Annotated in this window: 59 protein-coding genes and 1 pseudogene (2 of these 60 cut by a window edge); 26 read left to right on the top strand and 34 right to left on the bottom strand. The window is 67.2% G+C overall.

Annotated features, from left to right (window positions below; translation table 11 throughout):
• Window positions 1-522 carry the 3' portion of a hypothetical protein gene (locus tag AB0C46_RS14000; RefSeq protein ID WP_362828052.1) on the top strand. The gene continues 21 nt to the left of window position 1, outside the view, so the window shows 522 of its 543 coding nt (coding positions 22-543); the start codon falls outside the window, past its left edge; its stop codon occupies window positions 520-522.
• A 157-nt stretch (window positions 523-679) separates the two neighbouring features.
• Here the strand turns inward: AB0C46_RS14000 and AB0C46_RS13995 are convergent, their stop codons facing one another.
• Both AB0C46_RS13995 and AB0C46_RS13990 read right to left on the bottom strand, forming a co-directional pair.
• Complete coding sequence (locus AB0C46_RS13995) at window positions 680-1306, bottom strand: hypothetical protein (RefSeq protein ID WP_362828051.1); 627 nt, start codon at window positions 1304-1306, stop codon at window positions 680-682.
• Window positions 1307-1514: 208 nt separating this feature from the next.
• On the bottom strand, window positions 1515-1988 hold the full coding sequence (locus AB0C46_RS13990; protein ID WP_362828050.1) for a hypothetical protein: 474 nt from the start codon (window positions 1986-1988) through the stop codon (window positions 1515-1517).
• 186 nt (window positions 1989-2174) lie between these two features.
• Between AB0C46_RS13990 and AB0C46_RS13985 the strand changes: the two genes are divergently transcribed.
• Window positions 2175-2543, top strand: a complete 369-nt coding sequence (locus tag AB0C46_RS13985; protein ID WP_362828049.1) for a hypothetical protein — start codon at window positions 2175-2177, stop codon at window positions 2541-2543.
• On the opposite strand, the gene AB0C46_RS13980 is transcribed toward AB0C46_RS13985, so the two are convergent.
• The gene (locus AB0C46_RS13980) at window positions 2537-2995 is read right to left on the bottom strand and encodes a restriction endonuclease (RefSeq protein WP_362828138.1); all 459 of its coding nucleotides are present in this window, start codon (window positions 2993-2995) and stop codon (window positions 2537-2539) included. The two genes, AB0C46_RS13985 and AB0C46_RS13980, sit on opposite strands and share 7 nt — an antisense overlap.
• Before the next feature lie 628 nt (window positions 2996-3623).
• Between AB0C46_RS13980 and AB0C46_RS13975 the strand changes: the two genes are divergently transcribed.
• From AB0C46_RS13975 to AB0C46_RS13935, 9 genes are all read left to right on the top strand, one after another.
• A complete protein-coding gene (locus AB0C46_RS13975; protein ID WP_362828048.1) occupies window positions 3624-4340 on the top strand; it encodes a hypothetical protein in 717 nt (238 codons plus the stop codon).
• A 27-nt stretch (window positions 4341-4367) separates the two neighbouring features.
• On the top strand, window positions 4368-5135 hold the full coding sequence (locus tag AB0C46_RS13970; RefSeq protein ID WP_362828047.1) for a hypothetical protein: 768 nt from the start codon (window positions 4368-4370) through the stop codon (window positions 5133-5135).
• A gap of 212 nt (window positions 5136-5347) precedes the next feature.
• Entirely contained in the window at window positions 5348-7141 is a 1794-nt protein-coding gene (locus AB0C46_RS13965) for a TraM recognition domain-containing protein (RefSeq protein ID WP_362828046.1), read from the top strand.
• A gap of 105 nt (window positions 7142-7246) precedes the next feature.
• Entirely contained in the window at window positions 7247-7495 is a 249-nt protein-coding gene (locus AB0C46_RS13960) for a hypothetical protein (protein ID WP_362828045.1), read from the top strand.
• Complete coding sequence (locus tag AB0C46_RS13955) at window positions 7492-8679, top strand: DnaB-like helicase N-terminal domain-containing protein (protein ID WP_362828044.1); 1188 nt, start codon at window positions 7492-7494, stop codon at window positions 8677-8679. The genes AB0C46_RS13960 and AB0C46_RS13955 overlap by 4 nt, the downstream gene beginning before the upstream one ends.
• The gene (locus tag AB0C46_RS13950; RefSeq protein ID WP_362828043.1) at window positions 8676-8909 is read left to right on the top strand and encodes a hypothetical protein; all 234 of its coding nucleotides are present in this window, start codon (window positions 8676-8678) and stop codon (window positions 8907-8909) included. Before AB0C46_RS13955 ends, AB0C46_RS13950 begins: the two co-directional genes overlap by 4 nt.
• A gap of 151 nt (window positions 8910-9060) precedes the next feature.
• Window positions 9061-9837 carry a class I SAM-dependent methyltransferase gene (locus AB0C46_RS13945; protein WP_362828042.1) on the top strand — a complete coding sequence of 259 codons (777 nt, stop codon included), beginning with the start codon at window positions 9061-9063 and terminating at the stop codon, window positions 9835-9837.
• Window positions 9834-12485: an SUMF1/EgtB/PvdO family nonheme iron enzyme gene (locus tag AB0C46_RS13940; protein ID WP_362828041.1), complete on the top strand. Its 2652-nt coding sequence runs from the start codon at window positions 9834-9836 to the stop codon at window positions 12483-12485. The genes AB0C46_RS13945 and AB0C46_RS13940 overlap by 4 nt, the downstream gene beginning before the upstream one ends.
• The gene (locus AB0C46_RS13935) at window positions 12482-12742 is read left to right on the top strand and encodes a hypothetical protein (RefSeq protein ID WP_362828040.1); all 261 of its coding nucleotides are present in this window, start codon (window positions 12482-12484) and stop codon (window positions 12740-12742) included. The genes AB0C46_RS13940 and AB0C46_RS13935 overlap by 4 nt, the downstream gene beginning before the upstream one ends.
• 218 nt (window positions 12743-12960) lie before the next feature.
• On the opposite strand, the gene AB0C46_RS13930 is transcribed toward AB0C46_RS13935, so the two are convergent.
• Both AB0C46_RS13930 and AB0C46_RS13925 read right to left on the bottom strand, forming a co-directional pair.
• Entirely contained in the window at window positions 12961-13248 is a 288-nt protein-coding gene (locus tag AB0C46_RS13930) for a hypothetical protein (protein ID WP_362828039.1), read from the bottom strand.
• A 404-nt stretch (window positions 13249-13652) separates the two neighbouring features.
• Window positions 13653-13742 (bottom strand): hypothetical protein, encoded by a 90-nt coding sequence (locus AB0C46_RS13925; protein ID WP_362828038.1) that lies wholly within the window; start codon window positions 13740-13742, stop codon window positions 13653-13655.
• On the opposite strand from AB0C46_RS13925, the gene AB0C46_RS13920 reads away from it, so the two are divergent.
• The 9 genes and pseudogenes from AB0C46_RS13920 to AB0C46_RS13880 all read left to right on the top strand — a co-directional run bounded on the left by AB0C46_RS13920 (window position 13726) and on the right by AB0C46_RS13880 (window position 19507).
• A complete protein-coding gene (locus AB0C46_RS13920) occupies window positions 13726-14016 on the top strand; it encodes a hypothetical protein (RefSeq protein WP_362828037.1) in 291 nt (96 codons plus the stop codon). The genes AB0C46_RS13925 and AB0C46_RS13920 overlap by 17 nt on opposite strands.
• Before the next feature lie 295 nt (window positions 14017-14311).
• Entirely contained in the window at window positions 14312-14923 is a 612-nt protein-coding gene (locus AB0C46_RS13915) for a DUF4913 domain-containing protein (RefSeq protein WP_362828036.1), read from the top strand.
• A 1-nt stretch (window position 14924) separates the two neighbouring features.
• A complete protein-coding gene (locus tag AB0C46_RS13910) occupies window positions 14925-15659 on the top strand; it encodes a hypothetical protein (protein WP_362828035.1) in 735 nt (244 codons plus the stop codon).
• Window positions 15656-16132, top strand: coding sequence for a hypothetical protein (locus AB0C46_RS13905; protein ID WP_362828034.1), 477 nt, complete (start codon window positions 15656-15658; stop codon window positions 16130-16132). The genes AB0C46_RS13910 and AB0C46_RS13905 overlap by 4 nt, the downstream gene beginning before the upstream one ends.
• A 164-nt stretch (window positions 16133-16296) precedes the next feature.
• Entirely contained in the window at window positions 16297-17091 is a 795-nt protein-coding gene (locus tag AB0C46_RS13900) for a winged helix-turn-helix transcriptional regulator (RefSeq protein WP_362828033.1), read from the top strand.
• Window positions 17092-17096: 5 nt separating this feature from the next.
• The gene (locus AB0C46_RS13895) at window positions 17097-18041 is read left to right on the top strand and encodes a DUF317 domain-containing protein (RefSeq protein WP_362828032.1); all 945 of its coding nucleotides are present in this window, start codon (window positions 17097-17099) and stop codon (window positions 18039-18041) included.
• Window positions 18042-18196: 155 nt separating this feature from the next.
• Window positions 18197-18712 (top strand): annotated as a pseudogene (locus AB0C46_RS13890) (DUF317 domain-containing protein); the annotation flags it as partial.
• 259 nt (window positions 18713-18971) lie between these two features.
• A complete protein-coding gene (locus tag AB0C46_RS13885; protein ID WP_362828031.1) occupies window positions 18972-19196 on the top strand; it encodes a hypothetical protein in 225 nt (74 codons plus the stop codon).
• On the top strand, window positions 19193-19507 hold the full coding sequence (locus AB0C46_RS13880) for a hypothetical protein (protein WP_362828030.1): 315 nt from the start codon (window positions 19193-19195) through the stop codon (window positions 19505-19507). The genes AB0C46_RS13885 and AB0C46_RS13880 overlap by 4 nt, the downstream gene beginning before the upstream one ends.
• A gap of 541 nt (window positions 19508-20048) precedes the next feature.
• Here AB0C46_RS13880 and AB0C46_RS13875 read toward each other — a convergent pair.
• The gene (locus AB0C46_RS13875) at window positions 20049-20243 is read right to left on the bottom strand and encodes a hypothetical protein (RefSeq protein ID WP_362828029.1); all 195 of its coding nucleotides are present in this window, start codon (window positions 20241-20243) and stop codon (window positions 20049-20051) included.
• A gap of 206 nt (window positions 20244-20449) precedes the next feature.
• Here AB0C46_RS13875 and AB0C46_RS13870 point away from each other — a divergent pair, with 206 nt between their 5' ends.
• The 4 genes from AB0C46_RS13870 to AB0C46_RS13855 all read left to right on the top strand — a co-directional run bounded on the left by AB0C46_RS13870 (window position 20450) and on the right by AB0C46_RS13855 (window position 21865).
• Window positions 20450-20821, top strand: coding sequence for a DUF317 domain-containing protein (locus tag AB0C46_RS13870; RefSeq protein WP_362828028.1), 372 nt, complete (start codon window positions 20450-20452; stop codon window positions 20819-20821).
• Window positions 20822-20872: 51 nt separating this feature from the next.
• A complete protein-coding gene (locus tag AB0C46_RS13865; protein ID WP_362828027.1) occupies window positions 20873-21166 on the top strand; it encodes a hypothetical protein in 294 nt (97 codons plus the stop codon).
• 58 nt (window positions 21167-21224) lie between these two features.
• Entirely contained in the window at window positions 21225-21449 is a 225-nt protein-coding gene (locus AB0C46_RS13860) for a hypothetical protein (protein WP_235445539.1), read from the top strand.
• A 233-nt stretch (window positions 21450-21682) separates the two neighbouring features.
• Window positions 21683-21865, top strand: a complete 183-nt coding sequence (locus tag AB0C46_RS13855) for a hypothetical protein (RefSeq protein ID WP_362828026.1) — start codon at window positions 21683-21685, stop codon at window positions 21863-21865.
• A 49-nt stretch (window positions 21866-21914) separates the two neighbouring features.
• Here the strand turns inward: AB0C46_RS13855 and eccCa are convergent, their stop codons facing one another.
• The 15 genes from eccCa to AB0C46_RS13780 all read right to left on the bottom strand — a co-directional run bounded on the left by eccCa (window position 21915) and on the right by AB0C46_RS13780 (window position 40376).
• The gene (gene eccCa / locus AB0C46_RS13850; protein WP_362828025.1) at window positions 21915-25901 is read right to left on the bottom strand and encodes a type VII secretion protein EccCa; all 3987 of its coding nucleotides are present in this window, start codon (window positions 25899-25901) and stop codon (window positions 21915-21917) included.
• Window positions 25902-25910: 9 nt separating this feature from the next.
• Entirely contained in the window at window positions 25911-27137 is a 1227-nt protein-coding gene (gene mycP, locus AB0C46_RS13845) for a type VII secretion-associated serine protease mycosin (RefSeq protein WP_362828024.1), read from the bottom strand.
• Window positions 27138-28809: 1672 nt separating this feature from the next.
• Entirely contained in the window at window positions 28810-29184 is a 375-nt protein-coding gene (locus tag AB0C46_RS13840; RefSeq protein WP_235445533.1) for a hypothetical protein, read from the bottom strand.
• 224 nt (window positions 29185-29408) lie between these two features.
• Entirely contained in the window at window positions 29409-30542 is a 1134-nt protein-coding gene (locus tag AB0C46_RS13835; RefSeq protein WP_362828023.1) for a hypothetical protein, read from the bottom strand.
• Window positions 30539-32743 carry a DUF6571 family protein gene (locus tag AB0C46_RS13830; protein ID WP_362828022.1) on the bottom strand — a complete coding sequence of 735 codons (2205 nt, stop codon included), beginning with the start codon at window positions 32741-32743 and terminating at the stop codon, window positions 30539-30541. Before AB0C46_RS13830 ends, AB0C46_RS13835 begins: the two co-directional genes overlap by 4 nt.
• 2 nt (window positions 32744-32745) lie before the next feature.
• Entirely contained in the window at window positions 32746-33204 is a 459-nt protein-coding gene (locus tag AB0C46_RS13825; RefSeq protein ID WP_362828021.1) for a hypothetical protein, read from the bottom strand.
• A gap of 195 nt (window positions 33205-33399) precedes the next feature.
• Window positions 33400-33792 carry a hypothetical protein gene (locus AB0C46_RS13820; RefSeq protein ID WP_362828020.1) on the bottom strand — a complete coding sequence of 131 codons (393 nt, stop codon included), beginning with the start codon at window positions 33790-33792 and terminating at the stop codon, window positions 33400-33402.
• A gap of 75 nt (window positions 33793-33867) precedes the next feature.
• Entirely contained in the window at window positions 33868-35619 is a 1752-nt protein-coding gene (locus AB0C46_RS13815) for a relaxase/mobilization nuclease domain-containing protein (protein WP_362828019.1), read from the bottom strand.
• The gene (gene mobC, locus AB0C46_RS13810) at window positions 35616-36008 is read right to left on the bottom strand and encodes a plasmid mobilization relaxosome protein MobC (RefSeq protein ID WP_362828018.1); all 393 of its coding nucleotides are present in this window, start codon (window positions 36006-36008) and stop codon (window positions 35616-35618) included. The genes AB0C46_RS13815 and mobC overlap by 4 nt, the downstream gene beginning before the upstream one ends.
• Before the next feature lie 227 nt (window positions 36009-36235).
• Window positions 36236-36460 carry a hypothetical protein gene (locus AB0C46_RS13805; RefSeq protein WP_362828017.1) on the bottom strand — a complete coding sequence of 75 codons (225 nt, stop codon included), beginning with the start codon at window positions 36458-36460 and terminating at the stop codon, window positions 36236-36238.
• Window positions 36461-36563: 103 nt separating this feature from the next.
• A complete protein-coding gene (locus AB0C46_RS13800; RefSeq protein ID WP_362828016.1) occupies window positions 36564-37586 on the bottom strand; it encodes a DUF2637 domain-containing protein in 1023 nt (340 codons plus the stop codon).
• Complete coding sequence (locus tag AB0C46_RS13795; protein ID WP_362828015.1) at window positions 37583-38182, bottom strand: WhiB family transcriptional regulator; 600 nt, start codon at window positions 38180-38182, stop codon at window positions 37583-37585. Before AB0C46_RS13795 ends, AB0C46_RS13800 begins: the two co-directional genes overlap by 4 nt.
• A 96-nt stretch (window positions 38183-38278) precedes the next feature.
• Window positions 38279-39064 (bottom strand): ATP-binding protein, encoded by a 786-nt coding sequence (locus AB0C46_RS13790; RefSeq protein ID WP_362828014.1) that lies wholly within the window; start codon window positions 39062-39064, stop codon window positions 38279-38281.
• Complete coding sequence (locus AB0C46_RS13785; RefSeq protein ID WP_362828013.1) at window positions 39064-40014, bottom strand: hypothetical protein; 951 nt, start codon at window positions 40012-40014, stop codon at window positions 39064-39066. The genes AB0C46_RS13790 and AB0C46_RS13785 overlap by 1 nt, the downstream gene beginning before the upstream one ends.
• A 2-nt stretch (window positions 40015-40016) precedes the next feature.
• On the bottom strand, window positions 40017-40376 hold the full coding sequence (locus AB0C46_RS13780) for a hypothetical protein (protein WP_362828012.1): 360 nt from the start codon (window positions 40374-40376) through the stop codon (window positions 40017-40019).
• Between the two features lie 1427 nt (window positions 40377-41803).
• On the opposite strand from AB0C46_RS13780, the gene AB0C46_RS13775 reads away from it, so the two are divergent.
• Window positions 41804-43021 (top strand): helix-turn-helix transcriptional regulator, encoded by a 1218-nt coding sequence (locus AB0C46_RS13775; RefSeq protein ID WP_362828011.1) that lies wholly within the window; start codon window positions 41804-41806, stop codon window positions 43019-43021.
• 164 nt (window positions 43022-43185) lie between these two features.
• On the opposite strand, the gene AB0C46_RS13770 is transcribed toward AB0C46_RS13775, so the two are convergent.
• Entirely contained in the window at window positions 43186-43953 is a 768-nt protein-coding gene (locus AB0C46_RS13770; protein ID WP_362828010.1) for a hypothetical protein, read from the bottom strand.
• 528 nt (window positions 43954-44481) lie between these two features.
• Between AB0C46_RS13770 and AB0C46_RS13765 the strand changes: the two genes are divergently transcribed.
• Entirely contained in the window at window positions 44482-44895 is a 414-nt protein-coding gene (locus AB0C46_RS13765; RefSeq protein ID WP_362828009.1) for a TIGR03618 family F420-dependent PPOX class oxidoreductase, read from the top strand.
• Between the two features lie 369 nt (window positions 44896-45264).
• Here the strand turns inward: AB0C46_RS13765 and AB0C46_RS13760 are convergent, their stop codons facing one another.
• From AB0C46_RS13760 to AB0C46_RS13705, 12 genes are all read right to left on the bottom strand, one after another.
• Window positions 45265-46410 (bottom strand): hypothetical protein, encoded by a 1146-nt coding sequence (locus AB0C46_RS13760; RefSeq protein ID WP_362828008.1) that lies wholly within the window; start codon window positions 46408-46410, stop codon window positions 45265-45267.
• Between the two features lie 264 nt (window positions 46411-46674).
• The gene (locus AB0C46_RS13755; protein WP_362828137.1) at window positions 46675-47418 is read right to left on the bottom strand and encodes a 3-deoxy-manno-octulosonate cytidylyltransferase; all 744 of its coding nucleotides are present in this window, start codon (window positions 47416-47418) and stop codon (window positions 46675-46677) included.
• Between the two features lie 75 nt (window positions 47419-47493).
• Entirely contained in the window at window positions 47494-48060 is a 567-nt protein-coding gene (locus AB0C46_RS13750; protein ID WP_362828007.1) for an NUDIX domain-containing protein, read from the bottom strand.
• 5 nt (window positions 48061-48065) lie between these two features.
• The gene (locus AB0C46_RS13745; RefSeq protein ID WP_362828006.1) at window positions 48066-49187 is read right to left on the bottom strand and encodes an adenosylhomocysteinase; all 1122 of its coding nucleotides are present in this window, start codon (window positions 49185-49187) and stop codon (window positions 48066-48068) included.
• A 27-nt stretch (window positions 49188-49214) separates the two neighbouring features.
• Entirely contained in the window at window positions 49215-50210 is a 996-nt protein-coding gene (locus tag AB0C46_RS13740; RefSeq protein ID WP_362828005.1) for an NAD-dependent epimerase/dehydratase family protein, read from the bottom strand.
• A 37-nt stretch (window positions 50211-50247) separates the two neighbouring features.
• A complete protein-coding gene (locus AB0C46_RS13735; RefSeq protein WP_362828004.1) occupies window positions 50248-51084 on the bottom strand; it encodes a phosphotransferase in 837 nt (278 codons plus the stop codon).
• A complete protein-coding gene (locus AB0C46_RS13730) occupies window positions 51081-51737 on the bottom strand; it encodes a histidine phosphatase family protein (RefSeq protein WP_362828003.1) in 657 nt (218 codons plus the stop codon). Before AB0C46_RS13730 ends, AB0C46_RS13735 begins: the two co-directional genes overlap by 4 nt.
• The gene (locus tag AB0C46_RS13725) at window positions 51734-52498 is read right to left on the bottom strand and encodes a phosphotransferase (protein ID WP_362828002.1); all 765 of its coding nucleotides are present in this window, start codon (window positions 52496-52498) and stop codon (window positions 51734-51736) included. Before AB0C46_RS13725 ends, AB0C46_RS13730 begins: the two co-directional genes overlap by 4 nt.
• On the bottom strand, window positions 52495-53340 hold the full coding sequence (locus tag AB0C46_RS13720; protein ID WP_362828001.1) for a class I SAM-dependent methyltransferase: 846 nt from the start codon (window positions 53338-53340) through the stop codon (window positions 52495-52497). The genes AB0C46_RS13725 and AB0C46_RS13720 overlap by 4 nt, the downstream gene beginning before the upstream one ends.
• A gap of 31 nt (window positions 53341-53371) precedes the next feature.
• Window positions 53372-53884, bottom strand: coding sequence for a topology modulation protein (locus tag AB0C46_RS13715; RefSeq protein ID WP_362828000.1), 513 nt, complete (start codon window positions 53882-53884; stop codon window positions 53372-53374).
• A gap of 96 nt (window positions 53885-53980) precedes the next feature.
• Window positions 53981-55033, bottom strand: coding sequence for a hypothetical protein (locus tag AB0C46_RS13710; RefSeq protein ID WP_362827999.1), 1053 nt, complete (start codon window positions 55031-55033; stop codon window positions 53981-53983).
• A protein-coding gene (locus AB0C46_RS13705) for a carbamoyltransferase C-terminal domain-containing protein (RefSeq protein ID WP_362827998.1) crosses the window boundary here: on the bottom strand, window positions 55030-55499 show its final stretch. Its footprint extends 1249 nt past the window's final position; only the last 470 of its 1719 coding nucleotides appear in the window; the start codon falls outside the window, past its right edge — the gene reads right to left on this strand; its stop codon occupies window positions 55030-55032. The genes AB0C46_RS13710 and AB0C46_RS13705 overlap by 4 nt, the downstream gene beginning before the upstream one ends.

Genomic DNA, 55499 nt, shown 5'->3' with positions numbered 1-55499 from the left:
CTCATCTCTGCGGGGCTTGGCATCGCTGGCGCGTTGCTGGGTGCCGGCGGCGGAGGAGGAGTCACCGCGAAGACCATCAGGCGCCAGGTCAAAGACCAGGCTGATGTTGAGCAGCGGCATTGGCTACGGCAACAACGCCAAGATGCCTACGTGGAATTTCTGGCGGCCTGCGACACCGTTCTGGATACCCTCCGGTCCATCGCTACCCTGCGAGAGCATCCAGATTCAGAGGTCGATGTGGGGCTGCTTTGGGACGCTTATGACGAGGCATACAGAAAGGTGGTTCGGGTCTCGACATTCGTGAACATTTCCGGGCCGGATGACATGCGCCAAAGCGCTTTTAAGCTTCAGAGGTACTTCACCAAGCTGAGCGAGATTTATCGAGCTCCGCCCGACCTCGCGAACCTCTGGCCATGGAACGTGGCTTCCATTGTGTACCAAGTGCGACATAGGAAATTTGTCTCGGGGGCGCGGATTGTACTGACTAGTCCACCGACCAGGGAACGATTGCAAGGGGCCTGATCTCGACAGTAGACGCGGTGGACAGCACTGAAGTGGGTACTGACTGCTTGGTCGTTCGAAGCAGGATTCCGACTGCCTTCGTAACGTAACCGCCTTATGCGGCGTTGGAGCACGGGAACACTTCCCGGCACTTCTTTCTCTGGATTGAGCGGTTTGGTCAGTCGAATCGCCATCCCACCTCTAGCTCGGCTAGTTCGCTGGAGTCTGAATCCCACGTCTCATACAGCTCTTCCACCTCGGCAAGTTCGTCGTCAGTGGATGAATCCGCTGGCGTGTTCAGGGTGAGCCCGGCCCACGCGATGAAAGTGTTGTATCTGTCCCAGTACTCGACAAGGCAACTGTCGAAGCTGCGCGAGGTGCTGTCTGGCCGTTCGGAATCACGCAGGGTCTTAGACATCTCAGGGAAGAAGCCCTGAAGGCGGCTGGCCAATCTCTCCATTGCGTTTGGGCCCACGATCGGTACGGCGTACTCAGCCTGGAGCGAGCCACTATAGGCTTGGCTATAAGCGTCCCAAAGCGGCCCCGCATCGGCCTGTTGTCTTGGGGACTCGCTCAAGGCCGCGATGGATCGGAGGGTATCCAGAACGGTGTCGCAGGCTGACAGGAATTCCGTGTAGACGTCTCGCCGTTGTTGCCGTAGCCAATGCCGATGTTCAACATCAGCCTGGTCTTTGACCTGGCGCCTGATGGTCCTCGCGGTGACTCCGCTGCCTCCGACGGCACCCAGCAACGCGCCAGCGACGCCAAGCCCTGCAGAGATGACCATAGCGATCCCCTTGTCCATGGAGATCACCTTGCCCGTATGTTTATGCCTTGCGCGTCGCACCACGACCTCACCCTCAAGGCGATGACACTTTCAGCCTAAGGGCCCGGCTATCCCCGCTGTAGGTCTGGTGAATCCGCCCTACGCCGAAGCCTGGCATGTTGCACGGTCCGGTGACCACGGATCCCGCTGTCCACCGGACCGGATGGGGCGGCATAGTCCTGAGTTGTCACGTGCCCGCGATCTGGGCTTCCAAATCGGCGACGCGCCGGTCCTGGAAACGGAGGTTCGACCGTGCGGCCTTGAGCCGCTCGTCCAGAGTGCGGTTGTCGGCGGTGAGCTGACGGACCCATTGCTTGAGCGTGGAGTTCTCGGTGCTGATCCGCTGGATGGCATCCTCGGTCCACTCAGCCTGCAAGTCCCGAATCTGGCCGAGAAGTTCACCGATGCGGGTCAGCTGGGCGAGGATTTCGGCGTGGGTGGCCTTGGCGTCCTCCGGCCCGGCCGCCCACACAGGCCGCCCTAGGAAGCGGATGAACTCGAAGACCACAGAGCAGTCCGAGTTCAAGGTCGTGTCCTCGACACCCGCGCCCAGGCAGGCGAGCAGGTATTGGTCGACGATCTCCTGCTCGAAGTCCTCGAACTCTTGCGGCGTTTGCAGCTGACGCGGAGCGCCGAGCGACCGCACCACGGCCAGACTCATCCACACCTCCAGATCAGGAGACCCGAACGTGCATCGAGATTCCCAGCAACCCGTCAGGATTCCCGACGGAACGTCATCCTTTGCGCTCGATGGAGTGAACCCGAGCCGACCTCCACCTTGGCCTGACTTCGGGCTGTGCTACACGGCCCAACCCGCGGGACTTCAGGTATAGCAGCGGTCTTCGCCGTGCTTACGCCGCGGAGGGAGCCGAAGCCGTACTTCGGCTCCCTCCGCCCGAACGCGGACCGCGACTGGCACCCGATCGCGAAGCGCCTTTGGGACTCACTGAAACAGAGTGGTCAGGCCGACTTCTACCAACAGCCCGACTGGGCGCCGGCGTACTCGCTGTGCGAGGAACTCTCGTACTACAAGAAGGCCGGCAAGCGGAGCGGCCAGATGCTCCAGACCATCTACAGCGCGTTCGAGCGGTCCCTCGTCGCCGAGGGCGAGCGACGCCGTGTGCGCATCGAGCTGCACGAACCAGAGCCGGAGACCCAATCCGCGGCCGTGCTCGCCATCGCCGACCACAAGAAGGGCTTGGGCCTGACTCAGTAGTAGACGGGCGTGAGGACTTCCTCGCCCATGTCGTTGATGTCGATTTCCCATCCAGTCGGCTTTGGCCTGCGCCATACGTAGAGGTCGATCTGCGGATGGTTCGCGTGAGCGAGACGCCAGAACGCTGGCTCGGTGACGTCGCCGAAGACGCACAGGACGCCCCTGTCCACGGCGAGATCGTGCAGCTTGCCGATGAACTCCTCGACAGTGGCGATCCCAACAGACCGCTTATAGCGCTTGCACTCAAAGGCAATGGTGATCATTGATCCCGCCAGAGACCCGCGCGCAAGCACATCGACCTGTCGATCGATTCCGCTGAGACGCCCCTTCAAGCGCGCGTCGTGAGTGACTCGCGCCTTGGGGTCGAGGTCGGCCACATGCTTGGCCACCAGCTCCTCGAAGGCACGCCAGTTGACCTCGTCGTCGGCCGTTGGACTGCTCTCCAAGTACATGACACTCACGCTCTGACTGTATCGCGACTGGGGGTGGCCGGTGCCTCCAGCTCTCGCTCGCCCCGTCGAGCAAATCGACTCCCTGGAACCGACGTTGCTCGGCCCAACCTGGCAGAAGGCTGAGGACGGTTCGTGGCTCCTGCCTAAGCACACCCTCGGCTGGCAGATCGCCGGTTGGTGTGCGGAGGTATCCAAAGGCAGAGGACGGCGGGCCATGGCGCTTCAGGCGGGAGCAGCTCCGCCTCGTGCTCTGGTGATACGCGGTCGACGACACCGGCCGCTTCATCTACCGCAAGGGTGTCTTCCAGCGTCTCAAGGGCTGGGGCAAGGACCCGCGCTTGGCGGTTATTTCGCTCGAACGAGATGGCACCGGCCGAGCAGCCGCTGCGGAGCACCCCGAGGGGGCTGAGTCCGTCGGTTCAGGCCGAGGCCGCACGCGCCCGATCGCCGCTCGCCGCCCGGGAGAGAGCCGTGGCGACGGAGGAGTCCGCCGCGCGGCCGGTCGATCTGCATGGGCACGACCGTCGGCCTCGCTCGCGCTAGCGCATTTTTCCGGCATCACCAAACCCGTCTTTGGGCCGCATCCTCCTCGTCCGCACGGCCCCAACCTCTGTGAGGTGCACTTCTCGTGGCGGAAACACGTCCGCACATAACCGTCAGCCCCCACGACCAGTACGGCGTCGTGGCAGCTGCTTCGCACGAAAACCACGTCGCCGACCACATGCTGCGGCGGATCGGCTTTGAGCGGCTGCCAGGCAGCAACCTGTACGCCCTCACCGAGCCGAACCGCGACGCAACTCGCCGTGGACAACAGGCGGTCCAGTCCCTGCGGGCCGCGCAGTACACCGTCATGTCCGACGCCGCATACGACCTCAATCCCCACACCCAGCCCACCACTAACCGCAGCCTCCTCGGCCAGCTGGAGAATCGTTCCACCGTGATGGGTGCCAGGGTCGGGGAGGCGTCGTTCGCTTCCGCCCGCGCTCTCGATGCCGACATCCGGGCCGCCCGAATCGTGGTGCACGACCAGGCACGCGATCCCCAGGGAAATCTGTGGGCGGTCGGCACCGACGTACGTACCCACGAGGGCCTGCTGCTCCACGGCGAGGGCGATCTGCGGTACGTCGATTCCCGGCTGGAACACACCGGCCGCGCGTTCGACGTCTTCTACGAGATGCCCGGCAACGAGCGTCGTGACCCGAGGCTGTCGATGATGCAGCGCCGCGCTCAGGCCGCCACCGCCGTCTCCCCGGCACGCGCAGGTGCCGCACTGCCGCAGCAACCGGCCGTCGCCGCCGTATACCGCCCGGCTTCCGCCACCCGGCAGCCGGTCCGCGCCCGCTAACGCCGCTGCCTTGAAGGGGTCTTCTTGATGAATCTGCCCTACGAGCCCGACGTCGCCTTCGGAGTCCACCCCGATCTCGGTGTGGCCGCCGCCGCGGATGACCGGCCGTACCTGGACGAGGTCCTGCGCAAGCACCACTTCCGCTACAGCCAGGACCTGGACGTCTATCTCCTGCCGGAGGGTACCGGGCACATCACCGCGGTCCGGACAATGGCCGCCGCCACCCGCGAGTTCCAGGACGCCGGCCTCACCGTCGCCGCCGACCCTCGCATCATGCTGCCGTCGCCCGACCCCACACCTGATGACGTGGCCGCACGTACAACGCAGCCTGGTCAGTCGTTGACCGCGATGACCGGCGAGCTGCACGAGCTGCGTCGCTCGGCCGACGTCGCCGAAGTCCTGGAGCAGATCCTCGATGAGCACCACGGTCCCGTCGGCGATCTGGAGGAGTTCATCGACACCGCCGCCGCCTGGTGCGAGCGACTCGACACCCCCAACGGCCGGGAACTGGGCCAGCACCTGCGCACGATCGCGCACCATGTCGCCTTCCTCGGCGACCGGTTGGCCGACGCGCAGCTCGATCTGTCGGTCATGCCGGGCGTGACGCCGCAGGACGCCCCGCCTCTGGCGGACATGCCGCTCCCGGTTCGGCACAACGTCCCCTCTGTCACTCACACCGCCCGCTCCCGCGCAGCCGTGGCCTCCTCACCGAACCGCCCGACCGAACTCCCCGCGGCCTCCGAAGAAGCACCCCGCTCCACGGCCGCACCGAGCAGCCCCCGCCGTACGCGCTGACTGCGAGTCTGCCCTCACCGAGGTGTGAGCCGAGATCCGCAAGAACCGCTCCGACCACACCGGCCCAGCCGACCCTGCCGCCGGCACACAGACCGCCACGCCCCGCTAGCCGTAGCCCCCTCCCACACAACCCCCAGGAGCCCCGCAGTGATCACCAGAAGAACGCGCCGCCCCGTCCCCCCTCTCCGCGCCGCGCACCCCTGGAATTCGCCTTGCAATCTCCACGCACCACCACGCCCTCGACCACCACCGGCACCGACCTTCTCCTCTATCTACTGATCGCCCTCGCCGGGCTCGGTGTGGGGGGAGGCTCGCTGGCCTGGGTGTTCGGCAATCTCGCCAACGCCGTTGCCGGCGCCGACCCGTGGGCCGCCTACCAGCCGACCACGGCCCTCCTGCACCCGGAGCAGGTCTGGCCCCATCTCGCCCAGCCCGCCGTCATCACCGGCTGCTACGTCCTCCCCAGCCTCATCCTGCTGGCCGCCGCCGTCCTCGCCGCGAAAGTGTGGCTGCGCTTCCGCCACAACCCCTCGGGCCTTGCCGCCGCACGCGAGCTCGCCCCGCTGCTGCCCAAACAAGTAGCCGCCAAGGCCATCGACCTGCGCCCCAGCCTCAAGGGCAGCAAGCCCAAGGACGTCGCTCCCGAAGACCGCGGCGTGCTGCTGGGCACCCTCAAGCCCGGCAGGGCCGAGGTCCGCTCCTCCTGGGAGGACGTGATCCTCGCGATCATGGCGCCCCGGTCCGGCAAGACGTCATGTCTGGCGATCCCCGCGATCCTGCACGCCCCCGGCCCGGTCCTGCTGACCTCCAACAAGGCGGCGCGCGATGCCTACACCGCCACCCTCGACGCCCGAGCACAGGTGGGGAAGGTCTGGACGCTGGATCCGCAGCAGATCGCGCATGCGCCCCGGACCATGTGGTGGGACATCCTCGCCGACGCCCGGGACCTTGCCGGTGCCCGGCGGCTCGCCGGGCACTTCGTCACTGCTTCCGTGGACGAATCGAGCGCGGGGGACTTCTGGTCCACCGCCGCCGCCAACACCCTCACCGCGCTGTTCCTGGCCGCCGCCCGGGACGGCCGTCCGATCACCGACGTGCTGGCCTGGCTCGCCTCCCCCGCCGACCGCACCCCCATCGACCTCCTGCAGGACGCCGGCCTGGACGCCGTCGCCGCCCAGCTCCAGGGGACCGTGGCCGGCGCCGTCGAAACTCGCGACGGCATATTCGAGACCGCCCGCCAGTACGCCAGCTGTCTCCTCGACCCGACCATCGCCGCCTGGGTCACCCCGCCCAACGCCTTTGAGAAGGTTCGGAAGTTCAAGCCGAAGGACTTCGCGACCAGCAAGGACACCCTGTTCCTGCTGTCGAAGGATGGTGGCGGGTCTGCCTCGGCGATCATCGCCGCCGCAGCCGATGCCGTGATGCGCGATGCCGTCATCCAGGCCGAACGCGACGGCGGACGCCTCGATGCCCCGCTGCTGGCGATCCTGGACGAGGCGGCCAACGTCTGCAAGATCTCCGATCTGCCCGACCTGTACTCGCACCTCGGGTCCCGCGGTGTCATCCCGATGACGATCCTGCAGTCCTACCAGCAGGGCGTCCGCGTCTGGGGCCAGGCGGGCATGGACGCCCTGTTCTCCGCCGCCACGATCAAGCTGATCGGGTCCGGCATCGATGACGCGGACTTCGCCGACAAGCTCTCGCGCCTGGCCGGCGACCACGACGTACGCACGGTCTCCGTCTCCACCAGCGAGTCCGGCAAATCCACCTCGGTCTCCATGCGGCAGGAACGCGTCCTGCCGCCCGACGCGATCCGCGCCCTGCCCAAGGGCACGGCGTACCTGCTGGCCACCGGAATCCGGCCCACCCTCCTCGACCTCAAGCCCTGGTACAAGGAGCCCGACGCCGACCAGCTCAGCGCCGCCTCCGCCAAGGCCACCGCAGCCATCACCGACCGCGCCCTCGCCAAGCCTCTGCACCAGGACGACTTCGGGCCGGCGGCATGACCAGCCCCCGGCAACCCAGCATCCGGACGAGACCGACGGGGCGCCCGTCCCGCCCCGCACTGCGTCACCGATCCGCTTCCTGCTCCCCGTCTCCTGAGGTGCTCCATGCCCCAATCCGCGCCGTCCTGGACTTCCGTCCACCGGTCCGAGCGGCTTGCCGACACCCCCGCCGTACAGCACGACGGCCACTGGTGGCTCGTCTCCCCGGCCGGAACGATGCTCGCCTCGGACCCCGCCTTCAACGCCGAACTAAACTGCTTCGCAGTCGACATGGCCGCCTCCGACCGTGCCGTCGCCGAGTTGCACGCCGAACGCACGGCGGCAAGTGATCCCGTACGTGAGGCCCGGCGATGACTCCGCTCGTCCAGGCCGAGCAGGCGGTCCTGGGGGCGGCCTTCCTCGACCCCGGCCAGCTTGACCGTCTCTCGCCCTGGCTACGACCGGAGCATTTCTCCCGTCCCGTCCACACAGCTCTCTACGCCGCGATGCTCAAACTCCGGGCCGACGACCACCCAGCTGCGAAGGCGCAGGATGCGGGCCCCGTACCGATGTCGTGGATGACCGACACGGTCGCCGAGGCGAGCAAGCACACCCGGGGCCTGACCGCCTCCTACGCGCACTCCCTGGTGTCGGCCTGTCCGCGGCCGGAGCATGCGGTGGTCTACGGACGGATGGTGCTGGAGGGCGCCATCCACCGCAGTGTCGCCCAGCACGCCACACGACTGCACCAGGCAGCCCGCGCCGGCGCGATCCGCGGCGGCGTTGAGGATACGGTTCATCACGCCGAGGTCCTGTCAGACGTGCTGGCCGATCTCGCTCGCCGCTGGGGCGGCGAGCCCCGGCCCGTAGCACCCCCGGCGTCAGCTCCGCCCCCTCTAACTCATCCACAGCCAGTGGATGAACAGCTCCTGGCCGATGAGGAGTTCCTCCTCGGCTGCCTCAGCGCGCGTCCCCAGAAGCTGGACGAGGTCGTGGGCTGGCTCCACCCCAGCGATTTCGCCGACGCCGGCCATCAGCAGATCTACCGGTCCCTGGGAGCGCTGCACCATCGCGGCGAGCCCATCGACCAGCTGACCGTGCTGTGGGAGACCCAACGCCGCGGTGCCCTGGCCGACCGAACCCTCGATACCGAACGCGTGCTGCGGATTTGCGACCCCTCGGCGTTCGCAGGGTCGGCGGAGTACGTCGGCGAGCAGGTCGTCAAAGCCTCCCTCGTGCGGACAGCAGCAGCATCGGCCCGGCAGGTGCGCGAGCTGGCCGACGACGAGTCGCTGGCACCGGCGCGGCTGATCGGCCACGCCCTACACGCACTTGGGCCGCTGGTTGAAGTCCGGCACCGCTGGCGCACCGTCACTGGGGCCGAGCCCAAACCACCCCACGTCGACCACCAGCAGGGCTCCACTCCCTCAGCCGCTCGCATCGACGCTGCCCTGTCCCGCAGCCGCCCGCATCGCACCGCTGCACCCCCAGTCATGGCGCCAACCACCGCTTCGCCTCCCTCTGCCCGTGACCGTCACCACCGCCGGAGTCCGTCATGAAGGACCACACTGGCCGCGCCGGCCTGGAAAAGGACGAGCTTTATGCCGTTGCCCGCGAGTTCGACGAGGTGCGCTCCAAGATCACCGTTCCAGGCGCACCGAGCCGTCTTCCCGGTCTCGCGACTGCGTCCAAGCAGCCCGCCACGCTGACGGGATTGATTGGGACATCGCGCGATCCTCCCCTCCTGAGGGGAGCAGTCGCCCGCAGTCCCCCCGAGCATCGTTGCTGACCCTGGGATCGCCGTCACGTCGCCACTCGGCCAGGCCATCGATCGTCGCCTCCATGCTCTGGCTGAAACTGTGGCTGATCGGTTCCATGAAGTTACGGGAGGAGTAGCCTGACGGCGGGCCAGCAGAGCCGTATACCCGGGCGGGGGGACTGTGGAGCGGCGGGATGTTCAGGGACATTACGAGCGGCTTGCTGCCGAGTACGACGAGCATTGGGTGTATGAGCCGCACCACATCACCTGGATGTCTGCACGCATAGCCGAGACCCTGCGTCTCTCTTCCGCTGACCGCATCGCCGACATCGGCTGTGGCACAGGGATGTTCGCACGCGAGGTGGCTCGGATCGTCAACCCGGAGCATGCCATCCTCTGCGTGGACCCGTCAGTGGCGATGCTGCGCCAGATCGGTACCCCACCACCCGCTGGCCTGACGCCGATCGTAGCCTCGGCGGAAGACATCGCTGCGGGACGTTCCCAATTACCGTACGGGCAACTGGATGCCATCTGGTTGAAGGAGTCGGTGCATCACGTCGCCGATCCCGCCGCCACCTTGTATGGCCTGGCGGCTCGGCTTGCTCCCGGCGGTCGTTTACTCGTGATCATGCTTCCGACCAGCATCGAGTACCCGCTGTTCCAGGCAGCACTTGATCACTTCGCAGAGCTCCAGCCCGACCCCGCTCTCATTGTCGGCCACCTACGCGAGGCCGGATTGCAGACCCACCTTCGTCACGTCGAGTACGAGTTGCGCCTCGATCGAGAGAAGTACGTCGGGATGGTGCGGGCCCGCTACATGTCGATGCTCTCCACGTTCACTGACAGCGAGATCGAGAAGGGAATCGATGAGATGAGAGCCGCGCATCCGGAGCCGGTGCTCGCCTTTCCCGACTGCTTCGCCTTCTTACTGGGCGTGAAACCGGAGGAAGGGCGATGAGCATGGTGGTGGACGAACGACTGCAACGGCTCCGCAGCGAACTCGACGACCACTCCCGTGTCGCCGACCGCCTCGGTCTCGATCTCGAACGTCCCTTGCGCAGCCTCAATGACGGCTATCCCGAGAACGCGATCTCCCTCGTCGGCAAGCTGACGGAGAAGCTGCTCAAGGAGCTGTGGCGGCACCATGGCATCGAGGGCGACCCATCGGGCCGCGCCCTTAATGACCTGGTCAAGCGGTGTCAGCCGCATATCCGCAGCAGTACCGTCCTGAACGCGCTGGATGACATCCGTCGTCTGCGCAATCGGTCCACGCACGACGGCTACGACATCTCCGATGAGGACGGCCTGCTGGCGGTACGCCGACTCGTCGACGTCCTGGTCTGGTTCACGAGTACCAGTAGCTCTGCCTTGCTGGGCGGAGAGCCGCACATGGCTCCCGAGGTCGCCCGTCGCTGCGAGTTCCTCGCCGGGCTGTACATCACCCTCGGCTACCGTCAGGCCAAGCGATTCGTCCTGACCTCCGACACGGTCTACCAGCTCTTCTGCCGTGAATCAGGCATGCGCCTGGAGTACGTAGAGCTGATGGTCTCGCAGGACGTGGACGATCTGCGCGCCGTGCTCACCTCCAACGGCGGTGAACTGCTGCGCACCCGTCTGCCCAAACTGACCCGATTCGTCATCCTCGACGAGGCCGGTGAGGACGAGGAGTTGCCCGGCCCCGTCCGCGAACTGCTCGGTCGCGACTACCGGCTGGTGCGCTACGACAGCTTCATCGACAGGCACGTCGACATTGCCGCCCACCTGGCCGACGTGACCTCCGTGGACTGTGCCGAACCACGCAGGGCTGTCACCGCCACTGTGCTGTCCACCGATGCCCGCACGGGAGAGTCCCTCATCCAGACAGCCGAGGACGCAGCCGTCCTCCTCGGCCGCCTTGCCCGTGGCCAAGCCAACGTTCTGATCACCGGTCGTCCCGGCAGCGGCAAAAGCACGTTGCTCCAAACACTGGCCGCGGACCCCGATGCACGGCGGTTTCGCTTCTACTTCGACCTGAGTCTCAAAGCGAGGGACGAGACCTTCCCCGAATACGCCGCACGCCTGCTGTCCCCATGCATGACGGCGGACCGCTCCCGTGCGTACGACCTGTTCCTCTACCTGATCCGGTCCGGTTCTGCGTTGTGCGTCCTGGATGCGGTTGACGAGGGTGTGGACGAGGCCAGCCCCGCCGGCTTTCTGCGGCTCTTCGCGGATCTGGCCCCGGTGCTCTCCGCTGAGTCCACTGTGGTCATGAGCTCGCGGGTGTCATTCCTCGCCGACTCCCCCCAGGTCCGCCAGCTGTTGGACAGCGGAGCCGCCCGGTCCGAGCAGCTGGTTGAGCAGATGTACGCGAACGGAATCGACCCGGCCCGAGTACCGCACTTTCACCTCGTACGGCTCGCGGATCCCGAAGCCACATTGCTGGAAATGCGGCTGACCGCCCTCCTCCAACACGCCTCTCCGCAGCCTCTCGACGCGTTACTCGGCGCACACATCACGAAGACCCTCGCCGACCACGGTCAGGCCAATACCGAAGATCGCCTGCCCGCAGTCTTCGGAAGGGCGTTCCTCACCGATCAGACGGTCTTCTCCCTCGTCGACCTGCACCGCGACCTTGGCCCTGGTGCCTTCACCGACGGTCGTCTCGAACTCGACAGCTGCGTGCTCGCCCCCCTGTTGCGGCCGGCCGGTCCGGACCAAGTCGCCTTCGTCCATACCGCCTACCAGGAGCTGCTGGCTGCCCGATTCCTTGCCACCCCGAGCGGTCGCGAAGAGGTAGCAAAGCTGCCTGGAGATGCCTTCATCACCGAGCAGGTGAGAGCCTTCCTCGCCCGCATACCGGCGGTTGTTCCCTCCGACGATTGCGTCCTTCCCACTGGGGTACACCTCGTCGGGCCGGCTGAACGGCTTTTGTTACGCCGCGTGCGACACGCGGTCCGATTCGACCGCCACGCCGTCACGGTCGGCCGATACCGTCGCTTCCTCGACGCCTTGCGGCTCGACGGCACCTCGCCCTGGGACCACCCCGACCAGCCAGACAACGTCACCCACACCCCCTGGGCCGACCGGCTCCGCGAATCGGATTACTACCGCAATGCCCGCTACGACGACTACCCAGCCATCTGCGTCAGCTGGTGGAGCGCCTTCGCGTTCGCAGCTTTCGAGGGTAAGCGCCTTCCCACTGCGCTGGAATGGGAGGCCGCGGCTCGCGGCACGGACGGCCGGCTCTTTCCATGGGGTGACGCATCGGATGGCGCGCCGGTCAACTGCGCTGACACGTGGGTCGGTCATCCCGTGGTGACCTTCCACGCCTGGCAGCAGGAGTTCGCCCAAGAGGCACTTCGCAGAGCCTGGGTCACCCCGGTCGGCGAGAGGGCCGCGAACCGCTCGCCGTACGGCATCATCGACATGGCAGGGAACGTCTGGGAGTGGACCTCCACCAGCCTGGATGACGCGGGCGAAGCGGTCATCTGCGGTGGAAGCTACGACAATCCGCTGCGCGCCGTGCAAGCGAGCAGCAAGGGCATCTACCGGAAGCGTGGCTGCAGCAACGCTGTCGGTTTCCGTTGCGTACAGGACATCACCGACCCAGGGGCGGCCATCGCATGAGCGACGCGCGGCACGGCATCATCGTCGACCGTCGGCCAACCGGCGGAGGACAGACCGGAACGGTCGGCGCCTTCATCGTCCAGGACGAGGCGGACGGCCGCTACTACACCTTCGACTACACGCAGATCGTCACCGAGGGCTTCCGCACCATCCGCACTGGTGAACGCGTGCGGTTCCATGCGGCCGCAGACCGTCCCGGTGGCGCGGAGTTCGTGGTCAGGCTCGATCAGCCAGACCCTGCCGAGTACTACCGGTGACCGTTGACCTGGAGGCTGTCGCCGGGGCGCGACAGCTCCTCATGGTCGTGCTCCCGGTACGGTTGCTGCGCACTCCGGACTGGCCGGAGGGACCCTTCCCGTTCGAGCTCGGCAGCAGACGGACGGATGCGGCCACCCGTGCCACCTACTTCGCGCCCGCCTCCGCCAGAGTGCTGTACGGGTCGCCTGGGCGCCCCTGTCGTTGGTATCGGGCAATGTCACTCGGCCACGACGGGCTGCATCTGCAGGGCATGGAGCTGCTGCGTACGGCCACGGGACGCAGCCACGGACACGCTCTGGCGGTACTGCACTTCACCGTGGACAGACCGCTGCTTCCGGTGCTGCGAGCGATAGGCCACCGGCCCGATGCCGGCCCCGACCCACTCACCGGCCCGTTCGCGCCCCAGGAGCTCTTCGGACAGGTGGCCGAGGTCCGCGATAGCACCGACGAGTTCGCGATAGCCCGCCCGTACACCATCGCCCTCCTCACCCCAGAAGCCCGCCACACTCCCGCGCTTCGGTCTGAGCCCACGGCAGCACTCCCGCCTACCGCCGACCACTGGCTGTGGCAGCTGGCATCCCGTTCCACACCACGCGACTTTCCTCTCGCTCCGGAGACCGCCGCGGACGAATTCGATCAGGCTGTGCGCATCTCCGCCGACTGGAGTGCTCTGGTGCTGCGGCACAGCGCCGCATTCGTCGGTCATCGCGCCGACGCCGGTGAGGGCGACTTCTACGATTTCGGGGCCTTGCATGCCCGCACGGTCTACCTCGACGCACTGCTACTCGGCACGCTCCAGCGTGACCACATCGACCGACTCACCGACGAACTCTCTGGGGTATTCGACGGCACGCATCTTTCTGCTCAAGTCGGTTCGTTGGAAAGGAACATCGCGCTCTTCCGCAGCACTTACTGGCGCCAGCACCTGACCGCCCACGGCCCGGCGAACGAGCTACTTCTTGCCTTCCAGGCCCAGTACCGATTGCCCGAGCGTTTCACGGAGATACTGGCCGAGGCCGCGGACTACAGCCGATTGGTCCAGAACCAGGAAAGCCAGCAGATCAGCGGCGCTCTCGGAGTCCTCACCATCCTCGGCCTCCCCCTCGGCACAGCTCTCAGCGTCCTCCAGGTCCTCGGCGACCAGTCCGCCGCCCACCTGCTCGTCGCCCTCGGCCTGTCGATCGCCGCCACCGCCGCTGCCCTCACCACACGGTACGGACGCCTCGTCATCTCCTCCCTCCGGGGTGGTCCCGGCCCTGAACCGCCCGCCTAAGAGCACACCCACACTTGGCGTGCCGCCGCGAGGGGCACCCTTCGTCGGCGTCGCGGATCAACATCAGCCACACCGTGACCTCGTCCGCGTGCCACCGCTATGAAGCGGAACAACGGCAGTACCACCGCCGAGAGCCCCGACCGGAAGGCCAGCGTCCCTGTGTGCCGGTTTCATCGCAGGGCTACTCGCATCGCCTAGAGCTCTGAGCGGTGCTTCTACACCAAATTCCTGGCAGGGCCAAACCCCGTTTTCTCCGGAACCTCGACACCCCACACGTTCATGCCAAGGGGTATCGATGTCTGAACCCGCTCACGACAGCGAGCCGGTACGCATACCGGACCACGACCTGGACGACCTCGTCTCCACCGTCACACAGCTCGTCGCGGAGAGCCGCAAGCAGGGCGAGACGCTCGCCCGGCTCACCGACGAACAGCCACCCCACCAGGACGGCGAACACGACAAGCCGGGTCGCATGGAAGGCGCCACGCCGGCCTCCGCCCCGGCAGGCAGCGATTCGGCTGCCACCGGGGCGGAGGGGCCGTCCTCCATCTTCATCCTCGCGCTCGACGGCAAGGCGTACGCCGAGGAACTCGCCGCACTGACCATCTGGGTGCGCCACCTTCTACTGCCGGTCTACGGGCGGGAGATCACCACCGGCCGCCCGTGGTGCCAGCAGTGGCACGAGCACCCCGAAGCCGTCGCCCGGCTTGACGCCCTATGGCTCGCCTGGCAGCAGCTCACCGATATCGAGGCCGGCCCCACCGGCCCCTCGGTGTGGCAGCGCGACCACCTCGACCCGGCCCTGCTGCAACTCCGCGCACCGGACGGTCCGTTCGGTGCGTGCACCACCAGCCCGGCCCGGCCCAACCACCGTCTGCTGGCCTCGCCCGAGCCTGCCGGAGTCTGACATGGCCGACTTCCACGGGGTGACGCTGTCGGACGACATGCTCGTGCCTCTGGCCGAGCACGACAGCGTCGATGGCCGCGACACCTACCTGCTGTTGAACGACCGGTCCGCGATCTGGGACCTTCCTGGCACGGCCGAGTACGTCACTCTGCACATCACCCGGGACCTCGAGCAGCGCGCGTTCGGCTTCGAGCACGAGCGCCACCCGGTCATTCCGCTGGCGCAAAACTGGCTCATCCACCAGGGCTGCCCGGCCGAATCTGCGGAGTTGTCCAAGAACCACGGGACTCAGCCCGCCGACGCGCTCACGGCTCGACCAGATGACATGCTCAGGACTAACCCGGATGGCCGGTACACGATTCTCGACCACTCCACCGCCAACCCGTGCTCCTTCGACTTCGGCATCGAGGTCAGCACCCTCGTCCACGACTGCCACCCCGACTCCGCGCACGCTCCTTACCGGATTTTCCTTGAGGAGACCACCAAGGACTTCCACTCCTACACAGTGTGGGAGGGCGCCTTCCCCACCTCCGAAGCCGCGGACACCTGGGTCCAGGAGCGATCCACGCCACTTCCCCTGGCTCCAGCACCCGACGGCACAGTCGGTCTGCGGGCAGAAGCTTCGCGTGTCCGCTCGCCGGTCGAGACCGGCGGCCCCGCCATGCCACCGGCTGCCGTCGTACCGTCTCGATCGGCGGCGGCTGCGCCGGCACGTGTACATCGGAGCGCGCCATGAGCCGGGCCCGGTACGCCTTCGCCGCTCATCCCGAGGCCCTCGCCGACCTGCGGTCCGTCCCGGAGGACATCCGCGACCTGGCGCTGCTGGAGTTGCAGCACCTGGTGCACGGCAACGAACGCGGCGCCGCCCTACACCGTGAACTGGCGGGCTGCCACAAGGTCTACGTCGATCCGGAGACCCGGTGGCGGCTGGTCATCCAATACCGGGACGCCCCGGCCTCCTCCCAGCACAAGCGGGAGATCTACCTCCTGGCCGTCGGCGAGCGTCAGGACCAGGCCGCCTACCGCACCGCGGCGCACCGGCTCGAGCGCGAGCGGGAGGCATCCGCCGCCACGCAGCCCCTCGCGCGTCGGGCCCAGGCCGCCGGGGCCCGCTCCCCGCACAGCAGCAGCCGGGCCAACGGCCATCCGCAGACGCCTGCGCCGGCGGCTCCCGCCACGCAGCCACGGGCACGGCACGCCCGCTCCTGATCCCTAGCTCACCGCACACGACTACACGAAGGACGTTCATGTCCCCCGCCACCCTGCCCACCACTGCGACGCCGCCCCACTCCGCTCCCCCGAATACACCCGCGCCTCCAGGACGCTCCGTGCACTCCCGCTGACGCCACCCAACGACTTCCGGAGAACTGGACATGCCCGACCACCGCATATCGGCATACGACGCCAAGCTCGTCAGCAAAGCGGTCGACCGCCTCGCTCCCCGCTGGACCACCTGGGCACTGCAGACCATCGCACAGGACGGCCAGATGCGCTTCGCGGAGATCAATGCGGCACTGCCATGGCTCGGCACCCAGAACGCGCAATGGGTTCTGCGCCGCATGCTCACCGACGGTCTCCTGGACCGACCGCAGCTCGGTCTCTACGAGGTCTCCGCGCTCGGCCGCACCGCACACAACGCCCATGGGGCGCTTGCCTCCTGGCACCGCGCCCACTTTTCCGACGGCGGCCCGCCGCTGGCCGAGGCGGAGCGAACGGAGGACACCCTGCGCCGGTTGCGCGGCAAGGGCGCCATCGACGTCCTCCACGCACTCTCCCAGCGCGGCCCCCTCCCGAACGGCCAGCTGCGCAAGGCCGCCGGCCTCGCCACCGGCTCCTTCCACTACCGCCTCCAACAACTCCAGGCGGACCAACTCCTCACCCGCACCGGAACCTCCCACCGCGCCTACGCCCTGGCACCGGCCGCCGAGGCGCTTGGGCCCGTGTACGCCGAACTCACGGCCTTCGCCCGCGGAGCCGAGCCAGCGATCACATCCGCCTCGGCCAAGCCCAGCCCCACCACTGGACGCACCGCCAGCGCGGAGCGAGCGAACGCCGCCGTACGACGGAGCCCCTCGGCCTCCTCCGGGATGTTCTCGCATGTGCCAGCACCCCAGCCACTGGTCCCGGCCCACGTCACTGCGCTCTCCCACCCCTCACGGACCAGGTGACCCGCATGCCCACCGCCAGACCCCGCAGCCACAACGGCGCCCGCGCGCACCACGCGGGCGCCCGTGCACCACCCCGTTCGGAGTTGCTCCTCATGCCCACCACCGGCCCTCACACCCTCGCCCCGGGCACCGATGTCCTGGTCACCCCCGGCTACCTCGCCGGCCCCGGCCCCAGCGATGCCGTCTTCAACACCCTTGACTCCGCGGCAGGCTGGACCAAGGTCATGGCCTTCGGCACCGACACGTACTACACCAGCCTCTGCCAGCGCGTACGCATCGCCAACGCGGCCGAGAGCCACTACGGCGGCTGGACGATCTCGTATGCCGAAGACCCGCTCGGCGTACCGGACTGGATCACCACCTTCGACCGCGACACTCCCCAAGAGATCGTGGCGGCGTTCACCGACACGCTTGTCGACGGGTTGCCCAACCATTTCGCCGATTACCTCAGCGGCGGCAAGCACCACACCACCAAGACCCCCGCCACCCTGTTCTCAAGTCACCAGTGGGAAGCCGTTCGGGGTGCCCGGCCGTTCCGTACGGTCTCGCCCGATGGTCACGCCGCCTTCCGGATACGCGGCGGCTGGCTCCATGAGTATGACGAGCTGCTCGATCCAGAGAAGTCGACCTGGCGTATGTCCGCCGGGCCCGATCCCGTCTCCACGCCGAGCTGGCAGGCGTACTTCAGCGGGGCCACCCCCGAGCACCTCATCACCGCATCGGCCACCGCCCTCACCGACCCAGAGCCCGTGGCCCGCGCCGCACACCACATCCCCTATCGCCACCGCTCCCTGATCGAGATCCGGCCCGTGCAACGCAGCGTCGCTCCGCGCACCGAAGCGGCACTGGCACGCAGCCCACGCACCGAGTCGAAACACGCTCTCCAGCTCCCGGCCACCGCAGCTACTCCCCTCACGCCTCGCACCGTCGGCTCGCGCCGTCAGCGCTGACCTTCCCATCCCGCACCTTGGAGTCCGGTCATGTCCACCCACACTCCCGACGGGGACGTCTATGTCTCCCCGGTCTACCTCGTCGGCTCCACCTTCACCGGTGACCCCGCCCTCCAACCACTCCTCGACCAGGGGTTCCACCCCACCGCGACGAACTGGCGAACATCTACGTCTCGTCGCCCGAGCAGCACCTTCGACTCGGTTATCTCCCGGAAGGCGAGGACTCCACCTTGTGGAAGATCGCCGCGCACTCCGACCCGTTCGGCTCGCCCCGCTGGCTCGCCACCTTCGACAACAGCACACCCACGCAACTCGTGACAGCCTTCACCACCGCCCTGGCCCGCGACTACGCACACGGCCCCGACGCCTACCTCTACGACGGCCCCGGCAGGTATGGCAGCACCGGCAGGGACCAAGGCTTCGAGCCTCTCGTCAATGCCGGCTGGCGCACCGACAAAGGGCCGCACCTCAGCGTCTCCGTCGCACCCGATGGCCTTGCGGAAATCAGCCACGTCCGAGGGCCTCTGGATCATCGGGCCGAGCTGTCCGGCTACCAGTACCGCTGGAGCGCCAGTGGCGGGCGGGAGGGACACGACTCGCACTGGCATGCAACGTTCACTACGCACACCCCTGCTCACCTGGTCGCCGCCGCAACGACCGCCCTCGCAGACCCCACACCGGTGGCCCGGTACGAGGCCCAGCTCCCGGCCCACCATCGCAGCGCCGCCCGGATCAGCCCGATCCCGCCCCCAGTACCGAGCCCGCTCGATGCCCGTCGCGCGGCGGCAGCACGCGCCCGCTCCGCCAAACACCGCACTCCCACCACTCTCCGGCGATTCCAGCAGCCATCGGAGACCCCAACGCCACCCTACCCACGCGCTCCACCCGCCGCCGATGACCTCCGATGCCACCTCCACGAAGGACTCGCCCATGCCTCATCCAGCCTCGGACCACTCCTCGCACCCCACGCCCAGCTCGGGACCGTGGGCGCTGGACGACGACCTCGGACACCGGCTACGAGCTGCCGTACAAACGCTGCTCGACTCGCTCCCCTCTGCCATGGACGACATGGAGCTGCGCTTCTCCGACGCTCTCGTCGGCGGGGGTGGAGTCGTCTGCGACCTGCCGAACTCGACTCGTCCTGGGCTCCATTGATCGAGTCCGATGCCCTGCGACTCGTCGTCGACGCCGCCGGGCTTCGCACGTCGTCGACGTTCTCCCCCGGCATACCGCGCATGATCGCCACCCTTGACGCTCAGCCACTCGAAGTGCAGCAGGCCCTCATCGAACGAGCCGCGGAACGCTTCACCGGCCGCGACGAGACCATCCCGAACTCGCACTTCATCGCTACCTGTTCGCGCTCTCCCAACCGGAACGCCGGGACCGGTCAGGCTTCGGCCGTCAACGCCGCTGGCCGCACCACCACACCCCGCCCGTCCACAGAAACCCGACACCGCTCTCGCTGATCAACCACCCCACGCCACCCCCAAAACTGGGAGCCACGTGTGTCCGACGCATCCGACCTCACCGCTGCCGACAGCATGATCGCCGCCGCCTGGGGACACCCCCCGTAGACGAGCTGTACGACTACCTGCGCGAAGGCAGCACCCACGACCCGGCACTCGTAGCGGCGCTACGGATACGCACGGCGCTCGTCATTGACGACAGCGACGTCGCCGTGCATCGGGAACGGCTACACAGCCTCACCCACAGGCGTCACGTCCCGCTCCACCACGACCTCCAGCAGCTCAGCTCCTCATCGTCCGAGCTGCTGACCGCCCACGCTGCGAACCACGCCCGCCTCCACGCCATCCGCTCCATCATCGACGCCTACCCCGAAGGGCACCTTGCCCAAGGACTCACACGGTCCCTGGACCGCTCTGCGGCCGTGCGCGCCGAGGCAGCGCGCGCACGTTCGTCCACGCCGGCACCCGCGCCATCCACCGATACTCAGAACGCCCACGCGGCGAGTGCCGGACCACGCAACGAGGCGCGCTCGGCCCGTCGTTAGACAGCATCGGCCACACCATGCCGGCCCCTGCCCCGCCCGCCCGTGGCGTCGGCGCCGACCAGCCGCGCCAGCTCCTCCACGCTCAGCTCGACCCGTCTGCCGTCAGCCATGCGGGCCCGGCCCAGGGACGCGGCTTCCGCATCGTCGACCGCCTCCTGGTACGTACGGATCTCTTCGCACCTCCAACCCAACCTCCTACATCGATCGGTCGCCCCTGAAGCAGCAGCCCCTGGGGCGACCGATTCATTCCCCCTTGCACGGACATCAGCGGCCGGTCCCCTTGTCAGTTCGCCCACGGCAGACGCACACCGCCGGACAGGACTGGAGACCCCCTCCCAGACCATGTCAACGTACGGACGCCGCAAAAAACCGCAGGTCAACGAAGGGATTAGCGCTCGTGACGCTCACTGCCACCGACCCGTTCCACGCTCCCGCCGCGCTTCCGTTCGCCGCCCCCGGCGAGCGTGAATGGCTGCTCGACTGTCACTGTGCAAGCCCCGTAACCGACCTCCTCAAGAACCAGGGGTGGGACGTCGTCTCCGACCTGGACTGCAACGTCCACTGCTCCAGCCCCGACCACCGCGTGTACGTGGGATTCCTCCCCGAGAACCCCGCAGCGGCACGCGGCGAGCTGTGGCACATCACCGTCAAGGGGACGGACGGTACAACCGCCTGGCACCAGACCTTCGGCGACGTTCCCGCACAGGCCGTCGTCGGGTTTCTCGCTGCCCTTATCGCCGCCCCCAGCCGCCACTGCGCCTGTATCTGACCACGCAACCGGCGAAAGCCGGACGCCCTCCCCCACTGCACAGGAGGCCCCATGCTCCGTCACTCCATCACCGTGACCGCGTACCACGCGGACCGGACCATCTGCCCCTCCGCCCATCGGCGCACCACGGGCGGTACACCGCTCACTGAGGGATGTACCGGACGGGAGCGCTTCATCGCGACGTGCAACTGCAAGAAGTGGACCAGCAGCCCCTCGTCCACCAAGTCCTACACCGCCGACCAGGGTAAACGGCACCGCGCCGACCAGCTCCAGCCGAAACCCACAACAGCCCCGAAGGGACCCGAAGTCCTGTACGAGCTGCTGCAGCTCGACGCCGAGGACTGACCCGGAGCGCATCCTCAGACCCACCTCTCCTCATCGCCGCTTCTCCAAGGAGGCTGCCGTGCCGTACGAGATCACCGTCCGCCAGTTGATCCGCCAGCTTCAGACCGTCGACCCCGACCTCCCCGTGTACTTCGCCATCAACCCCGATTGGCCCCACGCCTACCGCATCGGCCAGGTCATCGAGATAACCGGACCAGACGGCGCCGTCTACATCGCCGAGAACGGCCAGCAAGACGTGCTGCCGCCCGCGGTCCGCAACCAGCTGAACTGGGCGGATGTGTGACCTGCCGATCCTGCTCGCGCCGACCGGCGTCTATCAGCCTCCCGGCCCCATGCCTGATCCTCAGTGATCTCATCCGTCGCCCCATGCCCGACTCCGTACGCGGTGCCCTCATCCGCTCGATACCGCCCATCCCCACAGAACCGATCCGCGCTGTCTGGGCGCCCATCGCAAATCCCAGCCGGCTCCGCCCCGGCTCCATCGTGCTGCACTGGGTTCCCAGTGCCCGAGGAGGCATGGATGTCACCGCTCGCCTCGGTCTGGCCACGGCGGAAGTCACGCTCGCCACGTGGCCGAGCCTCCGCGGTGACTGGACCCCCATAGTCCATCCCACGCTGTTCGAGGTCACCGGTCTCCACGCCGCACTGTCCGTCGCAACCGATGCATTGCATCTCGCGAACCAATTGGCGGACAACTGAGCCCACATCACTCGGCCAGACCGTCGAGTGCTGGTCTGCCCCCACTGACTCACTTGGGGGCAGACCAGCCGATTTGGATGACGCGAGATCGCTGCCGAGGAGAGACCCATTGAGCCCGCCCGGGTGGCATGGGCTCAGCCCTCGTAGTGCCTACCAGCGGTCCTTCATCGGGGTTGCCCGACAGAATGACACCTGCGGCTCCGAGCTCTTTGAGGCGTCGGGTCACCGGGTCGAACGCGGCGCGGGCTGCGCCGGCGGTACTGCGGGCGACGATGACGCGGAGGCCGATGTCCCGGGCATAGGGAAACAATTCGACCAGTGCTTCGAGGGGATTGCCGGAGGGGAGTGCGACGAGGTCGTAGTCGTCGATGACGATGAAGATCTCGGGGCCGTTCCACCAGTTGCGGGCGCGCATCTGCTCGACGGTGACCTCCTCCGTCGGCATCCGGGCTTGGAGGATCGGGACGAGGCGCTTCAGGCCGTCTTCGAGCGATGCCGAGGCGGGAGCGTAGTGCAGCACGTGGTCCTCCGGGAGCTGTCCGTGCAGCCCCCGTCGGTAATCTCCGACGACCGCCAGAGCTTCATGGGGCTGGTGCCGTTCAGCCAGCCGCCGGGCGAGCAGGCGCAGCAGCGAGGACTTCCCGGACTCGCTTTCGCCGTAGACCACCAGGAGCGGATCGGTGTCGAAGTTGAGGTAGACCGGCGTGAGCGTCGATTCGTCGAAGCCCACAGCGAAGCCAAGATCAGGTGTTTCGCTCGCCTTGGGGAGGGCGTCCACGTGCAGGCGATCGGGGAGCATGCGTACGGGTGGGCACACCGGCCCGTGCCAGTGGGATGCGATGGCCGCGATCAGCTCGGCGGAGCTTTTGGCGTCATCCGTAGGGTCGTGCATGGCATGCGGGCAAATGGCTCGCGGCAGTGCGGCGACGTAGTGCAGGCCGCCTTGGGCGAGACCGTGTCCGGGGCGGGAGGTGGGCACGTTGCGGGCGCGTCTGCGGTCGTGTTCGGAATCCAGAGGGTCGGCCATCCGAAGTTCGAGCCGGGTACCGAGTTGGTCCTTCAGAGCAGGGCGGATCTCGTTGTACCGACCGGCCGTGAGGATGACGTGAATGCCATAGGCAAGACCTCGAACGGCCATGGCTTCGACGTCCGGGATCAGCGGTTCGTGCTCCCGCTTGAAGGTGCCCCAGCCGTCGATTACCAGGAAGACATCGCCGAAGAGGTGATCGGAGTAGTGCCCCACGGCCCGTCGTCCGCGGTAGGTCCGGATGGAGTCGATGTGATGGGCCCGGAAGAACTCCTCCCTCTCGTCGAGGATCTCCCGCATCTCCGCGACGGTCCGTCGCACCTTGGCCGCATCCAGCCGGGAACAGACGCCCCCCACGTGCGGGAGGCCGGCCAGAGAGGACAGGCTGCCGCCGCCGAAGTCCAGGCAATAGAACTGCACCTCGCGGGGCGTATGCGTCAGGGCGAACGCCATGACGAGGGTACGCAGCAGCGTGGACTTCCCCGACCGTGGGCCACCGACCACCACGGTGTGGCCCTGTGAACCGGAAAAGTCGCAGCGAAGGGTTTCGCGGCGCTGCTCGAACGGCACGTCGGCGATGCCCAGCGGGATGACCAGGGACATCTCCCGCCACTCGACAGGCTGCAGGCCCCGTTCGGACGTGACCATCAGCGGGGGAAGTAGATCACCGAGGGAAGGGGACTCTTCGAGCGGGGGCAGCCAGACCTGCTCTGCCGCCGGTCCTTGGTCCCGAAGCCGCTCCACCAGAATGTCCAGTACGGAAGGGCCTGTGCCGCCTCCCTCTGGCGGTGCCTCATCATCACTAGTCAGGCATCGATCGGCGCCCTCGATGATGGACTCGGCAGTGAACAGCATCGGGAAGAGGTCTTCCCGACCGCCGGAGGCGGTGGTGCGCCGGGGACGGTAGAGGCCAGAGACGTAGGCGGCCTTGAACTGGGTCAGGGCTTCCGTTCCATGACTCAGAAGGCCCACTCCAGGGACGTTGGGCAAACGGTATGCGTCGGTGACGCCGAGGGCGATGCGGGACTCTTCGGCCGAGAAAGTGCGCATCACCAGTCGGTAGGACAGGTAGGTGTCCAAGCCACGCAGCCGGCCTTCATCCACCCGCTGTGAGGCCAGCAGGAGATGTACGCCGAGCGAGCGGCCGATGCGTCCGATCTGCAGGAACACGTCGATGAACTCGGGCCTGGCTGCAAGCAGTTCGCTGAACTCGTCCAGGACGATCAGCAGCGTGGGCAGCGGCTGCAGCGGTGCCCCTGCTGCTCGGGCTCTCTCGTAGGCGCCGATATTCGCGAAGTTGCCGCTGGAGCGCAGCAGTTCCTGACGGCGCAGCAGTTCACCGGTCAGGGCGTCCTGCATGCGGTCGACGAGGGTGAGGTCCTCGGCGAGATTGGTGATGAACGCAGCGACGTGCGGTAGGTCGGCCAGGCCGGCGAACGTCGCGCCGCCCTTGAAGTCGGCCAGGATGAAGTTCAGGGTCTCGGAGCTGTGGGTGGTGGCGAGGCCGAGGACGAGGGTGCGGAGCAGCTCGGACTTACCGGAGCCGGTGGCGCCGACGCACAGGCCATGCGGCCCCATCCCTCCTTGGGAGGCTTCCTTGAGGTCGAGGACAACGGGATTTCCGTCGCCGTCCACTCCGAGCGGTACGCGCAGCCGGTCCTGCACAGTTCGATGCCGTGACGACGGGTCGAGGGTCGTGGGGTCCTCGATGCCCATGAGCTCGGTGAAGCCGAGGTTGCCCAGCAGAGGGTCTTCGTCCTCGTCGTGGCTGGTCCGCAGCGGGGAGAGGGCGCGAGCGAGTGCCGTGGCTTCGACTGCGCTGAGGGTGTCCGGAGTACCCGTGTACGTGGAGCCGGAATTGGAGACGAGGGTCAGGGTATTCGGCTCGACAGCCATACCCGGTCGGCGATCCACTCGACGGACCCCACCCCCAGATGTACGGCGCTGTCGCTGACCGCCGACGGTCGTTTCGAGTTCGAGGACGGTCACGCCCAGAAAACTGTCCCGGCCAAATGGCCACGGAAACGTCGTCGTGGGGCCCGGATCCAGAAGGATCAACACATGGGGTCGGTCGAGCAGCGGCTGGGCATCCGACGCCCAGGCGGGGCGCGTGGAGAAATCCGCAGCAAAGTCCTCTTCGAGGTCGTTGAGCGAGGAATAGATCAGCAGTCGTTGTGCACGTCGGCTGCCAGCGGATTCCCGCTCGGTGGTACGGGCATGCGGCAGCCACTTGATCCACTCCAATTCCGCGCCCGTCCCCGGAGCCGTGACGACCGCGATGCGCACATCGTCCGGTGAGTGCAACGCCGCCAGCTGGCAGACCAGCGACCGAATCGTCCCCTGGACGGTGTCGGTGTCACCCCTGATCGTTAGCCGTGGAAACGCCCGCAGGGACAACGCCAGGGGCAGCTCGTCAAGGTACTCGTACGCTGCAACGAAGCGACGCAGTGCATGCGCGGACAGCGGCTCCCACTCTTCCGCAGGCCCAGCCTGCGGCACCACAAGGCGCGTCGCCAGAGTCTGTGGCCCCAGCCCGACACGTACCTGGGCAAAGTCGTCGTCCGCGGGCCGACGTTCCCACAGTCGTGTGCGTTCAGCGATGACCGCCCAAAGCTGTGCCGACTCGGGGAAGGTCCGGAGTTCGGCCAGGCGCTGGGCGCGTGCGGTGTTCTGCGCCTCCTCGCGAGTGCGGGCAAGGTACTTCAGGTATTCCTGACGTGCCACGTGCACGCCCGATGACGAACCGCGCCGGGCACGGACGAACTGGCCCACCCCCATGGCGGCAGCGAAGGTAAGCATGATGCCGCCCATGATCTTCATGAACGGTGGTGAGCCAGGTAGGAAGAAATAGACCGCCGTGCTGGCCATACCCGCCATGGGCAGCAGCGTCAGGACAACGGATTCGCCCTTGTGCTCCGGCAGTGTGGGCGGCGCCTTCAGTTGCAGCTCACCCTTGGGATAATCAGGGGGCCTGACACGCGGGGGGCGCTTGATGGTGACGGTTGTCAATGGGTCTGGTTACTGCTGGAAGGGCGGACCGGGCTGCTGGTGGCCGTATGGGGAGGGCGGCGGCACGACGGTGCGCCGGCGCTTGACGATGACCACGGCCAGTACGGTCACGAGGCCCAGCGCCACCACACCGACAACACCCCAGATGACGTACGCCGCCCCCCTGTCCTCGGACGAGGAAGCATCGGAGCCGCCAGGCGGCGCAGCGGGAGCCGCTGACGCTGGGGGGCCAGCCGACGCGTCGGGCAGCGGGCCATTCTTCGAGCCGACCGGGATGTCCTCGGTCAAGGCACTGTGGGGGCGGATAAATCCGTAGCCGTAGTGCTTGTCCGGGAGCTTTGCGCCGGTCACAGAATCGGGCAACTTTGCAGTCTTTACGAGGCGGTTGGCGACCTGGCCGGCCGTGAGATCTGGGAACTTGGAGCGGAGTAGAGCAACAGCGGCTGAGGCGTAGGCCGTAGCGTCGGACGTTCCTGAACCCGTCTGATACTGATGGTTTAGCCCCGCGGTGTAAATATCGACACCGGGCGCTGCGAGCAAGTTGTTCGACCCGTAGTTGGACTTTTCCCAGATCTTGCCGGACGAGTCGACAGCACCAACCGAAATCACTCCCGGATAACTCGCAGGATAGTTCGGCTCACTAACCCCGTCGTTCCCGGCCGCGGCCACAACCACCGCATCCTTCTGTCGCGCATAGCGAATTGCGTGTTCCGTGTCCGGGTCTTTGAGGGTGTCTCCTAGAGAGAGGTTGATGACTGAGGCGCCGTGGTCAACCGCGTAACGGATGGCTTGTGCGATTATCTTGAACGATCGGAATTGCAGTTCGCCGTCTACGTTGACGCGCAGAGGTAGGATCTTCGCTTGAGGAGCCAGCCCCCTGATACCTGCGGCGTTGCCTGCCCCGTGGCCATGGCCTGCGATCACGGAGGCCATCGCGGTGCCATGCAAGTCGTCGGTTCCGCGGTCGGCCCGTCCACTGTCCCCGAGGAAGTCTTTGCCGGGCAACACGTTACCTACGAGATCAGGGTGGGTCCCGTCAACGCCGGTATCGATGAGAGCGACAGTTACCCCCCGACCCGTGGATACCTTCTCAACTGACTTCGCATCGAATGCTGACAAGGCCCACTGGTGCTCGCGAATGGAATCCGCGGCCGCCGGGAGCGCTGCCTGTGCGAGGCTGACCACGCACAGCAGCGCCGTCCCACCCGCCGATCTCATCCATCGCTTGAGCGTCACGCCCTGCTGTTTCCTTCCGAACTGTCCGGCCGCGCCTCGGGGCTTCGCTGTTCCGCTGCCTCGGCGTCTTCGTTCGTCTGCGAGTCCGGCATGCCCACAACTCCAGGCACAAGATCGCGCTGCGAGATCCACGTGTCCTCATCCTCAACCAAGTAGTCAGGACGCGACGATCCCCGCCTCTCCTTTTCCTCGCGAGCTGCCCGGCCTCCAGGCGGCACGGCCATCGGCCCGCGCGCTCCTGCAGAGCCAGCCGGCCCCCTGCTCAGAGCCCCACCACGGCTGCGATGCAGGCCGGAACCGCCTTGCGCACTCCGCCCTGGCAACGCGGGCTTGTTTGGCTCTCCCACGACACCGCCAGGACGCCGGGCCATCCCTCCCTGTCGGCCTCGCGCTCCTCCCTTGCCAGACGCGCCCGGACCACCGGCGCCACCGACAGGCGGACGGCCTGCCTGTCCTGGTTGACCGGGAGCCCCTGACACGGCGGACTTCCCCGTACCAGCACGACCGGCCGGGGGCGTACCAGGAATCCGTGGTGTGCCAGGACGTGGCGCTCGGCCGCCCAGCGGACCACGGCCACCGATCGCCGGCTGACCACCAGGCGGCATGACTGGGCCACCAGGTCCCGAACCGAATTCACCGGGTCTGCTGCCGATTACCGAGCCGCCCGAGCTTGCGCTGGGAGGATTGGTGGGCGTGGGCACACCACCACGCACGCCGTCCAATGCCGTGCCGGGGAGCGGTGCCTTTGGCATAGAACGATGCGATCCCGAACCGGCAGGGCTCTCCGTATCCCTGCCGGGCTGCACAGGACGGGGTGATGTGACTTCTCCCCCAGGCGGCCTACCAGAAGAACCGCCAACTGTCTGCCGACCACCCGAACTCGGCCCGGCCTTCCGGGGACTCGCCATGACTGGAAAAACGGCAGCTGCCACATCCGGCGGCGGCACCGTCGAATCCGGCGCAGCGACAGGCTTATCTGGGTTGGTCTTCCCCGGCCCCCGCATGGTTTGCGCCTTGACGTTGTACGACGCCCCGAGCTTCTCCATGTGGGCGGCCGCCTGCAGCGCGATCTCCCGCCCGCGGGACAGAGTGTCCCGGTGCTTCTCCAGCGCATCGCTGGTGCTCTTGCCGTTGGCGAGATCCTGCTTCAGGGTGTCATCGCTGCGAGCACCAAAGTCGCTCAGCCAGTCCGCCCCGTCCTGGACCTTCGATCCGATGGCTTGAAGGATGTTGCCGCTCTTCGACGCTGCCTCGGAGTCCTGCAAGGCTGTGACAGACCTTTGAGTTTTGAGAAGGTCGATTGCGGCGGCTTTCAGCGTGTGCGACGTATTCTTCGCGTACAGAGAGCCGTTCTTGAGGCTCGTGCTCAGCATCTTCGCCCGAGCCTCGAATGCCTCCGCAGCTGCGCCGTGCCAGTACTCACGAACATCAGCAACGGCCTTATCCAGCAGGTCTTTCACGCTTCCGTCCGGCGCGTTACCTGCCAGCTGGTCGTGCACGTACATCCAGTGGTCGGCAATCTCGCTGACCTTGTCCGGCTGCGCGTCGCGCACCATGGCCTTCAGCGACTCAAGCGTATGGCTTGAGAAGTCGGTGCTGTGTCCGCCCCCGCTGCCCATATCGTCCCTCCCCGTTGTACCGGCTCACGTGATCGAGCTGATGGCAGCCCGCCTCAGAGCATGGACTGGCGGACCTCTTGCTCACGGGCGTCATAGCCGTCGTGAGCAGTCCTCGTCTTCTTGCTGGCGTCGGCCATCATGCTCTTCAGCTCAGTCACCATGTCGGCGATTTCCCGCTTCATCGTTCCGTGCGCGTTCCGAAGGTCGGCTTCCTCGGCGAATCCCTGGCCGAGATACCCCTCTGGCAACTCGGTCTTGTACTCCGCGGCGGTCCCGACCCCATCCATGGTGTCCACAAGCGAGTTGAGACGCGTGATGACTTGCTGCAGCGCACTCAGATCAACTCGGTATTCCTCAGCCACCTGCAACTTCCCCCCGGTGTGACGCTCAGGTCCCTGCCAGGCACTGAGGCCCGGCAACAGATCCATACAACCTCCCATCAGAACACCAGGTCAACTGGCTACCTGCAGGGGGTAACGAAGCCACAGATCTGTCCTGAAAGCGCCGCTGATCTGGCTGACGCGGTACACAGGAACAGGCGCACCAACCATCCCTTATGCCCCATGGGGCATACATGTGCATCGGAGGCCAGCGGGAACTACCCGTGTCCTGATCCGGTGACCTTGGACGCGGTCACCGCATCGGCGCCGCATCACGGGAACTTGAGATCAGTGCAGCCGTGACGCTTAGCGGACTGCGTCGCAAAGAGTTTGAGAGCTTCCTTCCTCGCACTTGGGCTCGCCGGACCAACCCCGCTGCCATCTCCGCTAACGCTGACAACGGTATACAACGCGGTTCCGCTGCTGGGACACTGAGCTGTCGCCCAGTACATGCTGTGGGGCGCTCCGCCAGCACGCTGATCCAGCTTGATATCGCTGCCGAGTAGCGCTACGTGAGGGAAGGCGGCAGCGAAGGGGCCGTAGTAGGCGCCCAGGCGCGTCTGCGCCGTGCCTTTGGCTTTGGTGGCTAGCTGGTAGCAGTCTTCGATTGGCGCATCGGGATCTGCTGCGCTTTCCCAAACTGCACTGTCGATTCCCTTGCAGGTGCCACTTACATGACCGGCGGCAACGTCGCGGTACGCCGATTCTTTCGGCACCCGGTCGATGGAACCCCCCACGCTGACCTTGCAGTTCCATGCCTTGGCCGCATTGACGGCTGTTTTTGTAGCGGTTCTGGCAAGGCGCGCCCGCTGAGCGTCCCCCGTTATGGGTTTTCCATCCCCCGACGTCGCCTGGAGAGTGACGATCAGGTCTGCCTGCTTCGGGTTGCTCCGCATATTTGAACAGGGCATGTCGAGAATGGCGATGTCGGGCCCGTCGGGTCGTCGCCTATCTATCACACCTTCCCATCCATGACCTATCGGAACCGCCATTCCGGTGTTATGCTCGCTTTCCATGCGCCCCGCCGCAAACAATGGTCCCGAGGAATTGGTGTTCCAGTCCAGCGAGACGATGAGGCGGCCACCACCCTCCGGGTTTTTTACTAGGCATCGGTCAATGCGGCCGGGCGCAGTAATTGAGTCACGGAAATATGTGTACGGCTCGCCATGTATGCGGTCTGCCCCCAGAATTTCCCGAACCTCTGCGGTGTCCACTACCCCTTTACAGGCATGCGAGAGCGAGCGACTGTCTTGCCAGCGGTCGTATATGCCGCTCAGATAGAGGAATCCAGGGACGGCCACGGCTACGATGAGAGCAAAGAATAGCCATTGCTTTCTCCGCGTTAGAAACTTGCGTGGCTGGATTTCATTTGTACCACTTTCGGCCGTCGAATCCTCCTTGCTCAACTGTTGTTCCCTCCCCGAGCCAGAGAATTTCCGCCGAATGTTCGGCCGGTCTGGTAGGTGTTCTGCGTGCGCATCTGGACACTGTCAGTTGTGGCGGAGTCTTCGCTAATTCCGCGTTCCTTGTACCATTGAGCGATCATGGAATTCAGAGCCGCTCGGCCGTTCTCGGTATTCTCCTCGATTTTGCGAGCTCCCTCGATGTTGCTCGCGGAGTCGAGGTGCTCCTGCCATGCAGTAGCTCCCACGTCAGAAATCCGAACGGCCACGTCGCCGATTACCGGGATCTTGGTCACGGTTCCAGCAACGATGTGATAGCCCGCCTTCGTCTGCCACTTATGCGCGGCAGCCTCATCTTCCTTGTGATCGAGAATTACATCGCCCTGCACTTCATCGATGGCCCCCATCGCCTGGGCGGACTTCTGCATGATGTCCTCGGTGTCGGCCGCACTCGCGTCTGCCGGAAGGCGAGACAGTTGCTGGGCGATGTGGCCAGTCTCGGTCGAGTGCAGAACGTGGTAGGCGGCTGGGTCGTCCGCCACTGCACGCATAACACGGATCAGAGAGCCGGCAGGTACGCCCATGCGGATATCTCCCGGCTGATGTCCGCGAATTCTGCTTAGCGCCTCATCTTTGGCATTGTCATCCCCATGTGCCCACACGCCAGAGCTGTCCGCACGCTTTGATCCGTCCTGCACGCCGGTGAGAATTTCGTGCGTATCGGCGACATAGTCTCCGAGCGCATTGGCGATAGGACGGTGCATGCCCTCCGGCAGCTTCTCGTTCTTGATCCCCTCGTCCAGCATCTTGATGCTGTCATGCATGATGCGGGCCTGGGGCGCGGTGTGGTCACGTACCAGGTCCTCCTGCCCGGGCCGATGCCCAGTGGCGCCTGCTTCGATGGCCAGCGCGAGGGAGTGGTGACCGGTCTTCCCATCGAAGCGATCCGTCGGCCACTCTCGTTGATCCACTAGGTACTTGAGGTTCTGGCTGTCGTTGTTCTCGCCGGGATCAAGGAACTGGGTGGCAGCAGTGGGGTTCTGTTCCAAAGCATCCATGAACCCCTTCATGGGGTCACTGCCCCCTCCTTCACCCGAATAGTCGAGCCTCGGCATGACGGAGTCGGGAGCCCACAGCAGCTGCGGTGTCAGTGTCTTGTGGGTGCGCTCGAAGGACACCAAGCCGCGGCCGTAGTCGTTGAGGAAATCGGTGTCGTACTTCCCGCTGCGCATCAGGGTGCTCATCAACTGGTAGCCCTTGACGCCCGGGCCGCCGCTGTCGGCCGGGTCGATGGTCTGGGGCCCCAGCGCCAGCATTTTCTCCTTCCAGCCGTCCATCGCTGCACTGTCGCTCTGCGTGGCGATGCCGAGCGTGGAGCCGAGGCCGGCCTGCAACTGCTTGAGAGCGGCGTTACGTTCGGGCCCCCGTTCTCCGGAGTTCGGTCCGGATGCCTCATGCCAGAATTCGAGCACGCCCTTCGGGCCCATCGCGGTAGTGAGCCTCTCCGCGAAGACCATGTCGGTCTTGCGCTTGGAAAGGATCTTCCCCAACCGCTCCAGCTCGTCGTTGGTGAGGTCTTCACCCTTCTTGGTAAGTCTCAGAGCCTCGGCCATATCCTTCTTGGCTTCCCGGGCCGAATCCAACGACGTGTAGACGTTCTTGTTGAAGGAAGCGTTGTTCTTGCCGTTGGAGTCCTGACGCAGCGCCCAGTCCGCAGCTTCGTCCGCTGCGGTGGCATCCCGCAGCACCTTCGCTATGCGCCTTCGAATGGCCTCGACCTTGGCCTTGCGCTCCGGGTGGAAGGCATCGCTATATCCGCCAGCCATGAAACCCTGGGTGTCCGGATCGGTATCGATGACCATGCCGTTGTCCAGCACTTGGAGCTTCTCGGCCGGTGCTTCCTCATCGATGATCCGACGGAGCTTCTTCTGCGCGGCGCTGAACTCCGCGTGGGCGTCCAACAGCAGGGTCGCAATGGCGTGCGCCTCTTGCGCCGCGGCGGGGTATTGCTCCTTGATCTTCGTAAGCGACAGCTGTGCCTGGTCGGCTGCCTCCCCGTGCCAGTCAGACTTCAGGGGCTGGGTGACACGTGCCTCGAACAGCTCCTGCAGGCCCTGGTACTTCTTGGGCAGCAGCCTCCATTCGTCCGCTGCTGCCTGGAGCTTGCCGAGGTCGGCGTGGAGGAGGTCTGAGAACGCAACCATGATCAGTTCCTCCCACCGTCAAGAGAGTCCATCCTGGACTTCTCGGAGTGGTCTGTCCGCTCGTACGAACTGGTGGTGTTGTGCAGCTTCATGACGGCGTCGGACAGCATCGTGCTCAGATGCACGGACTCGTCCGCCCACCTCTTGTGCAGTGCGGAGAGCCCCTGAGAGCTTTGCCAGCCGCCCAGTGCGCTGGATGCGACATCGGTTTCCGACAGCGCGTGCTGGTCCACCTTGTCGGTATCGCCCCGGAGATCCTCCAGCGCCTTGGCCGCCTTGGTCAGCGCGGCCGTGCGGACCGATGTCTGCCGGGCTCCACTCCCTGCACCCCCACTTCCCTTGCCCCCTGCGGAGTTGAGCTCCATCGTCACGTTCTGCCGTTTGGCGGCATCTGTGAGCGATCCGTCAGCGTTGTAACGGAACGGATTGAGCTGGCGGTCCCAATCCTGGTCGTAGGTCACGTGCTTCCCCCCGTGGCGGTGCGGCGCTGTGATCACTGTGAACACACGGAAGCAGGAGCCTAGGGCGTCAAGTGGACGGGAGCAATCGGCCCCGGGGCTGATTCGAGCCGACCTGACGTTCCCTCTGTGCACGGTGATAAGGGCAGGTAGAGCAACCGTCGAAGGCATTCGAACTCTGCCCCCTGCACGAGGACATCAGGCTAGGTAGGCGCCGGCCAGCGTGCCGTCATACCCTGCGGCCTGTGCAGCGGCCGCCAAGCTCGGGTAGTCCTGGCCAATGCCTTCGCCGATCATCGCCATGTAGTCGGCTCGGGTCAGTTCGCGTTCAACCCATTGGTGCGCGCAGCGGCAGCGGATGCTGATCTCGTTGCGGTCGCAGATGACCATCCAGTCGCGTCGGGCGCCGCACTTGGGGCACATGACGGTGATCCCCGTGATGCGGATTTCCTCGGGGTAGGTGGTGGCGCGGAGTCCGATGTTGCCGTTGGCGGGCTGCGTCTCCTGCCGGAGTCGCAGCAGCGGGTCGTCGTCTCCGGAGGCCGTCGCGGACGGAACGGTTCTGGCGGTCTGGAGGTTGTTGGTGAGCATCTGCGTCGTCTCCTTGCTCTCTTTGACCAGCCGTAACAGCCAACGGCGGTGGTGTCCAGCCGTTTGTTGTGCTGGTCAGCGCCTCGCGTTGCGCGGGTGAGTGGCTCGGGGTTCGGTCCGGACGGAGGGCTCGTACGCCTGCGGCTTCGGCGTCCGGGGCTGCTGTTGAGTGGGACGTATGCCCGTACGTGCGCGCGGAGTTCCCGTAGTGGCAGGAAGATTGCCGATCCGTCGCAGTCGCCAGACCAGGACGTCGGTGACGCTGTCGGCGGTGTCCAGTTCGCGCCAGGCGATGGCCTGCTGAAGCAGGGTTTCGGGGTCGTGTCCGGCGCGCTCGGCCTGGGCCAGGGTGGCGGTGAGTGCGTCCCACCCCGGTTCGCGCCGGAGGTGGCCGGCCTGCTCGGGCAGGGCGGCTTCGAGGGCGGTGGCGTAGCGCTGGCGTACGGATTCCGCGAGGCTGCGCCCCTGCTCGCGCATGGCGTTCATAGGGGTAGCGGCAGCCTGCCGGTAGGCGCTGCGGAGGTGTTGAGCGGCCTGTTGTGCTGCTGCGGCCTGTTGGGCGTGGCCGCGGGCGGAGTGCCAGCGTGCTGCGGCAATCGTGACGAGGACCATGGTGGACAGGAGCATTGCGGTGGCGCCGCCGTCTTCGCCTTTGCCGAGGGCGTTGCCGGCGCGGATGATGCCGCGGGCGGCGGAGCGGATGGCGCGATTGTCGGCGCGTTCGGCGCGGATGTGGGAGCGGGTGGCGCGTTCGAAGGCTCGGGCGGCCTGGGTGAGTTCCTGGCGGGTCGAGGCCGGGGAGGTCTGGGCGAGTCCGTCGAGGAGTTCGCCGACGCCGACCAGGTGTGCGGCGGACTCCGCTTCGTTGTTGCCTGCGAGGGCCACGGTTGCCTGTTCGGCGATGTGCGTGGCTTCGCGTCGAGCGCGGGCAGGTAGAGGGGGGTCGCCGGGGTGGTTGTTGAGCGTCGGGTTGTCGTCGGGCGGACCTGCGTGGAGGCGCTGGCGGATCTTGGGGAGGGAGAGGTCTGGCGCGAGTTTCGAGCCGGGGAACCAGATGGGTTCGCCGTGGCGGTTGCGGTCGCCAGGGAGGGCAACCTTGTATCCGAGGATGTCTCCGGAGGGGGCGAGGCGCTTGTCGACGCGGAGGCCGGCCGCGGCAAGGCGGCGGAAGAACTCCTCTTCGCTCGCCGCTCCGGAAAGGGCCTGGCGGACGCGCTCGTGCAGGATCTCGCGGGCCGTTGCTGTGCGTCCGGCGCGTTCGGCTTTGGCTCGTTCGGCGCTGGTGGGTCGCTGTGCGGCGGTGCGGTCTCCTTCGTTGAGGATCTGCAGGCCGAATTCGGCTTCGAGCTTGCGGCATTCGGCCTGGGCGCGGATGCCGTCGTTGTGGCGGCGTGGGCGGCGGCCGTCTTCGCGGACGAGGGTGGCGACGAGGTGAATGTGGTCGTCGGCATGGCGTACGGCGATCCAGCGGCATGCCCTGTCGTCGCCCTCTTCCGCGATGCCGGTGGCGTGGGCGATGCGTCGGGCGACCTCGGCCCATTCGGCGTCGGTCAGATGGCGGTCGCCGTGGGCCGTGCGGACGGGACAGTGCCAGACGTGGCGGGCCGGTCGGCGGTGCTTGGGCAGGGCGAGGACGGGGAGGTCGAGGCGGTCGGTGAGCTGCTTGAGGGTGGCGGTCGGGTCGCGTCCCGGGTCGGGGGCCAGGCCCGGCATCCAGGAGGCGACCAGGTGCGGGTCAGTGTGTTCGTCCCGACGGCCGGGCCCGTAGAGGTAGGCGAGTAGCCCGTAGGTCCGGCCGCCAGTGGAGACATCGGGCACCACCGTCATCGCCTCGCTATCTCGGTGGCTGCCTCCTCGACCCGGGCAGCGGCCCGCAGAACGCGGGCCACCGTCTGGTCCACGTAGCTGACCTGGCCGCCGGAGTTGAGGATGCGGGCGATCTGGTTGAGGTTGTTGCCGACGCGGGCGAGCTGTGCGCTGGCGGCCATGAGTTCCTCCACCCGGCCGCGCTGGTCCAACAGCCAGGGTTTCGGTCCGCCTTGGGCCTGGGCGACCGCGACTGCGGCGTCGGCGATGAAGCCAGCAGTCTTCAGACCGGCCGCTTCGGCGGCGTGGGTCACGGCGTCGAGTTCGTCGCGGGTCAGGCGGACGCTGCGGACTTGGTCGCGGTGCACGCGCTGGCGCAGGCGCGGGCGCGTACGTGGCACGGTGGACACATTCGGTTCCCCTCCTGGCTGCGGTCCGCCCTCGGTCGCAGCCCCTGTGTCCGGCACCCCCTGGTGCCGGGCCTCCCCCGTCCCTTCCGGGGCGGGGGCAAGCCGTTCCGAAACTCCTCCGCTGCCTGTGGCTGCGGAGGAGTTTCGGAATGTACAGCTTGCTCCGCCTCGTGCCGGGCAGTGGCATTGCTGCAGTTCAGGGGTGGTGCCGGACAGTTCGGAGGGGGTCATCGGGGCGTCTCCGCGATGTGGCCGCGTACGTCGCGGAGGACCTCGGCGACGTAGTCGAGCGCGAGGACCGGGTGGTGGAGGGTTCGGGGTGTGCTTGCCGGCGTTCGCTGGACGGTCCAGCTCCCGTCGGGCCCAGGTTCGGCGCGGTGGAGGTGTCCGTGGTCGCGAAGGACGGTGATCCAGGCGTCGGCCTCGGCGTGGGTAGCCGATGTGGTGCGCATCGTGGTGCCTCCGCTGTGTGGAGAGGTCGATGGTGTGGTGCGTGGGAGCGGGTGACCCGGCGGTGCAGGTCGGCCGGGTCACCGCTCGGCGTGGCTCGTTCGGTCAGCCCGTCCTGGTGGCCGAGCCCTCGTTGACCTCGGCGCGGAGCTGCTGCATAAGGTCGGTCAGTCGGTCGTTGGCGAGCGGGAGGTTCTGTCCGCGGATGGCGTCCGCGACGACCTGGCGGGTGGCCTTCCCCGCCTCGGTGACTGCCTGGCGGGCAATCAGCAGGAGGTTGTCGGTCACCGGATCGGTGTCCGGGGTGCCGTTGTCCGAGGTCTCCGGAGCAGTGACCGGATGAGTCTCCGGCTCTGCGGCGGGCGTGGCGGCCGGGTGGAGGCGGGTGACCGAGGTGTGTCTGGTGGCCGGTTGTCCGCCCAGGTCAGCGGTTCGGCCATCGTGCTCAGACTCCGGCTCGGCCAGGTCCTCCTGCTGTCCGGACAACTCGGCCCGGGCAGCCGTCTCCCGGGTGTCATGGCCGACGGTGACCGCCGGGCGGTTGGTATCCGGGGCGGACAGCGCTGCTGAGTGTCCGGAGGTGACCGGGGCCGGCCGGTGCTCGGCCTGGCCGACGGGGGTGTCCCGGCGGTCAGCGGTGGCCCGGTCAGTTCGGACGCTGGAGGTGTCCGGCTGTCCGGGGAGGGCAGGTTTGGTGACCCGCCGGGCGATGAGGATGTACAGGTGGACGGCTCCCGCCAAGGCGAGCGGGGCAAGGGTGGACAGGATGCCGACGGTTACGTCGCCGAGTCGAAGCCCTGAGCCTTGCGGCTGCTGTTGGTTGAGGCGCACTGCGTGCAGGGAGTTCGCCCAGATGCTCGCGGCCGTCGCGGTGCCGAACAACATCCAGACGTAGCAGCGGGCGGCGAGCGATGCGCTGCGCAGGACCAGCAGGGCGCGCACGCCGTAGGCGATGAAGCCGTCGATCACCAGGGGGAAGACGTAGGTGAGGAACCCGCGGATGTGAATGGCGACGGCCATCTGCTGCAGGGCGTCGTAGGAGAGGCCGCATCCGGCGCCGCCGAGGGCGACTATGGCGGCCCGGTCCCAGCCAGTGATCCGCGCTGGTAGCGGCGCGATGTGCTTCACGCGGCCGTCCCGAGGTCGTCGCGGGAGGTGTTCGTCCTGGATTCCTTGAGCACCGCGGTCTGGCTCTTGGGCTCCTTCTTGCTCTTGTTCCTCTTGCTCGCCGTCTTTTGCTGGTCGACCGCGCGGTTGCGGATCTGGCGGCGGGTTTCCCGGTAGAGCTTCTGAGCGTGTTCCTTGCTGACCTTGAGCAGCCGGGCGAGCTGTTCAGCCGGGGTACCGGCCTGGTAGGCAGCCCGGACGACAGCCTCGCGCTCGGCCTGGGTGAGGTGAACGTCGCGACCGGCCAGGACAGCGTTGACGCGGGCGTAGTTGAGGCGGTGCTGGAACTTGCGGTGCAGCGGGGCCCGCTCCTCTTCGGTCATGCCGCCGCGGATACCGTCGCGATCGCCGCCTTCGAGGGCGGCGTCGAGGCAGATGGTGCGGACGGGGCACTGCTCGCACAGGTCCTTGGCGGCGCGGATGCGGTCCATCTCGTCCGGCTCGGGGAAGAAGATTTCCGGATCGACTTGGTGGTGGGCGGTGGAGCGGCAGGCGGCGTGGTCGTGCCAGGTGAGGTCGCCGAGGGTGCGCGGCGTCTGGTTCTCGTTGCTGTGCATGGGATGTCTCCGTGGCCCCCGGGGCCCGTTTGGGCAGGCGCGACCCGGGGATTGGTCGTGAAGGAGGCGACCGGGGACGGCGGTCGCGAAAGGTCGCTAGCGGCCGTGGCGGCGAGCAGCGGATACGGCCGTGGGAGGCGCTGACCCGGCAAGTTCGGTGCCTGCCGGTGGCGTGGCGACTGCAACGTTGCTGCGACGCGCGGCTGCGAGGGCTCGTCTGCGGTCGGGGCCGTCGAGGATGACCTTGTCGGTCATCTCGGTCAGGCGGGAGGCGACGCGGTCCCCGATGTGCTGGCGCAGGTCGGCCATGCCGAGGTTGGTGGTGACCAGGGTCGGGAGCATCTCGTTGTAGCGGCGGTTGATCAGCCGCATCGTGATCTCCTCGGTCCACTCGCTGCTCTTGGCCGCGCCGAGGTCGTCGATGATCAACAGCGGGCATCGGGCGAGATCCATCAGCTCGCGCTCGCCGTCGTGGCCGGGGCGGGGCCGCAGCTCCGCGTACAGGTCGGCGGCGGTGATCGCCTTCCACCGCAACCGGACGCCGGCGAGGAGCAGGGACCGGACCGCGCCGTACGCCTGGTGGGTCTTGCCCGTCCCGGTGGTGCCGACGATGAGCAGCGAGCGGCCCTGGGCGATACCCGGAGCACCCTTGGGCCCGGGGCGTCCGGCCTGGGCGACCTCGCGGACCCAGGCGACGACGGCCGGGTGGTCGGCGACAGCGGCCTGGTAACGGGCCGGGATGCGGGCCTCGGCCGCTTGCAGGGCGGGGATGGGCTCAGCCACGTCGGTGAGCTTGGCGGCCGGGTCGATGCCCCGGGAGGTGAGGATGTGGGCCAGGCGGCGGGCGATGCCGCCGACAGGCTGGGCGTCGTGGTCGCGCATCACAGCTCCTCGGCGTAGGCGGCGGCAGGGTCGGCGGGATTGGCCCAGGCCCGGTGACCGGGCAGGTTAGGCCGCGATTCCGTCCGCACCAAACCAGCGGGGGTAGCGTTCATGGCCTCGTGGACCAGACTCGGCAAGGTGCTCGGGTGCAGTCCCTTGGCGCGATGGCGGGCCAGTCCGGCGCGGATGTGGGTGGGGGCGATGCCTTCGGCGAGGAGCTTGGCGGTCTCGCGCCCGAGGTGGCCAAGTACGCCGCTGGGTGGGCGGTGTGCGCAGGCGGCGGCGTACTCGTCCATGAGCTGCTTGGTCGAGACGGTCTCCGGTGCGTGGGCGCTTGCGCCCCCCGAAGTAGTAGTTCCTAGATCCAAGTTCCTAGGTCCTAGATCCGGACCGTGAGGACTCACGGAGGGCTCACTGAGTTCTCCGTGAGGGCTCAGTGAGGGCTCAGTGAATGTGTCCTGACCTGCGGTGTTGTGGTCCCTGGAGCGCTCAGTGAGTACTCCGTGAGCCTTCACTGAGGGCTCACTGTTGGTTCCGTGAGACTTCGCGGAGGACTCAGTGACGGCTCCGTGAGCCTGCGGTGCGCCGGGAGCGGCCCGCTCTCCGTCGTGCTGCGAGCAGGGCGGGTGGCGAATGCCGCTCGGGCGGTTGATCTTCTGGTGCTGGCGCCAGGTGACGATGTGCAGGTACCGCTTGCCGTCATCGCCTTCGTAGCGGCATATCAGGTTGGCGCCGGCGAGCTGGGTCAGATCGTCCTCGACGTCTACAGGGCTGTGCTCAGGACGCAGGGACCAGAGCAGTCCGGCGATGACGGCGGGCTGGTCGCGGAAGCGGCCGTGGTCGTCAGCCTGGGTGAGCAGCCCGAAGAAGGTCCGCTCGGCGGTGAGGGAGACGGCGGCGAGCGACTCGGAAGCGAAGGCTTCGGGCTTGATGGTGCGGATCCTGGCCACGGTCAGCGGCCCCCGCCCGTTGCGGCGTATGCGTCGGCGACGGGGCGCAGGGCCCCTGTGGTCAGGTCGAGGTCGTACGCCTCGTCCCAGATCACCTCGGGGTGGGCTCGGATCACCCAGCGTGCGGCCGTCATGCCCTGGGCTCGGTTGAGCGCTATGTGCTGGCCCTGCGCGTCGTAGGCGCGGGCGTAGGGGCTCGGCCAGCTCCGGCCGGGCTCGCGCTGCGAGACACGGAGGGTGCGGGCTCCGGGAACCATGTCCGCGATGAGGACAGCCAAACGGTGCTGGTGGGTTCCGGCAGTGGGTTCAACGACCTTGGCGGACTGGACAGCGGGCGCCCTTCCGCCTCGGGACTTGGGCATGCAAGAATTCCTCACTCGTAGGTGGGGTGGGACGGCCGTTCTCGTCGAAAAGGTCAGCCGACTCATCCCGGTTATGAATCCGCAGCCCCTTCGGGGCGGCGGGGTCGGCGCCCCGAAGCTTCTGGCTTCTGGGCGCCTACTTCATTTCCCCCTGAACGTTGGGGACTTGGCACTTCACGCTACTTCTGACTCCCCTCCTCGCGTGCGCTCCCATTCGGCGCTTTCGCCGAGGGAGCAGCAACATATGCGTAGGGCTGCCAACACTCCAGCGCCCAGCGGGCGCTGTATCACTTCGACGCCAACTCGACATATGACACTCCTCGATGAAGCGAGGACGCTTCGGTGCGGCCTCCAGAAGGGGCCGGCGCAGTGTTGGTGGGTGATCTCGCGCCATCGCCGGGGCGGAGTGCCATTTGCGACGGGCGTTCCTCACGCTGCCCTCAGGCTCAAGCAGGCAATGGATCGGCGACCTCTCACGCCCTCCTCTTCCGTGGTGGTCCGCTCGGCTTGCCGACTGCAACAAATGCAGGACGTGGTCCCAAGATCCATAGATGACTCAGTCTCTGCCGATACGGCGTAATGACCTGCCGGTGGGGGCAGAGCAGGAATGAGGCTTCCGTCACAGCGCAGAGAGTTGCGCGACCTCGCCCCGCCGTAAACAGGGGCTGCGGGCCGGCCGCTTCATTGCGAATGACTGCAACGCATACTCCTCCCCCAGCGAAAGCCCGGACCAACTGATTGCCGAACCGATCCATGCGGTGATTTAAGCGAGACCCAAGCCCCCAGTCAAAGCATCCATAAGCCCGAGTTGATGCGCGTAGACCAGGAAAATCATTGGGCTTGCTTGAGAGGCGCGACAACACCAACTGGCCATACTGGTCACACACATGACGGACCATCTCTACGACATGACACGCCGATGCCCTCTTGCCTGCACCTGCCGACGAGCGGAATAAAAGGCGAGCGGCAATTTTCTGCCGCTAATGACGAGCGGCAGAAAATTGCCGCCCACTATGCCCGAATGGTGACCGTAGATACCGCCTTACCCAGGGCCGCGAAGCGGAACATCGAAATGATCTTCCATTTCAGGTGTGGCTTGGCCCACAATTCTGATCGCATCGATCATGAGAGGGAGGCAAGATCGAATTCGAGTTCCCGTATTGTTGATGTACGGAACCCAGGGGAGGGGGCGGCCGATGGCCTCCCCCTTTTCCATGTCCCGGAGAGGGAAGCGGTGGCCCTGGTGCAGGCAACAAAGCACGGAGGATGCGATGGGCGGGGGAACCGCTGAGAGCGGACCCGAGCGGGGCGGCGACGAGCCGCTCTCCGGTAAACAGGATGGAAAGCAGGCTGGCCGGGAAGACACCCGACCGCTCACCCCAGCGCAGCTGATGGGTCTCGCCGGTCTTCTGCGGGCCTGGAGAGCCGTGGCCAGTGAACGGCTCGGCCGACAGATCACCCAGCAGGACGTCGCCGACGCGTGTACCCGCTCTGTGCGCTGGTACCGCGATCTGGAAACCGGTGCCACGACGCGGTTGAGCCGCGAGCAGTGCGAGGCCATCGGAAAGCTGTTCACCCTCGGGCGCGACGAGCTTCAGGCCCTGCTCCTCTACAGCATGGGTGGCGCAGTCGCTGCTGGTCCGGCGCCGGCGTTCGATACGCCTACCCGCCGTGCGGTGCAGGCTCTGCTCGACCAGCAGACGAATCCGGCCTGGCTGCTCGACTCGAAGTGGAACATCGTCGGGTACAATGACCCGATGAAGACCTGGTGCCCGTGGGTCTTGGATCCCGGCGCCAACCTGATGCGGTGGTCGCTGCTCAGCGACGAGGCTAAAACGGTCTTCGTGGACTGGAACAAGCACGCCGTCGAATGGCTGGCGATGCTGCGCTTCTCCGTACTCCAGCACCCGCAGGATGCCGAACTCGGTGCCCTCGTCGCCGAGATCATCAACGGAGACGCCTACCTTCGGCAGCTGTGGGAAGAGCGCTGCGACGTCACCGAGGCGCGGGAGGCCTTCTACTACCGGGTGTCCCTGCCGGCCCACAATTTCGAGATCGTCGAGCTGGAGTCTCAGACGCTCTTCCCCGCGGCCTTGCCGGACTGCCGCATGGTCATCATGACCTGGCTGCACGCCGACAACTCCAAGAGACAGGCCGCAGAGGCGTCCGGCCGGGCCCCAGAGAGCGGGGAACTGACACGCCGATCGAACGGTCAGCTCCCCGGACAGATCAGCGTCGCCACGGCCGCCGAAGCCGCGACGTACGCCGGCGAGGGGGGCGTCGCCCTGCCCATCCTCAGCGAACTGATGGGGCACGGCTGCCGGCTGACCTACGGCCCTTCGACCCGCACCGTCATCTGGGCCACGCGGCAGGACGACGGCCGCTGGGACGTCGCCGAGGTCAACCCGTACACCGTCATCGTCCGCATGCCGCAGGCAATCCACGTCAAGGGCGCCTCCGAGGAGTACAAGCTGCTCACTCGCGCTCTGCTACCCATCGACTCCAACGACGCGGTGCAGCGCATCCAGGAGATGACCGCGCAGCTGCGCCGGCGTATTGAGGTGCTGGAAGAGATCCACCGTGACGAGTGGGAGGCCAACCGCGATCAGGTCCCCTATACGTGGCACCCGGTCGACGAGATCTAGTAGCGGACGCCGCGAACTTGGTGGACGACCCGCAGTGGGGGGCGTGGCGAGGAGACCGGCCGCACGGGCGGGGCAACGCCTGAGAATCCTCCAGGCCTCGGGAGCGACAGCTGGCTGCCGTACGTGGCCTCGAAGGCCTCGGCCGGTGTCGGCCGGCGGCCGCCTCAGCTGCCTATGCCCAACCCAGGCAGGGTCAGCAGTCCTCGGTCCGCGCAGCTGACATCGTCCAGGCCGAGGTCTCTGGGGGAGCGCGCTCCGCGCAGGCGCAACTCTGCGACCGCCATACGTGCCGCTGCCGCGGCACTCCCCCACCCTGGCTCTGCAAAATTCGCTTCCCACCACCCCATGAGAGGCACCTGCCAGCCCCGAGCCTCCATCTCTTCTGGAGGAGTGCCCCCGTCGGGCACGCCACGGTCGTCGACGAGCACCGTCAGACCGTCCATACGTCCACAGAGGACCCCCACAGCGCGGTCGTTGTTGGCCCGGTTGACGATATTGAACGCGGCCGCGTCGTCCCCGACCTGCGCCGGCAGCTGTTCGCCCCACGCGCGCAGCAGGCTCTCCAGCGCCTCCTCCAGTCGCTCCCAGTCCGGAGCTACGTAGCCCGCGGGGAAGGCCTTCGGAGGGCTGCCAGGGCCGGAGCGGTAGAGCTGCCACAGATACGGCAGGCTGCTGGCATACGACACCTGCTCAGTGCCTTCCCCCACTCCGCGCTCGAAGCAGGCGAACTCCTCCTGCTCCAACTCCGCCGTACGACGCACGGACAGCTGCAGGCCCTCCACTCCATGGTCCAGCAGTAGCGTCCGCTCATCCGTCCGCCAGCGAATGTTTGGGCCATAGGCGTCTCCCCCGTACAGCGTCGGCGGACCTATACGGCCAACCACCGCTTCCAGGACCGCGCGAGCGGCATCGGTGCGCTGCGCCGATGTCATCGATCCAGCTCGGTATTCACGCACAGTGATCGGCAGGCGCCTGAAGTCACTTTCCGCAGGTCGCCGGTGCAGGCGCTCTGCTATGTCGCCCGCTTCCCTGACGCCTGACGCACCCATAACATCCACTTTGCACGAAAAGTTACATTTGGCACGCGGTGGCGTTCCTGTCGACGATGGGGTGCGAGGTCGAGCTGCATCCGAAGCCCGCTCAATGGGGCATGGACGCTGCGGGATGGCTGGTTGCGAGAACAGCCGCCAACGGTCGTGCGGGCAGGGGAAACAGCCTTCAACTGTTGCATCGAGCGCTTCACACATGGGCCACCAGGAGAGCTTCAAGTCCACCTCCCCGGGGTCAGCTCCTGCAGCCCGAGGATCAGGTCTCGGGCGTCGCGACGCCGACCACGCAGACACTTCGGTAGCCGTCTGCATCCTGTTCGCGACGGCGTCGATCGCACCGAGCAGCGCCACAGCAAGCCCCGCACACTGCCCGTTGGTCAACCGCGTGGGCGCTGCCGGCAAGATGGCTATATGGCAGCACCACCTCCTTCACAGTCCGATACCGAGCTGGATTTCTGGCAGGAACGCCGCATCTGCTTCCTCAGCACTCCGCGGCCCGACGGCACCTCTCACCTCGTCCCGGTCGGAGTGACGTACGACGCGGAGACTCGTGTCGCCCGCGTCATCAGCAGCCGCACCAGCAAAAAGGTTCGCAACGTTCTCGCCGCTGGGCCGGACGTCATCGTCGCGGTCAGCCAGGCCGAGGGACGTCGCTGGTCGACGCTGGAGGGAGCCGCAGTCATCAAAGACGACCCGCAATCGGTCGCAGACGCCGAAGCGCGCTACGCCCAGCGGTACAAGCAGCCACGGGCCAACCCTGAACGCGTAGTCATCGAGATCAGGGTCGCCAAGGCCATGGGCACGGTGAAACCACCGGGCTGGTGACCTCTACATCCACCGAAGTCCTGGCAACCCGCCGCAGACCGCGGCATTCCCCTGTCCTATCGCCGGCGCCACGCTCCGAGTGCAGCTCCGCCGAGCCAGCCAATGAGCCCGACCAGGCAGTGTCCGACGGGTCCCGTGACGGGAAGGTGATCACGTCGATGCGGCCGGTGCGGTCCGGGGAGATCTGTCGGAGCAGGAGTGGGCGCGTCTGGAGCCGCACCTGCCGAAGACCGTAGGAAGGGGAGGGCGTTGGAAGAGCCACCGCGGAGTGGGGCCGTCCGGCGGTGACGGCCCCGACGCCACAGGGAGTCGAGGCCGTCACGCGCGGCATCCCGGAATGCAGGCAGCAGGCCGAGAGAACCTGCTGCGTCAGGAAGCGGGCTTGTCCCAGATGATCAGGACGTAGCCATTGCCGCCGCGCTGCCCGTCTGTGCCGAACAGTCCGCCATGCCCGGCCTGCCCACTGCCCTCGGGGCGGCGGTTGATCCCGACCCCGCCGCGCCCACCCTTGCCGCCGTCGCCGCCCGTACCGCCCATACCACCGGCGCCGCCCAGGCCCACGTTCGCCGGGGGTGCGATGTCGGTGTATTGGGGTTTGCCGCCCTGGCCGCCCGTGCCGCCGGCGGCCCCCTTGCCGGGTTCACCGGCCTCTCCGCCCGGCTGGCCCTGTAGGCCGATGCTGCCGTCGCCGCCGTGTGTGCCGACCGTGCCCGGGTTGCCGTTCTGGCCCTGACCGCCGGCCCTGGAGTGGTAGCAGGTGCCCGTGACTCCCTCGCCGACGGTCCCGCAGGCCGCTCCGCCATTTACGGGCTGGGCTTCGCCGCCACCGCCGGGCGCACCGGCGTCACCACCGCGGTAGCGGTAGGGGGGCTCCCAGACGCAGTTGCGCAAGGTATGGCCGGCGCAGCCGCCCTTGCCGCCGTGTCCGCCGGCGCCGGGATGGCCGGCGGAGCTGCCGTCGACGGAGAGCAGCCAGCGGCGGGACTCGATGTCGGTGATCTGGGAGCCGCCGCCGATGCCGCCCGCGCCGGGGCGGTAGGCGTCCTGCCCGGCCGTCCCGTTGTTGTCCTCGGAGCCCGCCCCGCCATGGCTGCCCACCCGGGCGGCGGTGCCGGCCTCTCCGCCCGTGCCAACAGCCACCTTCAGCTTCTGCCCGGGGTGCACCTTGACCCGGCCGACGGCGTAGCCGCCGCTGGAGCCGCCGTTGCCGCCCGCACCGCCGCCGCCCCCGCCACCGCCACCACCACCGGGATGCCGGGCGTTGGTGGCGAGGCTCACCTCGGTGCCGCCGCCACCGCCGCCACCACCGCCGGTGGATCCACCGGCGCCACCGGCGCCCGCACCCCACACGTACATGGTGATGGACTTGACACCGGCCGGCACGGTGAACTCGTGGTACCCCCAGTCGTTTGTGAACTCCGCACGGCAGGTCTTCTCCCCGCACGTCGTGCCGTCCGCCTGAGCGGGCGGCGACGCGGTGCACAGGCTGCCCGCCACCAAGGGCGCGACGAGCAAGGTTCGAAGCACATGACGAATCACGACCAACTACCTCGTTCCATAGGCCAGTTCACTCCAGTCCAGCCAGTCAAGAGCCAAGTGCGAGCCCCGCAGATCTACTCCGCGCATTAACCACCCGAACGAGCGATGTGCACCACAAAGTGCTGGTCCTGGCGCGCCCGAGACCACGACCCGGGCACAGCCGTGCGTCCCGATGGCCGGTACGGGACCACACCGAAGTCAGTCTGGATCCGAACATGATCGGACGGACAGAACCTAAGGTCAGCCCCCGCCCCTCTCAGCAGAACCGGAGCTGGCCTGTGCCTGTTCCAGAAGGATGCCCGCGCGGACGAGGTCCTCGGGGGTGTCCACTGCAAGGCCGGCATCGACCACGGGCAGCATCCGCACGTTGCGCGAATGCTCGATGAAACGCAGCATCTCGACGCCCTCGGCGCGTTCGAGCGGCCCCTGGCTCAGCTTGCGGAATATCTCCAGCCCTTCGGCCGTGAACGCGTACAGCCCAAGCTGACGGAGGTAGGCAAGGTAGTGACCCCGCGGGTACGGGATCGGCTGCCGGGAGAACATCAGGGCATTGTTGTCCGCGCTGACGACGACCTTGACGACGTTGTGGTCGATGGCCGCTGCCACGTCAGTCACGCGCGTGTAGGCGTTGACCGCCAGGGTGGTTGTGTCGAGGTGAGCCACTGCTTCCGAGACGGCGTCGATCGCTGCCGGGTCGATGAACGGCTCGTCGCCCTGGACGTTGATGTACGCGTCGGCGTCGAGGTGCTGGGCGCATTCGGCGACGCGGTCGGTGCCTGTGGCGTGCTCGCCAGTCATCACGCAGCGAATGCCGAGCTTCCTGCACGTCTCCTCGATGCGAGGGTCGTCGGTCGCGACGATGGCGTCATCGAGCCGCGTGGCCTCCTGGCATCGCTGGTGGACGTGCCACAGCAGCGGCTTGTCGCCGAGCATGGCCAGGGGCTTTCCTGGGAATCGTGAGGCGCCCCAGCGGCATGGGATCACCGCTACGTGCCGGCGCGAGGTGTGCTTCGACTTCGTTGTGGTGGCGGCCACGGTGATCTCCGGTCGATAGGCGGGTCAGGGACTGGTGGAGCTGGGCAGGAGAGCGAGCTTGGCAGCGATGGTCGGTGCAGGGACCTTGGCGAAGGGCAGCCACCGGTAGTCCGTGACTTCCTCGACTTGGAGGTGGATCTTCCGCTCGCCGAGAAGTCGGAAAGCGAACCGGAAGTCGTAGTGCTGGTGCGCCGGTTCGCCTTTATCAGGGTTGGCTGCGATGTCGTGTACATCGATGTCGAGCGGGATGCCTTCGTAGCCCATCAGCGGCACCACGGCGCTGGGCGGGATGCCGACCTCCTCCTGGAGTTCGCGCAGGGCGGCACTGGGGAGAGTGGTGTCGGCAGGCTCGATGTGCCCACCGGGCGTGAGGTCCTTGTCGAAAATCTTGTGGCGGATGTGCAGCACTTGATCGTGGCGGTCGATCACGACGGCACTGCAGGTGATGTGGCCGGGGTAGGTCTTGCGGCTGGTCGGGTCCTCCGAGCGCGTCAAAGCGTCCAGAAGAGGCATGAGTGCTCCCCGCTCGTCGGGGTAGCGCCCGAGGTATGCCTCGATCGTGTGGTGGATGTGGCTGCCGGACGGGGGCATGTGAATCACCTGGCGAAGTGGTCGAGCCAGGCGCTGGCGATGGCCTGGCGGTCGTCTGCGGACATCTCGTGGAGACTCAGGTCGTGCGTGCCCCGGCTGAGCGCGGATGTGGCGGCGAGTATCTCGGCCTGGACGAGGTGGATGTATGTGCCTACGGCCGCACCGTGCAGGAAGTTGACGGCGTTGCCGTTGGCGAGCACGTAGAAGTAGTGGCCGGTCACGTCGTAGCGAGTCAGCTGATCCCCGGCTGGGGTGCGCCGGTAGAGGTCGTCGAGCGCGTCGAGTTCGAGTTCGTCCTCGGAAGAGGTGACCGAGGCGACGTACGCGCCGTTGTGCAGGGCTGCGAAGTCGCTCTGCCGCAGGGCCAGGTTGCCGGTGGCGCACAGCACGAGACCGGCATCGCGGATCGCATCCGTGCAGGTGGCGGTGGTGCGGAAGCCCTGGGCGTGGGCTTGCACCTGCTTGATCGGGTCGTTGTCGTAGACGACGACGCGCAGGTCGTGGGCTCGCAGGGTCTGGGCGATGCTGCGGCCGACTTTGCCGAATCCGATGACGCAGGCGTCGCGGCTGGTGAGGATGTCGCCTCGGGTGCGGACCAGGGCTTCCGTGGAGAAGACGATGGACCGGCCGACGAGGTGGTCCTCGCAGTCCTTCAGCGGAGAGCGGGCCACCGAGATCACGGGGCAGGGAAGTTGGTCGAGCGCCTCGTATCGCTGGTGGCCATTTTCGGTGTCCTCGACGACTCCCAGGATGCGGCCGGAGAACTTGTCGACCAGGGTGTTGAGGCTGGGGGCGTAGTAGCCGCCGATGTCGAGGAGGATGACGTCGCGACCGGGTGCGGTGTCTTCGAGGTACTCCAGGGCGCTGGTCGGATCGGCGAAGAGTTCACGGGTGAGGGCGTGGACGGCGTATGTGCGGCGGACCTCTGCCAGGGCCTCTTTGGTCACGGACTTGGGCTTGGGGAGTACGGCGGCGACGGTGGTCGTGCGGGCCATCGCGCGTAGGAACGCCGGGCGTTCGGGGAGGAGGTGCGTAATGATCAGCGAGGTGGCCTGACCGGCGGCGGGGAATCGTGCGGTGATGCGTCGAAAGAAGGCGTCCAGCCGGGCTTTTTCTGGGCTCTCCACAGCAGCTCCTCTCTCGTCGCCAGGTGGTCAGGCTGCCGTTCGGTACGCGGGATGGGCCAGGGCCTGCATCTGTGCGCGCATGCCGGTAGGCAGGTCGACTGTCGGCTGCCAGCCGAGTACTGACTGGGCGCGGCGGGGGTCAGCGCGGGTGGTCAATACGTCTCCGTTGCGGGCGTTGTCGGCGTGGATCTGGATTTCTCGGCCGGCGAGGTTGTTGGCGATGTTGATCACGTCGAGCAAGGAGGCATTGGCTCCGCCGCCGACGTTGACGATGCCCGTGTCGATGGGGGCCCCCGCAGCGGAGATGGTGGCGGCGACGGCGTCGTCGATGTACGTGAAGTCGCGGCGCTGGTGGCCGTCTCCGTACAGACGCAGTGGCTCCCCGGTCATGGCGGCGTGGAGGGCGCGGTGGGTGAACATGTCGGGGCGCTGGCGGGGGCCGTAGACCGTGAAGTACCGCAGTGCGATGACGCTGGTGGGGCAGTCGGCTCGGGAGGCGTGGGCGAGGCAGAGCTGTTCCTCGGCGAGCTTGGTGACCGCGTACGGGGAAGCCGGGCGCGGGTGATCACCTTCGACGCTGGGGCCGCCATTGGTGGGGCCGTAGACGCTGGAGGAGGAGGCCACGACGAGCCGGGGGACGTGCATTCGGGTGGCGGCGTCCATGAGCCGCTGGGTGGCGAGGATGTTGGAGTTGACGTACTCGCTGAACTCCGGTCCCCATGAGGGCCGTACGCCGGGGATGCCCGCCAGGTGGAAGATCACGTCTGCGTCGATGAGGAGCGGGTCGATCGCGCAGGTGAGGAGGTCCGCGGTGATGTGCATATAGCCAGGGAGACCGTGCAGTGCGGCCATGTTGGTGGCAGCCGTCTGATCTCTTGCGGGGTCGCGACGGTCGACGCCGATGACGGTGGTTCCTGTCTGGAGCAGGGCGTGGGCGAGGTGGGATCCGATGAAGCCGGCCGCGCCGGTCACCAGCGCGCGCCGAGGGCTCGATGTGGTCGCGGCGGAGGGGCTGTCTGACACGGAACTCTCCAGAGGTGGGTTGGCGGGTGGGTGGTGGTCAGCTCAGTTGGGACAGGACGGTGCGGCCGTGGGCGCTCAGGAGGACGTCGTCCTGTTCGTGGCCGCGGACGAGCGCGGTGACGGCTTCGATGGCGCCGAAGCGCACCAGGAGCCGTTGTTCGGTGTCCGTGGGGCGACTGCCGTATCCGGTGAAGAAGGCCTCGCGCAGTTGAGGGGCCGCCTGCCAGTGGCGGAATTCGAGTCGGGCGAAGTCCCTGAGGCGGGCGTCGCGTCGCATGTGCTCGAAGTCGAAGGCCCAGAAGCCGTCTCCGATGCGCCAGTTCCTGGGTTGGTAGTCGAGGTGGCAGATGGCGCTGTCCATGCAGGTGCCGGCCAGCTCGTCCGCGATCTGTAGGAGGAAGTTGCGCTCGGTGCCCGATAGGAGGTCTGCGCGGTCGGCCCTGGCAACCCAGCTTCGGAGACGGACTGCCAGCTTGTCTCCCATGTCGCCGGTGCTCCGACGGCACGTCGCCTGGTGAAGAGCTCGAAGTACAGCTCCGGCATCGTGGTGCGCCCGCTCCTCCTCGTCCGAACCAGGCAGGAGTGCGTCACCGCTCCGACCGGGCACCGCGGTGAGCAGGAGGATGTGCGTCGAGTCCTGGCGGTCGACTAGCTCAGGTGCGTGGTCTTGGAGATGGCGTCTCCACGTCAGGTAGGCGTGCGTCTCTTGGACGTATCGCGCCTGGCTTCTGTGCTGCTTTGCGAAGTAGGTGTTGCCGCGGGTGTCGATGAGCTGCAGGAGGTGGGGCGGGAGCGTCGGGCCGGCGACGATGCTGACAGCTCCGACCGTCTGGCGCGCGAGTTGGATGCGCGGATCGTCGTAGGCCGTGCTCACGGCGTCGCTCCCGCTGCTAATGCGGCGAGGTGGGCGGTGTCGTTGTGCCGGTCGAGCATCCAGCGGCGCTGGCCGAGCCGGTTGTGGTGGTGCTGCCAGCGAGTGACGGAGGCGTGGGAGACGGTGAAGCCGGCTTCCGTCATCGGCCCGAGTCCGAGCAGGAGGGCGTGTGCTGCGAGGATCGTTTCGCCGTGGGCGGCGAACAGGACTCGGCTCCCGTCGTGACGGGCGATGAGGTCGCGGAGAAACGCCTCGGCTCGCTGGAGGTAGCCGTTCCAGGTGTCGGATCCCGTGGCCCATGGTTGGTCTGGGTGGGCATGCGGTCCGCCGTTCGCTGCGGTCTTGACGTAGTGCCAGGGCTTGCCGTCGGCCTCTCCGTGAGCGGGGCCATCGAGGCCAGGTTCAATGAGGGGCTCCAGGCCGAGGGCCTGCCCGAGGATCTGCCCGCTCTGCTGCAGGCGCAGTCGGGGGCCGGCGTAGAGCGCGGTGAAGGGATGGGCTCGGTGCTCGGCGGCCAGCTGGGCTGCGGCTCTCTGGACCTGGAGGTATCCGCGGTGGGTGAGCCCTGTGCAGGTTGCGGGTCCGCCGACGCGGCCGTCGACGTTGCACCGAGCCTCGCCGTGGCGGACGAAGACGAGTTCTGTGGTGATCATGAGGTGCCTTGGGTTTGTTGGCGCTGATGCAGCCAGCCGTAGCGGTAGCCGTGGCGCCCGGCGTACGGCGCGGTCAGTACGGCGTGCAGTGCGAGGAAGTCGCCGAGGCGCTCTCGGCTTGTCGCCCCCAGCTGGGCGTCGTGCCGGGCAGCGGCGTGGTTGTAGCTGTTCAGGGCTGCTTCGATGTCGGGTGGGTCGATCGGGCCGTGCGTCATGATCAGCGTCGTGATCAGCTTGGCCAGGTCGTATCCGAAGGGCGCGAGGGTGAGGTCGTCCGTGTCGACGCTGAAGACCGTGCCGTTCTCGGTGATCAGGAAATTCCGCGGGTTGCTGTCCTTGTAGACGGCGGCAGGCCCCTCGGCGGAGCGCTCCAGCAGCGTCAGCATCGCGTGCAGGGCGGCGGTGTCGGGCAGAAAGCCCCTCTCCAACCGGTTGCGCAGCGCTACTTCCCGACAGGAGCGGAAAGCCGCGAGAAGGCTGCCCTCCCGGAGTTCGTGAGGTATGTCCAGCTGTGCTGCGTCCAGGTCGCTTGTCCAGGCAGCACCATGCGCATCGCCCAGGAGCGCGGCGAGGGACAGCAGGTCCTTCTTCTGCGCATGACGACCGTCGATGTGCTCGAAGGTCAGGCTGGCCGGCCCGATCACAATCAGCGCCGGCTGCCGTAGCGGCTTCGCATGGGTGGCGAGCCACCCGTAGTGGTGGGCGGCGGCAGCGGCCTTCGCTGGGGTCTCGTAGTGCTTGGTGAAGTGGAAGGGCGTCACGTCCGACCTCCCACCGAGCAGGCCACGACATAGGTGATGACCGAAGTGGTGGTGATCGGCTTGTCCGGGTGCCACTCGTGGAGCGCGGCGGCCAGGGCGCCCGGGTTGCCGTACAGGCCGGGTGCGAGGTCGTATTTGGGGTTGGTGGCGAGGTACTCGGCAGCGTGGTCGAGGCCGGAGAACTCGAAGCGGTGCTCCTCGTGCTCGACCGCCACCACGTCCAGGGCAGACTGCGCCAGGTCGGCGAGGTTGCCTCCGTGCGCGGTGGCGTAAAGGCTCTCGTGCCGCTCGGCGCGCGGATCGAGACCTGCGGCGGCGATGAGGGCGTCCATGTCGCTGTAGCTGTCGAGCGCCTTGGTGACCAGCACCGCGAGCCCACCGGGGGCCAGGGAACGGGCGATTTCCGCGATGGCCTGGCCGGGTTCGGGTGAGTGGTAGAGGCAGAACGCCGCAACAGCCAGCTCACACGATTCATCGGGCAAGGGCAGTTGGTGAAAGTCCCCTTCGAGAAACGCCACTTGGGTCCCGGGGTGGTGGCCGGCACGGCTCCGGGCTGCGGCCACCAGGGCGGGAGAAGCGTCGATACCCACGAGCCGCTGCGGCTTCAACTGCTCGGCCAGGACGCGGCTGCTGGTTCCGCGGCCGCATCCGATGTCCGCTACCAGGCCGGGGCGGCGATCGGCCTCGGTTCGGTGTGCCTGGGCCAGCTGGACGATCGTCTCGGGGACGGGCCGTCCTGCGGTCTTGGCTCGCATCAGTGCGCTTGAGCGGCGGGCCAGCCGGGCGGTGTTGCCGTACAGCTCGCCCTGCCGGTCGGGGTCGAGAAACGGGTTGTTGATCACGAGCCGCACCCCCGCTCGGGGCGCGGAGCGCTCAGCTGTGCTGGGCGGCGGCCTGTTGCAGCCAGCGTCGCGTGTGCTGGCGGCTGGTGAGGAGCACCACTTCGGCATGCCCCGCGGCGAATTCCTCGATCTTGGCCATGACCCGCGGTCGCATCTTGCGCCGGTAGGTCGCAACGTACTTGATCACGCCCCAGGTGATGCGGTTGTGCACCCCGTTGCCCTTGTGTCCGGCGCCGTGGCGGATCTGTCGGGAAAAGATCCCCCACAGTGCGGCCGGCGTCGAGACGTCCATCAGCACCACGGTGTCGCAGGCTTCGAGCCGGATCTGCAGCGTGGAGTTGTAGTTGCCGTCGATGATCCACGTCGGCTGCGCGACCAGGCCGCGCTGCACCTCGGCGAACTTCTCCATGGGCAAGGCGTTCCACTCGTCGTCGTAGAACGCGGCATCCAGGTGCGTCACTGGAGCATCCAGGAGCTTGGCCAGCTTGCGGGCAAGATCCGACTTGCCGCTGCCTCCGCAGCCGACGATGGCGACCTTCTTCATGGTGCTCCAGCCTAGAGGTGCTCGGGTGCCCGGACGGCTCGGCCGCCGGAACACATACGGATGATCGGGGACTGCTGGCCCGTGCGAGGCGGTTCATCACGCGGCCCCCCGCCTTGGCGACGCGGCGGCGGTGGCCACGTCCAGCACCGTCTCCAGTGCATCGACCTGGTGGCTGAGCCGGAAGAGCCCCAGTCGGCCGAGGCACTCCGAGATCAGTTCGGCGTGCTGCTGGCTGCCAGCGATCCTCTGGAGGTCCGCGATCCGCCGGATCACGTGGCCGCCGGTCCTGACCACCAGGTCCTCGGGCACAAACCGCTCGACGTGCCGGATGCCGGCCGGCGCCAGCGGCAGGCAGCCGGCGAGGACGGCTTCGAAGATCCGCTGCGTCATCTGTCCGGCCGCGGCGTACCGCTCGGGCAGGAGCAGGACCGTGGCCAAGGTACTGCTGTAGAGCCGGGAAACGGCGTTGAACGGGATTCGGCCGAGAAAGGTGACGTGTGGCCAGGGCTCGGTATCGGTCCATTTGCCGCCAACCTGGTGCTCAAAGCGAGCGGCGGCCGGAGCGAAGAAGCGGTCGAACTCGTCGTCGCGGTCGTACTGGTTGCCGACGTAACCGAGCGGCGTCTTCCGGTCCTCGCTGGCCAGGGCGATCGGGTCGGCACCGTCCAGGAGCGCATCGTCGACGGGGAAGAGGAGGCGGTGGGCACCGGGGGTGGGCGTGAGGGCGGCCTCGCACACCTCGACGTTCCGGATCCGCCGCCAGATGCTGTCCTCGCGCAGTTGCCGGTCCTTGTCCCAGATCACGGTGGGGGTACGGCGGCGAACGGTGTAGTGCTGGAGCAGCTCCGCTTGGCGGTGAAGATCACAGGTGTGTCCTTGGGTGCCGCAGGCGGTGGTGTTGCGACCTTCGACGGGCCAGCGCCATTCGAGGAACAGCATGTCGATGTCCGGGATGCCGGCGTCGAAGGTGTACGCGCCGCCGAGGTCGTCTCCGGCTTCGAGGCGATCGCGGTCGGCCTGTAGAAACACGATGTCGTGGCCGCGCCCGAGGAGCGCGTCGATCAGCGGCCGGCGGTGGCTGCGGCCTCCGTCGGGGGTGTCGGTGACACCGTTTCCGAGGAAGCCCCAGAAGCTGTATCCGATCTTCATTTGGTGATCCACCGCCCTTCGAGCAGCAGGGCGTCGAGGCCGGAGTTCGCGAGGCAGTCCAATGCCATCTCCGGGGTGCCGCAGATGGGTTTTCCCTTGACGTTGAGCGAGGTGTTGATCAGGACAGGCACCCCTGTACGGCGGGCGAACGCCTCCAGGACCTGGTGCATGAACGGGTTCTGTGGCGCGGTGACGGTCTGGAGGCGGGCGGTGCCGTTGGCGTGGACGATCGCGGGGATGCGCTCGCGGGCAGCGTCGGTCACCTGGGAGGCCATGGACATGTACGGGGCGTCCTGGCCGAGGGTGAAGAACTCGCGGGCGCGGACGGCGGTGACCATGGGGGCGAACGGGCGGAAGGGCTCGCGGACCTTCACCGTTGCGTTCAGGCGCTCGACCACCCCGGCTTCGAGGGGCGAGGCGAGGATCGAGCGGTTCCCCAGGGCACGGGGGCCGGCCTCGACGCGGC

Origin of the sequence: Streptomyces sp. NPDC048637 (genome assembly GCF_040650675.1) — a bacterium.
GTDB lineage: Bacteria > Actinomycetota > Actinomycetes > Streptomycetales > Streptomycetaceae > Streptomyces.
This window is presented reverse-complemented; position numbering and strand designations above follow the sequence as displayed.

Excerpts from the sequence above, each read along its gene's own strand:
- AB0C46_RS13995 (WP_362828051.1), bottom strand. The coding sequence starts at position 1,306 with ATGGACAAGGGGATCGCTATGGTCATCTCTGCAGGGCTTGGCGTCGCT.
- AB0C46_RS13990 (WP_362828050.1), bottom strand. The coding sequence starts at position 1,988 with ATGAGTCTGGCCGTGGTGCGGTCGCTCGGCGCTCCGCGTCAGCTGCAA.
- AB0C46_RS13980 (WP_362828138.1), bottom strand. The coding sequence starts at position 2,995 with ATGTACTTGGAGAGCAGTCCAACGGCCGACGACGAGGTCAACTGGCGT.
- AB0C46_RS13970 (WP_362828047.1), top strand. The coding sequence starts at position 4,368 with ATGAATCTGCCCTACGAGCCCGACGTCGCCTTCGGAGTCCACCCCGAT.
- AB0C46_RS13960 (WP_362828045.1), top strand. The coding sequence starts at position 7,247 with ATGCCCCAATCCGCGCCGTCCTGGACTTCCGTCCACCGGTCCGAGCGG.
- AB0C46_RS13955 (WP_362828044.1), top strand. The coding sequence starts at position 7,492 with ATGACTCCGCTCGTCCAGGCCGAGCAGGCGGTCCTGGGGGCGGCCTTC.
- AB0C46_RS13950 (WP_362828043.1), top strand. The coding sequence starts at position 8,676 with ATGAAGGACCACACTGGCCGCGCCGGCCTGGAAAAGGACGAGCTTTAT.
- AB0C46_RS13940 (WP_362828041.1), top strand. The coding sequence starts at position 9,834 with ATGAGCATGGTGGTGGACGAACGACTGCAACGGCTCCGCAGCGAACTC.
- AB0C46_RS13935 (WP_362828040.1), top strand. The coding sequence starts at position 12,482 with ATGAGCGACGCGCGGCACGGCATCATCGTCGACCGTCGGCCAACCGGC.
- AB0C46_RS13915 (WP_362828036.1), top strand. The coding sequence starts at position 14,312 with ATGTCTGAACCCGCTCACGACAGCGAGCCGGTACGCATACCGGACCAC.
- AB0C46_RS13910 (WP_362828035.1), top strand. The coding sequence starts at position 14,925 with ATGGCCGACTTCCACGGGGTGACGCTGTCGGACGACATGCTCGTGCCT.
- AB0C46_RS13905 (WP_362828034.1), top strand. The coding sequence starts at position 15,656 with ATGAGCCGGGCCCGGTACGCCTTCGCCGCTCATCCCGAGGCCCTCGCC.
- AB0C46_RS13900 (WP_362828033.1), top strand. The coding sequence starts at position 16,297 with ATGCCCGACCACCGCATATCGGCATACGACGCCAAGCTCGTCAGCAAA.
- AB0C46_RS13895 (WP_362828032.1), top strand. The coding sequence starts at position 17,097 with ATGCCCACCGCCAGACCCCGCAGCCACAACGGCGCCCGCGCGCACCAC.
- AB0C46_RS13885 (WP_362828031.1), top strand. The coding sequence starts at position 18,972 with ATGCCTCATCCAGCCTCGGACCACTCCTCGCACCCCACGCCCAGCTCG.
- AB0C46_RS13865 (WP_362828027.1), top strand. The coding sequence starts at position 20,873 with ATGCTCCGTCACTCCATCACCGTGACCGCGTACCACGCGGACCGGACC.
- AB0C46_RS13855 (WP_362828026.1), top strand. The coding sequence starts at position 21,683 with ATGGATGTCACCGCTCGCCTCGGTCTGGCCACGGCGGAAGTCACGCTC.
- AB0C46_RS13840 (WP_235445533.1), bottom strand. The coding sequence starts at position 29,184 with ATGGATCTGTTGCCGGGCCTCAGTGCCTGGCAGGGACCTGAGCGTCAC.
- AB0C46_RS13830 (WP_362828022.1), bottom strand. The coding sequence starts at position 32,743 with ATGGTTGCGTTCTCAGACCTCCTCCACGCCGACCTCGGCAAGCTCCAG.
- AB0C46_RS13820 (WP_362828020.1), bottom strand. The coding sequence starts at position 33,792 with ATGCTCACCAACAACCTCCAGACCGCCAGAACCGTTCCGTCCGCGACG.
- AB0C46_RS13815 (WP_362828019.1), bottom strand. The coding sequence starts at position 35,619 with ATGACGGTGGTGCCCGATGTCTCCACTGGCGGCCGGACCTACGGGCTA.
- AB0C46_RS13805 (WP_362828017.1), bottom strand. The coding sequence starts at position 36,460 with ATGCGCACCACATCGGCTACCCACGCCGAGGCCGACGCCTGGATCACC.
- AB0C46_RS13795 (WP_362828015.1), bottom strand. The coding sequence starts at position 38,182 with ATGCACAGCAACGAGAACCAGACGCCGCGCACCCTCGGCGACCTCACC.
- AB0C46_RS13790 (WP_362828014.1), bottom strand. The coding sequence starts at position 39,064 with ATGCGCGACCACGACGCCCAGCCTGTCGGCGGCATCGCCCGCCGCCTG.
- AB0C46_RS13780 (WP_362828012.1), bottom strand. The coding sequence starts at position 40,376 with ATGCCCAAGTCCCGAGGCGGAAGGGCGCCCGCTGTCCAGTCCGCCAAG.
- AB0C46_RS13770 (WP_362828010.1), bottom strand. The coding sequence starts at position 43,953 with ATGACATCGGCGCAGCGCACCGATGCCGCTCGCGCGGTCCTGGAAGCG.
- AB0C46_RS13765 (WP_362828009.1), top strand. The coding sequence starts at position 44,482 with ATGGCAGCACCACCTCCTTCACAGTCCGATACCGAGCTGGATTTCTGG.
- AB0C46_RS13750 (WP_362828007.1), bottom strand. The coding sequence starts at position 48,060 with ATGCCCCCGTCCGGCAGCCACATCCACCACACGATCGAGGCATACCTC.
- AB0C46_RS13730 (WP_362828003.1), bottom strand. The coding sequence starts at position 51,737 with ATGATCACCACAGAACTCGTCTTCGTCCGCCACGGCGAGGCTCGGTGC.
- AB0C46_RS13715 (WP_362828000.1), bottom strand. The coding sequence starts at position 53,884 with ATGAAGAAGGTCGCCATCGTCGGCTGCGGAGGCAGCGGCAAGTCGGAT.
- AB0C46_RS13710 (WP_362827999.1), bottom strand. The coding sequence starts at position 55,033 with ATGAAGATCGGATACAGCTTCTGGGGCTTCCTCGGAAACGGTGTCACC.